Consider the following 56,344-nt stretch of genomic DNA (forward strand, 5'->3'; position numbering starts at 1 on the left):
TCGGCGCGGCGAGCACGCCGGCGAGCCCGGCGAGCGCGACCCCGAACCCGAAGACGGGCGTCACCCAGCGGGCGACGTCGATGCCGAGCGCGCGGGTCAGCTCGGGCCGCTCGGTCGCCGCCCGGACGATCATGCCGACGCGGGTCCGGGTGAGGACCACCCACACCGCGCCGCACACCAGCACGGACACGCCGAGCACGAACACCTGGTAGGCGGGATAGGTGAACAGGCCCAGATCGATCGAGCCGCTCAGCGCGGACGGCCGCGGGTACGGCTGGGACTGCACGCCGTACTGCCGCTTGACCAGGTCCTGCAAAATCAGCGCGAGCCCGAAGGTGAACAGGAAGTTGTAGAGCGGGTCGAGCGGCGCCAGGCGCTGGATGAACAGCCGCTCCAGCACCACTCCGACCACGCCCAGCACGATCGGGACCAGCGGCAGCGCGAGCCAGAAGCTCACGCCGAACGAGTCGAGCAGCACATAGGAGCCGAACGCGCCGAGCATGTAGAACGCCCCGTGCGCGAAGTTCACCACGTGCAGCATGCCGAAGATGATCGACAGGCCGAGGGCGAGCAGGGCGTAGAACGCCCCGCTCACCAGGCCGTTGAACGCCTGCTGAAGCACGTCGCGGCCGCCTCAGAGCTTGCAGGCGGGGTCGGGCTGCTGGAACGCCTCGGCCGCCGGGATCGTGCTGACGATCTTCTCGTAGTCCCACGGCTCCTTGACCTCGCTGGACGGCTTCACCTCGGCGAGGTAGGCGTCGTGGGTGAGGAGGTGGTCCTCGGCGCGGATGGTGCCGGTGGCCGTGAAGATGTCGTCGACCTTGTGGCCTTCGAGCTGCGCGACCACGTCGTCGGCCTTGTCGGTGCCGCCGCGCTGCACGGCCTCCAGGTACTGGAGGGCCGCCGAGTAGTCGGCCGCGTGGACGGCCGTCGGGCGGGTGCCGGTCTTGGCGTGGAACTTGTCGGCCCACGCGCGGTTGTTCTCGTCGGCGTTCCAGTACCAGAAGTCGGTGAACCGCGTCCCGGCCATGGCGTCCGGGCCGAGCGAGTGGATGTCGGTCAGGAACATCAGGCCGACGGCGAGGTTCACGCCCTTGTCGCGCAGCTTGTACTCGTTGTACTGCTTCACCAGGTTGACGAGGTCACCGCCGGCCTGGAGGGCGCCGAGCACCTGCGGCTTGGGGTCGAGATCGGGCGCCTTCAGCAGGAAGGTGGAGAAGTTGTCGTTGGGGAAGGGCGTCGGGTCGCTCTTGACGACCTTCCCGCCGGCCGCCTCGATCGACGCCTGGAACGTCTTCTCCATGTCCTGCCCGAACGCGTAGTCCGGGTAGACGAGGTACCAGTTCTTGGCCCCGTCCTTGGTCAGCGCGGTGCCGGTGCCGTGCGCCAGCATGTAGCTGTTGTAGCCGTAGTGGAACGTGTACTTGTTGCACTGCTTGCCGGTCAGCTCCGTCGTGGCGGCGCCGACGTCGATGAAGATCTTCTTCTTGGTCTTGGCGACGTTGGCGACGGCGAGCGCGGCCGAGGAGGTCGGCACGTCCAGGATCAGGTCGGCCTGCTGCCGGTCGTAGAGCTCCTGCGCCTTGGAGTTGGCGACCTCGGGCTTGTTCTGGTGGTCGGCGCCGATGACCTCGATGTTCTCGGTCACGGCCTTGTCGCCGTACTTGGCCTTGAAGTCGGCGACGGCCATCTTCACCGCCTCGACGGCGTTCTTGCCCGACAGGTCGGCGTACACGCCCGACTGGTCGGTCAGCACCGCCAGCACCACCTTGTCGTCGCTGATCGCGCCGCCGCCCCCGCCGGGTCCGCCCGCGCAGCCGGCCAGCAGTGCTCCGGCGGCCGCGACCGCGGCCGAACGTCCGAGAAGTCTCATCAGGGCTCTCCTAGATTCCGAGGTACTGCAGAAGTTCGTTCTCGCGGGCGAGGACCTCGTCGTTGTCCATGGACTCGACGATCCGGCCCTCGGCGAGCAGGTGGTGGCGGTCGGCGACGGTGGCGGCGAAGTGGACGTTCTGCTCGATGAGCAGGACGGTGACGCCGGCGGCCTTGACCTCGCGGAGGATGTCGCCGATCTGCGCGACGATCAGGGGCGACAGCCCTTCGGTGGGCTCGTCGCACAGCAGCAGCCGGGCGCCCGTCCGCAGCACCCGCGCCAGCGCGAGCATCTGCTGCTCGCCGCCCGACAGCTTCGTCCCGGGGAACCTGCGCCGCTCGCGCAGTCTCGGGAACGTCTCGTACACCCGGTCGAGCGACCACGGGTCCGGCCCCATGGCGGGCGGCAGCGTGAGGTTCTCCTCCACCGACAGCGTGGCGAAGATGCCGCGGTCGTCTGGGACGTAGCCGAGCCCGCGGCGGCTGCGCTTGTGCGGGCTCAGGGAACTGATGTCGTCGCCCAGGAAGCGCACCGTCCCGGACACGCCCTGGTGGAGGCCCATCAGGCTGCGCAGGAGCGTGGTCTTGCCGGCGCCGTTGCGTCCGACGAGGGTGACGATCTCGCCCTGGCCCACGTCCAGCGACACCTCGCGCAGGGCCTGCGCTTCGCCGTACCAGGCGGAAAGGCCGTCAACGCTCAGCATTGGAGTCTCCGAGGTAGGCGGTGACGACACGGGGGTCGTGACGGATCTCGGCGTAGGGGCCCTCGACGAGGACCTGGCCGTGCTGCAGGACCGTGACGCGGTCGGCGAGGTTGGAGACGACGCTCATGTTGTGCTCCACCAGCACCACCGTGCGCCCCTCCCGCACCTGCCTGATCAGCGCGACGGTGCGGTCGACGTCCTCCACGCCCATGCCGGCGGTCGGCTCGTCGAGCAGCAGCACCTTCGGGTCGAGCGCGAGGGCGAGGGCCAGTTCGAGCGCGCGTTTGCGGCCGTAGGCCAGCGACCCCGCGGGGATGTCCCCGTGCCCGGCCAGCCCGACCTGGTCGAGCAGTTCGGCCGCGCGTTCCGAGTAGCGGCCGAGCGCGGCGTCCGAGCGCCAGAACCGCCAGCCGAGCCCGCTGCGGCCCGCCAGTGCCAGCTCCACGTGCTGCTTCGGGGTGAGCTCGGCGAACAGGCTCGTGATCTGGAACGACCTGGCCAGGCCGAGCCGCGCGATCCGCTCCGGCCTGCGTCCGGCCAGCTCGTGCTCGCCGAGCCGGACGCTGCCCGCCGTCGGCTTCAGGAACCCGGTCAGCAGGTTGAACAGGGTGGTCTTGCCCGCGCCGTTCGGGCCCACCAGCGCGTGGACGGAGCCCTCGGCGATGTCGAGGTCCACGCCGTCCACCGCGCGGAAACCGCGGAACTCCCTGACCAGGCCGCGCGCCGTCAGGACCGGGCCCTCCGGGACGGGCCCCTTCGGGCCGGTTCCCTCCGGGTCGGGGTCGCCCATGCGCCCTCCTCACGCTCGTCTAAGGTGGCCCGGACCATATCCGGGCCGCCGTGACCGGGAACGCTAGGTGGCGCCCGAACACCGGACCATGTGAGTCCGACCCACATTCCGGGCCCCGGATACGGCTGTGACCCACACCACTCCCTGGACAGAGCGCCGGCACATGGCGGGCCTCGCCGATATGTGGCCGTCCCACGTGGTCCGGGTCACCACCTCGCTGGACCATGGCCGGCACCTGACGTCCCGTCCCGAGGAGCCGGAATGATCGTCCGAAGCGTCCTGACCGCAGGCGCCCTCGCCGCCGCCCTGGCCTCCCCCGCCCATGCGCAGGGGCCCGCATCTGATCGCGGCTGCGCCCCAGGACTTCGGGTCCCCGGCGCGGAGACGCAGGTCACGGCATGCCTGGACGACCTCACCACGGCCGGGACGATCGCCTCGGGCCACACCGTCCCGGCCGACTGGGCGGGCCTGCACGCGGGCGGCACCCGCAACCCGAGCGGGGTCCCCGGCGTCCAGGTGGACGGCTATTTCCCGGACACCTCCACGTTCAACACCAACAACGGCTGGAATCACGACGCCCAGTTCGTCATCCGGCTGCCCGAGAAATGGAACGGCGGCCTGGTCGTCGCCGGGTCGCCCGGCAACCGGCGCCAGTACGCCAACGACTTCACCATTTCCGACTGGGTCCTCGCCCAGGGCTACGCCTACGCCGCGACCGACAAGGGGAACAGCGGCGTCGAGTTCTACAAGGACGGCCGCCGCCCCGGTGACGCCGTCGTCGAATGGAACCACCGGCTGACCGAGTTGACCCGGGCCGCCAAGAAGACCGTGGCCCGCCATTACGGCCGCGGTCCGGGCAAGACGTTCGCGGCCGGCATCTCCAACGGCGGCTACCTCGTCCGATGGCAGCTGGAGAACCGTCCCCACCTGTACGACGGCGGCATCGACGCGGAGGGCACCCTCTGGCGCGAGAAGGGCCCGAACCTCTTCACCTACCTCCCGTCCATTCTCCGCGCCTACCCGGCGTACGAGGCGGGCGACCAGTCCGCCCATAAGGCACTTCTGAACGCCGGTCTGGCCCCCGGATCGGAATTCCTCTGGCCATTCCATGACCAGGTCTACTGGGGTCTCACCCAGCGCATCTACCGCGAGGAATTCGACCCGGCCTACACGGGAGACGAAGCCGCCTACAACTACGCCGCACGCCCGCGGAATGTCCACCGAGCCGTGGCACGCGTCGCCCTCACCGGCAAAATCCGCAAACCGCTGATGACCCTCCACGGCACCTACGACACCCTGCTCCCCATCGGCACAGACTCCGACGTCTACGCCGAGCTCGTCCGCGCCAAGGGCAAGGCCCCGTACCGCTACTACCGCCTGGAAGCCGCCAACCACGTCGACGGCCTCTACGACACCTACCCGGACCGCCTGCGCCCCCTCCTCCCCTGCATGCGGACCGCCTTCACGGCCCTGGAGAACTGGACGCGGGAAGGCCGGACTCCCCCGCCGAGCACCACTCTGCCCCGGCCCGCCACGGGCGACCTCGTGAACGCCTGCTCCCTCACGTCCTGACCGCGGGGCAGCCCTGGTTCGACCGCGTCGGCGCAGGTGAGCGGCATGTCACCGGTGGGTGGTAGCGTCGGTTTCATGACGCCGGAAGAGCTCGCCGATCTCGCTCACCTGCGCCGCGCCCGGGACCTCATCGACCGCGAGTACGCGCAGCCGCTCGACGTGCCGACGATGGCCCGCCGCGCGCTGATGTCCCCCGCGCACTTCTCCCGGCGGTTCCGCGCGGCCTATGGCGAGACGCCGTACAGCTACCTGATGACCCGCCGGATCGAGCGCGCGATGGCGCTGCTGCGCGCGGGCACGAGCGTGACCGACGCGTGCATGGCGGTCGGCTGTACCTCGCTCGGCTCGTTCAGCTCCCGCTTCACCGAGATCGTCGGAGAGACGCCGAGCGCGTACCGCGCCCGCGAGCACGCCGCCATGGCCACGGTGCCCGCGTGCGTGGCCAAGGTCAACACCCGCCCGGCGCGGAACCGCCCGAGCGGGAATGGAGAAGCGGGCCGCACGGCCGCCGCCTAACGTTGGCCGCATGAGTACAGCAATCCGGTACTGCCACATCACCGTCAACGACCTGGACGAGTCGCTCGCCTTCTACCGCGACGGGCTCGGCATGGAAGTGCTGAACGACGTCCCCTACGGCGAGTTCCGCTGGGTCACGCTCGGCGACTCGAAACAGCCGGGCGCCGCCATCGTCCTCTCCGAACCGCACGCCGGCCGCTCGCAGGCGGACGGCGACACACTGCAGGAGCTGCTGACCAAGGGCGTCCTGCCGATGGCGATCTTCAGCACCGACGACCTCGACACGACGTTCGAGCGCGTGCGCGGCGTCCAGGGCGCCGAGGTCCTGCAGGAGCCCATCGAGCAGCCCTGGGGCCCGCGCGACTGCGCGTTCCGCGACCCCTCGGGCAACATGGTCCGGATCGAGCAGGCCAAGGGTTGAGGCCCGCGGCCCGCACCGCGGCCGGCTGGTGGCAGGGCCGTCACAGCTCGGCGCGCGTCCACGCGACCAGGTCGTCGGCGGGAAGGGTGTTGACGACCTGGGCCGCGGGGACCGCGCACCGGGCGGCCCGCTCGCAGCCGTGGTGCTGCCAGTCCAGCTGGCCGGGCGCGTGCGCGTCGGAGTCGATCGAGAAGCGGCAGCCCGCCTCGACGGCCAGCCGGAGCAGGCGCTTGGGCGGGTCGAGGCGCTCCGGCCGTGAGTTGATCTCCACGGCGACGTCGTAGGCGGCGCAGGCGTCGAAGACGAGCGCGGCGTCGAACTCCGACTCGGGGCGCAGCCCGCCCCGCTTCCCGCCGGCTTTCACGATGCGTCCCGTGCAGTGGCCGAGGACGTTCACGCGCGGGTTCGCGATCGCCTTGACCATCCGCTCGGTCATCGCGACGCGGTCCATGCGGAGCTTGGAGTGGACGCTGGCGACGACCACGTCCAGCCGGTCGAGGAGATCCGGGTCCTGGTCGAGGGTGCCGTCCTCCAGGATGTCGACCTCGATGCCCGTGAGGATTCGGAACGGCGCCAGGTCCTCGTTGAGTTCGGCGACCACGTCGAGCTGGCGGCGGAGCCGGTCCGCGGACAGGCCGTTGGCGACCTTGAGCCGCGGCGAGTGGTCGGTGAGCGCGAGGTACTCGTGGCCGAGGGAGCGCGCCGTCTCCGCCATCTCCAGGATGGGCGAGCCGCCGTCCGACCAGTCGCTGTGGGTGTGCAGATCGCCCTTCAGCGCGGAGCGGAGCGCGGCGGTGGCCTCGTCCAGCGGCTCCCCTTCGGTGGCCTCCAGGCGGCGCAGGTAGACGGGCGTCTCGCCGCGCAGCGCCTCCTCGATCACCAGTGCGGTGACCTTGCCGATCCCGGGGAGGGCGGTCAGCGTGCCCTCGCGGGCGCGGGCCGCCAGTTCCTCCTGGGGCGTCTCCTCGGCGACACCGGCGGCGGTGCGGAACGCCCGCACGCGGTAGGTCGGCTCGTGGGCGCGCTCCAGCAGGAACGCGATACGGCGCAGCGCTTCGACGGGCTCCACGCAACGCACCGTACCCGGGTATGACGGACGTGTCCCACCACGGTGTCATCCGGGACGGTCGCGGAGTCTCTAGCCTGGTCGGCATGGCCGGGGACGAGTCCGAGGGCGAGCCGAACCTGCTGCGCACCGTGCTGCGGAACGGGATCGTCGCCGCGGCGCTGACGGGACGGGCCGAGCCCGCGCCGCCGCTCGACCGGCCATGGCCCGCGGGGCTGCGGTGGACGCGCTTCCTCGGCATCGGGCGGCTGCCGTTCGGGCTGGTGGCGAACCTGTTCTGGATCGCCCTCACCGTCCTGATCACCACCGGGACGAGCTCCATGCTCCGGGAGCCCGTGCGCGCGAACGCGGCCGACTACCCCGGCGACGGCACCGCTCTTTTGTTCGCACTCCTGGTGACCGCGCCGCTGGCCCTGCGCGACCGGCATCCGCTGGCGGCGTGGCGGATGGGCTTCGCGGCGCTGGCGGTGCTCTCCGTCAGCGCGTGGCCGGCCGGCATCGAGTACACCGAGGGCGGGGCGTTCGCCGCGCTGATGTGCGTCTACACGGTGACGGTGCGCTGCTCCCGCGACATCACGCTGGGCGTCGCGATCCTGTCGTTCGCCGGGGTGTGGGTCAAGGACTCGGACTCGGCTCCCGGGGCGTCGGTGCTGCTCCTGCTGCCGCTGGCGGTCGGGTACGCCGTCCGGGTCCGGCGGACGTCCCGCCGGGAGCTGGCCGAGCAGCAGCGGCGGCACCGGGACGCCGAGGCCGTGCTGACCGAGCGGCAGCGGATCGCGCGGGAGATGCACGACGTCGTCGCGCACCACATGTCGATGATCGCGATCCAGGCGGAGGCGGCGCCCTACAAGGTCGAGTCGCTCCCGGAGGAGACGCGCCGCGACCTCGCCGAGATCCGCGCGACGGCGCTGGACGCGCTGACCGAGATGCGGCGGATCCTCGGCGTGCTGCGCGCGGAGGACGGCGCCGAGACCGCCCCGCAGCCGAGCCTCGACCGGCTGGACGAGCTGATCGCCAACGCGCGCGGAGCGGGCCTGCACGTGGAGACGTTCCTGGACGGCGACATCGCCGGGCTTCCACCGGGCGTGGGGCTCACCGCGTTCCGGATCCTGCAGGAGGCGCTGAGCAACGTGATGCGGCACGCGCCGGGAGCACGGGTGAACGTCGAAGTGTCGCGCGATGAGGCAATAGTGTGGCTCGGCGTCGTCAACGGGCCGCCCGGCGCCCTCGGCGGCCCCCGCCGCGACGGGCGGGCGCCCGGCACGCCGCTGCCGGGCGGCGGCCACGGGCTCGTCGGGATGCGGGAGCGGGCCGCGTCGCTCGGCGGCGAGCTGACCGCCCGCCCCACGCCAGAGGGAGGATTCGCCGTGACCGCCAACCTGCCGGTGGACGCCCGGGAGCGGACGTGACCCTCGGTTCCGGGGGGCGTGGGGGCTCGTCCCCGCACAGGAGACCCGTTCGCGTCGTCATCGTCGACGACCAGGGCATGGTGCGCACGGGGTTCGGCGTGCTGCTGAACGCCCAGCCCGACATCGAGGTCGTCGGCGAGGCGGTCAACGGCGAGGAGGGGCTGCGCCGCGTCGCCGAGCTGCGTCCGGACGTGGTGCTGATGGACGTCCGGATGCCGGTGATGGACGGCCTGGAGGCGACCCGCCGGATCCTCGGGGACGGCACCGGGGACTCATCCGGAGACACAACCGAGGACGCGCCGAAGGTGCTCATGCTCACCACGTTCGACCTGGACGACTACGTCTACGAGGCGCTCCGGGCCGGGGCCAGCGGGTTCCTGCTGAAGGACGCCTCCGCGACCGAGCTGGCGGACGCGGTGCGGGTCGTGGCCGCGGGCGACGCGCTGCTGTCGCCGTCGATCACCCGGCGGCTCATCGCGGAGTTCTCCCGGCTCGGGGGGCGCAGGTCGCCGTCCCTCAAGCGGCTGCAGGAGCTGACGGAGCGGGAGACCGAGGTGCTGACGCTGGTGGCGCGCGGGCTGTCGAACGGCGAGATCGCCCGGGAGCTGGTCGTCGCCGAGCAGACCGTCAAGACGCATTTCGGGCGGATCCTGATGAAGCTCGGGCTGCGCGACCGGCCGCAGGCGATCGTCTACGCCTTCGAGGTGGGGCTGGTCCGTCCCGGCGACTGACCCCTGGTCCATAGCCCCGCTGATACCGGGGTCGCACACCGCAAGATCAGACCGTCGGGTGATCTGCGGTACGGCGTCCGATTCCTAGCGTCCTGGACAGTGCAGCCCACTTCCAGGAGGGACGTCCCGGATGACCCGCGTCCGCAGGACCACGGCCGCCGTGCTCGCCCTCGCGGCGGCCGGGTCGGCGAGCGCCGCCGCCCGGCACGGCGACGTGTACCCGGCCCCGCGCGCGATGCCCGAACTGTCGGCCGCGTCGCTCGACGCCCGGTTCCAGGCCACCCGGCAGGAGATCGCCCGGGCGCTGGCCACCGCACAGCGGTTCCACGACGAGGACCGGGCGCGCGTCCTGTCCTCGTTCCTCTCCGAGGGCCGGCGGTTCCTGGCCTTCGACCCGCGCGGTGACGGACGGGCCGTCGAGGTCATCGGCGACCTGCGGCGCGCCGACCGCATCGCCGTCGTGGTGCCCGGCGCGGACAACACGCTGGCCAACTACGACGACCCCAAGTTCGCGGGCGGCGACGCCCGCGCGCTCTACCTGCAGGCCCGCGCCGGCACCCCCGGCTCGCGGCTCGCCGTGATCGCCTGGCTCGGCTACGAGTCGCCGTCGATGCCGAGCCCCCGCGTCCTGGCGTCCGGTGATGCCAAGGACGGCGCGCGCGATCTCGAACGCCTCGTGACCGGCGTCCACCGCGTGAACGGGCACGCGCGGTTCGCTCTCCTCTGCCACAGCTACGGCTCGGTGGTGTGCGTCAAGGCGGCCCGGCCCCTCGCGCCGCTGCCGGTGGACGACATCGCCCTCTACGGCAGCCCCGGCACCACGGCGGACAGCGCCGCGGACATCGGCACGCCCGCGCGTGTGTGGGCGGGCCGCTCGACGGGCGACTGGATGCGGTTCGTGCCGAACTTCCGCTTCGCCGGTCTGGGGTTCGGCACGGACCCCGTCTCCTCCCGTTTCGGCGCGCTGCGCTTCGCCGCGGGCGCGGGAGCCCACAGCGGCTACCTGCGGCCCGGCTCGGCGGCACTCCGGAACCTCGCCCTGATCGCCCTCGGCCGCGCCTCGGAGGTCCCCCGTGCCTGAGTCATCGCTGCGGAATCCGCGCGACGGCGCGGCCGACGCACTCCGCGCGTTCGCGATCCTCGGCGTCGTGCTCGGCCACTGGCTGGTCACCGCCTTCGTCGCGGACGGCTCCGGCACACAGCTGCGGGTCACGAGCCCGCTCAAGACGATGCCGGAGCTGGCCCCGATCTCCTGGGTGCTGCAAACGCTCGCCGTCTTCTTCCTCGTCGGCGGGTACGCGGCCGGGAAGGGCCTGCGCCCCGGCGAGCCGTGGGCGCCGAGGCTGCGGCGGCGACTGGCGCGTTTCGCGCGCCCGCTCCCGGTCCTGCTCGCCGCCTGGCTTCCCGCCTCGGCCGTGCTGGCCTGGGCGGGCTACTCGGCGGAAACCGTGCGCACGCTGGTCGAACTCGTGCTGAGCCCGCTGTGGTTCCTCGGCGTCTACGTGGTGCTGACGGCGGCGACCCCCGCCATCGCGGCCGTCTGGAACCGGCTCGGCCTGTCGGGCGCCGCCCTCCTCGTCGCCGCGACCGCCGCCATCGACGTCGGCCGCTTCGCGCTGGACGCGCCCGGGTGGACGGGCTGGGCCACCGTCCTCACGGGCTGGCTCGTCCCGTTCTACCTCGGCTTCGGCTGGGCGGCCGGCGCGCTCGGCTCCCGGCGGGCCGGGTTCGCCCTGGTGGGCGGGGGCGCCGCGGCGACCGCACTGCTGATCCTGTTCGCGGGATACCCGGCGAGCATGGTCGGCGTGCCGGGGGCGGCGGTGTCCAACCTCAGCCCGCCGACCCTCGCGGCGGTCGCCTTCGGCCTCGCCCAGACGGGCCTGGCCCTCCTCCTGCACGGCCCCCTGACCCGCTGGACGCGACACGCCCGGGTGAGCGCGGCGGTGTCCGCGGCCAACCGCTCCGCCATGACGATCTTCCTGTGGCACCAGACGGCGCTCCTGGCGGTCACGGCCGGCGCGCTGCTCGCGTACGGCCGCCTGCCGGGCCTGCACACCGCACCCGACCGGCCCGCCTGGATCATCGAGCGGCTGCCGTGGCTGGCGGTCTGCGCCGGCGCGCTCGCCGTCCTCTGGGCGCTGGTCCGCGGGTTCGAGAGTTCGCGCCGCGCCGGACGTGACGCGAACCACACCGCGGGCGCGCTCGCGGGGCCGTACATCTCCCAAGAAGCCCCCTGAAACCGGGCACCGGCCGCGCCCGGCCGGACGATCTTGGGTGGTAGAAAGGCGGGCGATGTCGCCACGCAAGCCGATCTCAGCGCGCACCCGACGGCTCCGCAGAGCGCTGGCCTGCGCCGTTTCGATCTCGGGGGTCATGCTGACGACCGCGGGAACCGGCCACGCGGACCCCTACGCGCCACCGGCCGCCGTCCCCGAACTGGCGCCCTCCACGCTCGACGTCCGGTACGCCGCCGGCCGCCGTTCCATCGAAAAGGCGCTCGCGACGGCGCAAGAGGTCCGCGACACCGAACGGATGCGGGCGCTCGGCGCCTTCCTCAGGCCGGGACGCCGCTTCCTCTACTTCGACCCACGCGGCGATGGACGCGCCATAGAGGTCATCGGCGATCTCACCAGGGCGAAGCGGGTCGCGGTCCTCGTCCCTGGAGCGGACACCACGCTGACGGCGTTCGACGACCGCGGCGACAAGCCCTGGTCGACACCCGGCGGAGGGGCACGTGCCGTCTACACGCAAGCCCTCTCGCAGTCACCGCACCCACAACTGGCCGTGGTCGCATGGCTCGGCTACGCAGCTCCCGGGACGTTCAGCAGCGAGGTCCTCACCGGGGAGCGCGCCGGAGAGGGCGGCGCGCAGCTCCGGCGGTTCCTGGCGGGCGTGCACCGGGTCAACCCGTCCGCCGGGATCGGCCTGCTCTGCCACAGTTACGGCTCGGTCGTCTGCGGCCGAGCGGCGCTGGACGCGCCCGGCGGGCAGGCGTGGCGGGACGTCACCGACATCGCCCTCTACGGCAGCCCCGGCACGACGGCGTGGTCGGCCGCGAAGTTCAGCGGCTCCGCCCGCGTATGGGCGGGACGGGGGGCCACCGACTGGACGGAGGACGTCCCCCACGTCCGCATCTTCGGGCTCGGCCTCGGCCCCGACCCGGTCTCGCCCGCCTTCGGCGCGCGGGTCTTCGACGCGGGGGGCGCCGGCCACAGCGACTACCTCGAACCGGGCTCGACGTCCCTCCGGAACCTCACCGGCATCGCGTTAGGACGGACCTCCGATGTCACTCAGCACTGACACGGATCACACACTTGAGGACGGTTCACCCCCGCCTTGGTGGCACCCTGGGGTGGTGGACACCGCGACCGACGCCGAAATCCGCGAGCAGACCACCCAGCGCCTGGAGAAGGCCATGGGCACGTTCGGCACCGCGGCCCTCAACAGCATGGAGGAGCACCTCCCCTGGTTCCGGCGGATGCCGCCCGACCAGCGCTCCTGGATAGGGCTGGTCGCCCAGGCCGGCATCGCAGCGTTCGTCGAGTGGTTCAAGAACAACGAGGAGACCCGCCCGGCCATCGCCGGAGAGGTGTTCGGCACCGCGCCCCGCGAGCTGCTCCGCGCCATCAAGCTGCACCACACGATCGACATGATCCGCGTCATCATCGACGTGGTGGAGACCCGGCTGAGCGAGCTCGCCGCGCCCGGCGGCGAGGCCCAGCTCCGCGAGGCGATCCTGCGCTACACGCGGGACGTCGCGTTCGGCGCCGCCCAGGTCTACGCACGCGCCGCCGAGACGCGCGCCGCCTGGGACGCACGGCTGGAGGCACTCGTCGTCAACGCGGTGCTGCGCGGTGAGGTCGACGACGGGATGCACTCCTGGGCGGCCGCTCTCGGGTGGACGTCCAAGCCCGTCACGGTCATCGCGGGGTTCACGCCGGAGGACGAGGAGCCCGAGGTCACCATCGACCAGATGCAGATCGCCGCACGCCGCGCGCGCGCCGACGTGCTGGCGGGCGTCCAAGGGCACCGGGTCATCGTCATCATGGGCGGCGACACCGACCCCCTGGAGGCGGCCCGTCCGATCGCCGCGAAGTGCGGCCCCGGCCCGGTCGTCGTCGGCCCGCAGGTCAGCGACCTCTACGACTCCACCCGTTCGGCGCAGGCCGCCGTGGCCGGGCTCCGCGCCGCGGCGGGCTGGCCGGACGCGCCGCGTCCCGTCCTGGCGACCGAGCTGCTGCCCGAGCGCGCACTCGACGGCGACGACGACGCCCGCCACCACCTGGTGGAGAACGTCTACAACCCGATGCTCGCCGCGGGCGCCCCGCTCCTCGACACGCTCACCACCTACCTCGAACAGGGCTCATCGCTCGAGGCCACCGCACGGCTGCTGTTCGTCCACCCGAACACGGTCCGCTACCGGCTCCGCCGCGTCACCGAGCTGACCGGCCTCGCCCCCACGGACGGTCGCAACGCGTTCACCCTCCGCATCGCCCTGGTCCTGGGACGGTTCCAAACGCGCTGATGAGTAGGGCCTTGTAGGGGTCTTACAAAGGGTCTCGACCAAAGTTCGTCTTGTTCCGCATCGTGGCGGTAGCAGTGTTGGCGGCAGGCTGGTAGCCGTGATTCTCCTCGCATCGCCCGGCCAGGGCGCCCAGACCCCCGGCTTCCTGCAGCCATGGCTTGAGATACCCGGCGTCGCCGACCGCCTCGCCTGGTGGTCGGCCGTCACGGGTCTCGACCTGGTGCGCTACGGGACGGAGGCCGACGCCGAGGAGATCCGCGACACCGCGGTGGCGCAGCCACTGCTGGTCGCCGCCGGGATCGCCGCCTACGAGGTCCTCTACGACGGCGCCGACCGGGGGCCGGACGCCGTCGCCGGGCACAGCGTCGGCGAACTGGCCGCCGCCGCGATCGCCGGGGTGCTGTCCCCGGAGGCCGCGCTGGTCCTCGTCCGGGAGCGGGGCCGGGCGATGGCCGAGGCCGCCGCCGTCACCGAGACCGGGATGACCGCGGTCCTCGGCGGCGACACCGACGAGGTGCTGGCGTCCATCGACAAGCACGGCCTCACCCCCGCCAACGTGAACGGCGCCGGCCAGATCGTCGCCGCCGGGACCAAGGAGCGCCTCGCGCAGTTCGCCGAGGAGCCGCCCGCGAAGGCGCGGCTGCGCGCCCTGTCGGTCGCCGGGGCGTTCCACACCGAGCACATGGCGCCCGCCGTCGGCACCCTGCGCCGCCTCGCGCCGGGCGTGTCCGCCGCCGCCCCGCGGACGCGGCTGCTGCAGAACCGCGACGGCGCCGTCGTCGAGTCGGGGGCCGACTTCGTCGACCGGCTCGTCGAGCAGGTCAGCGCGCCCGTCCGCTGGGACGCCTGCATGGACACGATGCGGGAGATCGGCGTCACCGCGATCATCGAACTGCCGCCCGCCGGGACGCTGGCCGGCCTCGCCCGCCGCGAGCTGAAGGGCGTCGAGCTCGTCGCCCTCAAGACCCCCGCGGACCTGGACAAGGCCCGCGACCTGATCAAGGCGCACACGTCATGACCGCGGCCCTGAGCATTCCCGAGGCGGCGCCCGGCGCCCGCATCCTCGCGTTCGGCGACTACCGGCCCGCCCGCGTCGTCACCAACGACGACCTCGCGCGGACCGTCGACACCGACGACGCGTGGATCCGCAGCCGCGTCGGCATCGCCGAGCGCCGCATCGCCGGCGACGACGAGGGCATCGTCGAGCTCGGCGTGCACGCGGGCGGCAAGGCCCTGGCGGGCAGCGGGCTCTCCCCGTCCGACATCGACCTGGTCATCCTGGCGACCTGCTCGGCCGAGTCGCCGATGCCGGGGCACGCCGCGCAGGTCGCGCACCGGCTCGGCATCGACGCGCCCGGCGCGTTCGACCTGAACGCCGCCTGCGCCGGCTTCTGCTACGCCCTCGCCACCGCGAGCGCCGCGGTCCGCGCCGGCAGCGCCCGCAGCGTGCTGGTCATCGGCGCCGAGAAGATGTCCCAGTGGGTCGACTGGACCGACCGCTCCACCTGCATCATCTTCGCCGACGGGGCGGGCGCCGCGGTCGTGACCGCCAGCGACTCCCCTGGCATCGGCCCGGTCGTGTGGGGCAGCGCCGGCGACAAGTACGACAAGATCATCATCGACGACCGGCACTCCTCGATCCGGCAGGAGGGCCAGGCGGTGTTCCGCTGGGCGACCACCGCGATCGCCCCGGTCGCGGCCGAGGCGTGCGAGCGCGCCGGGATCGCCCCGCAGGACCTCGCCGCGGTCGTCCCGCACCAGGCCAACCTGCGGATCATCGAGGCGATCGCCCGCAAGCTGAAGGCCACCAACGCCGTGGTGGCCGACGACATCGTGCACTCCGGCAACACCTCGGCGGCCTCCATCCCGCTGGCCCTGTCCCGAATGATCGAACGCGGCGACGTGCCGTCCGGCGCACCGGCCCTCCTGGTCGGATTCGGCGCCGGACTGTCCTACGCTGCCCAAGTCATCCAGATCCCGTAGGCCGTCACGCCTGCCCGCAGGCTCTGGACCAACCCACCGAAGGAGAAAGCAGAAACCATGGCAGTCGCCACCGAACAGCAGATCCTGGACGGCCTCGCCGAGATCATCGATGACATCGTCGGGATCGACAAGTCGGAGGTCACCCCCGACAAGAACTTCATCGACGACCTCGACATCGACTCGCTGTCGATGGTGGAGATCGCGGTGGCCGCGCAGGACCAGTTCGGCGTCGAGATCCCCGACGACGAGCTGCGCAACCTGAAGACCGTCAAGGACGTCATCAACTTCGTCCAGAACCTGCAGAGCTGAATCTCGGGGACGGGGCGCCGCCGCACCGGCCGGAACCGGGCGGCGGCGCGCCGGTCCGCACCCCCACAGTCCGCAAGGAGCACCAGTTATGAGCCAGAGCCAGACCAGAGTCGTCGTGACCGGTCTCGGTGCAACGACCCCACTCGGCGGAGACCTCCCGTCGACCTGGTCCGCCCTGCTCGCCGGAGAGTCCGGTGTCCGGAAACTGGACTGGGAGGGCGTCGAGGACCTGCCCGTCAGGTTCGCCGGGACGCTCAAGGTCGACCCGGCGGAGGTCATGCCGAAGCAGACCCTGCGCCGGCTGGACCGCAACCAGGCGATCGCGCTGATCGCCGCACGCGAGGCGTGGACGGACGCGGGCTTCGCCCCGCCCGCCTCCCGCAAGGCCAAGAAGCCGGAGGAGCAGTCCGGCGTCGAGGGCGGCTTCACCGTGGACGGCGAGCGGCTCGGCGTCGTGTTCTCCAGCGGCATCGGCGGTCTGCACACCGCGCTCAACAGCTACGACGTCTACCGGGAGAAGGGCTGGTCGCGCGTCTCGCCCTTCACCGTCCCGATGCTGATGCCGAACGGCGCGTCCGGGCACGTCGGCATCGAGTTCGGCGCGATGGCCGGCTCGCACGCCCTGGTCAGCGCCTGCGCGTCCAGCGGCGAGGCCGTCGGCTACGCCATCGACATGATCCGCGCGGGCCGCGCGGACGTGGTGATCTGCGGCGGCACCGAGTCCTGCATACACCCCCTGCAGATGGCCTCGTTCGGTGCCATGCGCGCGATGTCGACCCGCAACGAGGAGCCGGAGCGCGCGTCCCGCCCCTACGACAAGAACCGCGACGGCTTCGTGCTCGGCGAGGGCGCCGCCGTGATGATCCTCGAGTCCGAGGAGCACGCCCGCGCCCGCGGCGCGCAGATCAACGGCATCGCGGCCGGCTGCGGCTACTCCGGCGACGCCTACGACATCGTGCTGCCCGACCCGAGCGGCTCCGGCCAGGCCAAGGCGATGCAGCGCGCCCTCAAGGACGCCGGCCTGGAGGCCGCCGACATCATCCACATCAACGCCCACGCCACCTCGACCCCGGCCGGCGACGTCGCCGAACTGGCCTCGATCAAGGCGGGCCTGGGCGAGGAGGCCGCCGCCCAGGCGGCCATCACCGCCACCAAGTCGATGACCGGCCACCTGCTGGGCGGCGCCGGCGCCCTGGAGTCGGTCTTCACCGTCCTGGCGCTGAAGGAGGGCCTGATCCCCTTCGTCGCCAACCTCGAAGACGTAGACGACGAGGTGGACCTGGACATCGTCCGCGACGAGCCCCGCAAGGTCCCCGACGGCCCCGCCGCAGCCCTGAACAACTCCTTCGGCTTCGGCGGCCACAACGTCTCAGTAGCCTTCCAACGAGCCCTCTAAAACCTAAAAAAACGGCCCGGCGACCAACCTCGCCGGGCCGTTCCCATCCCCACAACAACCCCCACGAACGCGACCACAAGATAGCCAGCATCGTGCATCTGCATGCAGGTTCTGAGCCTGCGAGAAACCACACGTGCACAGCGAGCCGCTAGGCGAGCCGCCCACACTAAACGCGCGCCGTCGTTACCCGCAAAAGCTCAGCCGACGCCCCAACCAGGCGACAACCCCGACGTTCGCGATCGCGACCGAAGGCAGGTTTCGAGCCTGCGAGAAACCTGATCGCGCAGCGAGCCGCTGGGCGAGCCGGAGCGATGCAGCGATCGCACCGCATTGCCCGCCGAAGGAAGGCCCTCTAGGGCCTGACGCCAAGGGCAATGCAGTCCTACACAGCAGCGTGCAGCCAGCGGACGGGGGCGCCGTCGCCGGCGCGGCGGAAGGGTTCGAGTTCGTTGTCCCAGGGGGTGCCGAGGAGGCGTTCGAGTTCGTTCTCAAGGGTGATCTTGCCGACGGCGGCGTTGGCCATGACGGCGCGGAGGCGGTCTTCGGGGATCATGATGTCGCCGCTGGCGCCGATGATGCCGCTGAAGACGCCGAGGGACGGGGTGAAGCTGAAGCGCATGCCGTCGGAGCCGGGGGTGGGGTCCTCGGTGGCCTCGAAGCGCACGAGCTTCCAATTGCGCAGCGCGGAGGTGATGCCCGCGGCGGTGCCCGGCCTGCCCTCCCAATGGAGCTCGGCGCGCAGCGTTCCCGGCGCGGCCGCCTGATCTGCCCACTCTAGGGAAACGGGCACACCGAGAACACCTGCGGCGGCCCACTCGATGTGCGGGCTCAGCGCAGGCGGCGCGGAGTGGACGTAGAAAACGCCACGTGCGGTCACCGGACCTCCTGGATCTGTACCGAGGCTCGTCTTCCCCTACGGCCTCGTACGTCCCAAGTCGGCGTCCGCGTCCCTCATTGTGCATCATCGGCCCGTGTCGCACCACCGTGAGCCAGGCGTTTGTTGAACGCTTGACCGCAGGATGCACAACGTTCAGGGAACCGCGCGACAACCCTAGCCCGCGCGGGGCCCGCCCGGCGAGGCAAGAGCGCAACGCGGCCGCGCCACTTAGAGTGGCTGATCCGGCACCGTGAGTGGAGGGCGGCCGATGTTCGATCAGCAGGCGCGGCTGGAGCGGGTGCTGGCGCGGCATCCGGACGCGATGGTGGTGGAGCCGGTGCCGGGGTGTCCGGCGCTGGTCCGCCGGGACGAGATCCTCGTCGCAGGGCGGGACGCCGGGGACGCGGAGGCCGCCGTCCGGCGGTGGTGTGATTCGCGGCACGACGAGCGCGCGGTCACGCGGCTGCGGTTGCGCGCGGCGGCGAAGGTGGACGTCTGCGAGGTCGCGAGCCGGCTTGCCGGGGACGGCGGCCCGGGCGGGAACGCGCGGCGCCGGAGGCTGAGCGTGTCGCCGAACCATCTCGTGCACGGGCAGCCGATGTGGTGGAGCGGGCCGGCGGATCTGCCGCGTCCGGCCGCGCCCGTCGCCGCGCCGCGGGCCGCCGCGGCGCGCCGGGACGTGACGGTCGCGATCCTGGACACCGGCCTGGCGCCGCATCCCTGGTACGAGGACGCGGAGTGGTACCGGGAGCAGCGCGACGAGGTCCAGGAGGTCCTGGACGCCGATCTGGACTTCGACCTCGACGCGCAGGCCGGGCACGGGACGTTCGTCGCGGGCGTGGTGCTGCGGCACGCTCCCACTGCGCGACTGCTGGCGCGGCGGGTGATCGGCAGTGACGGGGTCGGCGACGAGCTGGACGTCATCCGCGCGCTGGAATGGCTCGCCGGGCGGCCACGGGCCGATGTCGTGAACATCTCCCTCGGCTGCCATACCTACGACGACCGGCCGTCGCCGGTGATGGCGCGCGCCCTCGCCGCGCTCGGCCGCCGGACGGTCGTGGTGGCGTGCGCGGGGAACACCGCCGGCGACCGCCCGTTCTGGCCCGCCGCGGCGAAGCCGGTGGTCGGCGTCGCGGCGCTGGACGGCGGCGACCGCGCCTGGTTCTCCAACCACGGCTGGTGGGTGGACGCGTGCGCCCCGGGCGTGGACGTGACCAGCACCTTCGTCCGGTTCAACGGGACGCGGCCGGCCGTTGACGGCACCGACCCCGACGACTTCCGGGGCTACGCCACCTGGAGTGGCACGTCGTTCGCTGCGCCGGTGGTGGCGGGACGGATCGCCGGGCTCGCGGCGGCTGAGGGCATCGGCGCGGACGAGGCGGCGGACCGCGTGCTGGATCCGGAGACGAACCCGTCCGTGCCCGGCCTGGGCGTCGTCGTCGGCTCCTGAGAAGACCGGACGGCCACCGATACGTGATTTTCCTACGCAGAGTCATGCCGACATGGCATAGAGTCAACATCTGCGGGGGGCCTCAGGAGGAGACTTCGGTGGCCCAATTGGACGACGGCACGGACGAGCTGGTGATCCGGGCACGCGACGGCGACGGCGCCGCGTGGGCCCGGCTGGTCGAGCGGCACAGCGGGCTGCTGTGGTCGATCGCCCGCTCGCACGGGCTGAACGACGCCGATTCCGGTGACGTGGTGCAGACGACCTGGCTGCGGCTGGTGGAGCGTATCGACGGGTTGCGGGACCCGTCCGCGACGGCGTGCTGGCTGGCGACCACGGCGCGGCACGAGAGCCTGCGCCTGGTGCGCCGGCGCGGACGCGACCGGCCGCTCGTGCCCGCGCCGCGGGCGCCGGAGCCGGAACCGGACCGGGTGGTCCTGGGCCGGGAGCGGCTGGGGCTGGTCGGCGCGGCGCTGGAGTCGCTGCCGCAGCGCTGCCGGACGCTGCTGCGGCTGTTCGCGCTCGCGCCGAGCCACGCCGAGCTTGCCGCCGCCCTGGGCATCCCCCTCGGCAGCGTCGGGCCGACGCGGGCGCGGTGCCTGGACGCGCTGCGGAGGCTCGTCCCATGAACGACGACGAGCTGATGGCGGGCGTCCGGCAGGCCTTCGACGCCCTGGACCCGCTGCCGGAGGGCGTGCTGGCCGCGGCCCGCGCGTCCATCGCCTGGCGGACTCCGGCCGCGACGCTGGCGGAGCCGGTGCAGGACCGGGGCGCGCGGGCGGCGGCCGGTGTCCGCGGCGGGCCGGGACGCGTGCTGACGTTCGCGTGCCCCGGCACGACGGTGGAGATAGAGGTGGCGGAGTTCGGCCGGGACCGGGAGCTCACCGGGCGGCTCGTCCCGCCGTCGTCCGGCGCCGTCCAGGTCCGGCACCGGGATCTTCCGCCGGACGGGATCGAGGTCCGCGCGGAGTCCGCCGGGCTGTTCTGGGTGCCGCGCGTCCCCGAGGGACTGGTGAGCCTCGTGCTCCGGCTGGACGACGGCACGTCGATCGTGACGAGCTGGGTGCGGCTGTGACCGGGCCGGACGAGCGCGCGCTCCTGCGGCTCGCGGCCGCCGACCCGGCGACCGCGTTCGTGCGGGCGCTCGCCCTGCTCGAACGCGGCGGCGGCGTGCTCGCGCTGCGGGTCGCCGGGCTGGCCGCGAAGGAACTGGGGCGCCTGGACGAGGGCCTCGGCTTCCTGCACCGGGCGTTGGAGCTGGCGCGCGGCGACCGCTACGGGGCCGCGCAGGTGCGGATGAATCTGGTCGGCCTGCTCACGGCGCGAGGTGACCTGGCCGAGGCGCTCGCCCACGCTGGTCAGGCGGAGGCCGTTCTAAAGGGCGAGGACGCAGACCGCCTGGCAGCCAACAAGGCGTGCGCGCTGGCAAGGGCAGGGCGACTGGACGAAGCGCATGAGCTGGCCGTCCGAACCCTGCCGCGGTTACGGGAAGGGCATGATCCGGCCGTCCTCAACGGCCTGCTCACCAACCTCGGTCTTGCACGGACGTTCCGCGGCGACCTGGACGCCGCAGAAAGTGATCTGGCGGAGGCGGTCGCCGTGGGCGAGGCCGCTGGATTACATCACCAGACGGCAATGACCAAGGGCAATCTGGCCTTCGTGGTGTCGCGCCGTGGGGACGTCCCGCGCGCGCTCCGGCTCTTCGCTGAGGCCGAACCGCACCTGACCGGTGAACGCCTGGCGCAGTGCCGGTTCGACCAGGCGGAGACCCTCATCATGGCGGGTTTGCCAGGCGAGGCGCGCCCCGTCCTGACCGCCGCCTTGGACGCCGCAACGGCGAACGGCTACGGATGCGACATCGCGGACGGCTATCTCCTTCTCGCCCACGCCGAACTGGCCGACGACAATCCCGAGCGGTGCACGGACGCGGCCGAACGCGCACGCGCCCTGTTCGCCGAGCAGGAGCGGACGGGATGGATGCTCCTGGCCGAGCACGTGCTGCTCAGGGCCCGCTGGGCGTGCGGGGAGCGCTCGGCCGTCCTGCTGCGCTCGGCGGAGGCCACGGCCGCCCGGCTGGAAAGCGGCGGCTGGGCCGACGCCGCCGACGAGGCCCGCATCGTCGCCGCCCGCGTGGCGCTGGCGCTGGGCAGGCCGTCCGGGCATCTGCTCTCCTGCGTCGGACGTCAGCGCGGCTCTGTGCAGGCCCAGATCGCGGGCTGGCACGCCGTCGCGCTCGAACGCGCCGCACGGTCCGATCACGCGGGCGCGGTGGCGGCGGTCGGCGCCGGGCTCCAGGTGACCGAGGAGCACGCGGAGACACTCGGTGCGCTGGACCTGCGGGCACGCGCGGCGGGCCTCGCCGGCGAGCTGTCCGAGCTCGGGCTCGGGCTGGCCGGCTCGGCGGGGGAACTGCTCGCCGTCGAGGAACGGCGGCGGTCGATCGCCCGTCCGGCCCGGGTCCGCCCTCCGCGGGACCCTGAGCGCGCCGCGGCGCTGACCACGTTGCGCGTCCTCAGCGTCGAGCACACGGCGGGCATGGCCCGGGGCGTCCCGTCGGTGCCGGCGGACGTGGCGGACCTGGAGGCGGAGATCCGCGCGCAGACGCGCCGCCGCCCGTCCGGCGCGTCCCCGCACAGCTTCCCGGGGCTGGAGGAGGTCGCCGCCGCCCTCGGCGAACGAGCCCTGGTCGAGATCATCAAGATCGGCCCCGACCTGCACGCCGTGACCGTCGCCGCAGGTGAGGCTCGCCGCCATCACCTCGGGGCGAGCGACGACGCCGTCCGGGAGACCGGCCTGATCCGCTTCGCCGTGCGCCGCCTCGCCGCGGAGGACGCCCCCGAGCCGCTCTCGGCGCTCACCGACGCGGCCCGGCGGCTCGACCATTCCCTGTTCGCCCCGCTCAGCCGCCACATCGGCGACCGTGAGCTCGTCATCGCTCCGACAGGGACGCTGCACGGCCTGCCCTGGGCGGTGCTCCCTTCCCTGGCGGGACGTCCCTTCACGGTCGTCCCGTCCGTCGGCGCCTGGCTGCATGCCCGCGAGCCCAAGCACGCTGATGGCCATGTCGTGCTCGTGGCAGGCCCCGACCTCGATCACGCCGAACGCGAGATCGCCGCTCTGCACCGCCTCCATCCGCAGGCGGTCGTCCTAGACGGGGCTGACGCGCGCGCGGAACGAGTCAGGGACGCCATGGACGGAGCCGCCCTCGTCCACATCGCCGCCCACGGCGAGTTCCGCGAGGGCAATCCCCTGTTCTCGCGCCTGCGTCTCGCCGACGGGCCACTGGTGGTGCACGACCTGGACGAACTGGCCGCCGCACCCCGCATGATCGTCCTGTCGGCGTGCGACATCGGCCGTGCCGCCGAGGGCGACGCCGTGCTCGGCATGGCGGGCGCCCTCCTCGCCCTCGGCACCGCCACCGTCGTCGCAGCCGTCACCCCCGTGCGCGACGAGGCGACACCGGTCTTCATGACCGCCTTCCACACCGCCGTCGCCACCGGCCGCTCCCCCGCCCGAGCCCTGGCGGACATCCCACGGCCCCAGGGGGTGACCGGGTTCCTATGCCTCGGCGCAGGCTGACCGCCGTGCGGAGACCGTCAGTTCTCGCCGGTGGCCACCGGGTTGGACGGGTCCGTCACCCAGTTCGACCAGGAGCCCACATAGAGGGCGGCGGGGATCCCGGCGAGGTTGAGCGCGAGGATCTCGTGGGCGGCCGTCACGCCGGAGCCGCAGTAGGCGCCGACGTCGAGGGCGTCGGTGGCACCGAGCTTGGCGAACCGCTCGCGCAGCAGTTCGGGGGGCAGGAACCGGCCGTCCACCCCGACGTTGCCGGAGGTCGGGGCGTTGCGGGCGCCCGGTATGTGCCCGGCGACGGGGTCGACGGGCTCCTGCTCGCCCCGGTACCGCTCGGCGGCGCGTGCGTCCAGCAGGACACCGGCCGTCGCGAGCTCCGCGGCGCCCTCGGCGTCCAGCACCGGCAGCCGCCCCGGGTGCGCGATGAAATCGCCCGGCTTGACGTCGGGTTCCTCCGTGCTCACCGGGTGGCCCGCCTCAGTCCAGGCGCGGTAGCCGCCGTCCAGGACGCGGACCCGCTCGTGCCCGAAGTACCGCAGCGACCACCAGACGCGCGCCGCGGCCGTGGAGTCGGCGTCGTCGTAGACCACGACGAGGCGGTCCTCCGAGACGCCCGCGCGGCGCATGGCCGCCTCGAACGCGACGGACTCGGGCAGGGGGTGGCGTCCGCCGGGCCCGGGCGGCCCGGCCACGTCGCGGTCGAGGTCGACGAAGACGGCGCCGGGCAGGTGCCCCCTGCGGTAGGACTCGATCCCCGGCGGTCCCGCCAGATGCCATCGGGCGTCCAGCAGGACCACGGGCGTCTGCCGCCGGAGCAGCCGGTCCAACGCGGGCACTTCGATGAGAGGGTGCACACCGCCAGTTTGACCGCCGTCGCCCGGATTAGGGAGGGGCGAGGTCGGGTTCATTGCAACTCCTCCTGACGCGCGGGGTTGCGGGATCAGGGCCTGGACGTGGCGAGCAGCGGCACGAGCTGCTCGGCGGGGACGAGCGAGCCGTGCATGCCGACCATCCGTTCCAGCCACGGTTCGCGTTCGGACGCCACGATCGCGAGATCGGCGTGCGGCACCGCGACGACGTCGCCGACGCGCTCCGCCATCCCGGGGCCCATCGGGCCGAACCAGCCGTCCGCCACGGCCCGCTCGCGCGAGACGACCCACGCCCTGTCGCCCAGCACGGCCGTCCAGGCGGCGAGGACGTCGTCGTGGGCGCCCGGCTCGCTGTAGACGTACCGGGCGCGGGCGTCCCCGCCGAGGAGGGCGACCCCCTCCTTCAGCTCGGGCACGGTGTCGGCGTCGACGCGTTCGGTGGGGTCGACCATGCCGTGGTCGGCCGTGACGTAAAGCGCGGTTCCTGGAGGCAGGACGGTCGCGATCTCCTGGGCGAGGACGTCCACGAACCGCAGCTGGTGCCGCCAGTCGCGGGAGCCGACACCGAAGCGGTGGCCGGTCGCGTCGAGGTCGGCGTGGTACGCGGTGACGTACGCGCGGTCGCCGCGGCGCAGCGCCGTCTCGATCCGCCCGACGAGCTGGCCGAGGCTCTCGGCGCTCACGTACCGGGCACCGCGGGCGGTGGCGCGGCTGAGCGCCGACCTCCGGTACTGGTGGAGCGAGACGTACGCGGTCTCGATGCCGTCCGCCGCGGCCCGCTCGTACACGGTCGGGACGGGCTGGAACGTCTCCGGGTCGGCGTCGTCGTCCTTCCAGAGCAGGCAGTTGAGCAGCCTGCCGGTCTCGGGCACCGCCACCTGGAGGCCGAGCAGCCCGTGCGCGCCGGGCACCGCGCCCGTCCCCAGCGAGGCCAGGCTGGTCACCGTCGTGGCCGGGAACCCGGCCGTGATCGGGCGGCCGGCCATCGCGTTCAGGAACGGCGCCTCGTCGGGGTGGGCCCTGAGCTGCTGCCAGCCGAGCCCGTCGACCAGCAGGACGCAGGCGCGCGGCAGCGCGGGCAGGTCCAGGACGTTGGCGGCGTCGGGGACGCCGAGCGCCGCCAGCACCGAGGACGGGAGATCGGCGAGGGCGCCCGCCCCGTACCGCGGGACGGGCGCCTCCCCGCTCGGCTCGCTCGTCTCGGCCAGGCGGTTCGTTTCGGTCACTCTCACGCTCCGGTCACGGGGGGTCGATCGGCTCGGGGTCAGCTCGCGGTCGCGGCGGACAGCTCCGCGGCGAACGCCAGCACCTGGCCGACCGCCTCGGCGCCGTCGGCCGCCTCGCTGACCCGCAGGGACAGGTCGTCGGCCGTGACGCTGCCGGTGTAGCCGTGGTCGGCCTCGCAGTTCTCGTCGCCGCAGGTCGCGGGCTCGAGGTCGACGTGCGCGATGGCGCCCCAGCCGATGGTCAGCACGACCTCGGTGGGCGGCACCCCGGGCACGTACGACGCGGGGTCCGGGACGACCCGCGTCACCGCGACCGACTGGACGCGTTCCAGCTTGACGGCCTCGGTGGTCGTGGAGGCGTGCGGCCTGGCCATGCCCTCGCCGGGCGGATGCTCGTCGGTGTGGCACACCAGCAGCCGGCTCGCCGACAGGACGAGCACGGTCACGTGGCGCCGCACCTCCATCGCGGGGTCGAACGTCGCCTCATGGTGCACCACGTAGGCGACGACGGGCTCGTCCCCAACGGCCGACTCGACCGCGTCCGCGACCAGGGCCGGGTAGTAACCGCTGCGCTCGATCGCCGTGCGCAGACCGCTCACCGTCGCTCGGGTTTCCCTCATGGACCCATCCTGCCCTGTCCAGGGCCGGACGTGCACATGACTGACCGGAGCGCACGGTCATTCCCGCGATCAGGGGGTACGTGGTCGGTATGGACGAGAAGCCGCTTCCCACTCCGAAGCCGGTCCCGCCCCCCACGCCGGACCCGGCGCCCGCCCCCGAGCCGCTGGTACCGCCCACCGAGCCGCCGCCCGGACCGTCCCCTGGCCCGCCGCCCAGCCCGCCGGGACCCGTCCCGCCGGGCCCGTCGCCCGAGCCGGTGCCTCCCGGGCCGCCGCCGGACCCCTCCCCGCCCGGACCGCCGCCCGACCCGAGCCCGCCCGCGCCCGACCCGGACCCGGTTCCGCCCGGGCCGGAACCCGACCCGGTCCCGCCGACCCCGGGCCCCCGCCCGCCGGGACCGCCCGGCCCGCCCGCGACGCCCCCGGGCGCCGGGTGACGGGTGACAGAGATCAGGTCAGGCGGCGCGGCTGCAGTTCAGGACGCGGCCCGAGCGGCCGGTCCAGGGTCAGCGTGACCTCGCGCACGGTGACGCCGGACGCGTCCGCCATCACCGGGTTGAGCTCCAGCCGCGCCACCTCGGGCAGGTCGTAGCCGAGGCGGGACGCGCGCAGCAGCAGCTCTTCCAGGGCCTTCAGGTTCACCCGCTTCGCGCCGCGGTGGCCGAGCAGGAGCGGCGCGGTCCGGATGGCGCGGATCATCTCCGCCGCGTCCACGTCCGCGAGCGGCGACAGCCGGTAGGCGCGGTCGTCCAGCAGGGCGGCGGTCTCGTCGGCGATGCCGAAGGAGACCAGCGCGCCGAACGAGGGGTCCTCCCTGATCACGATGCGGGTCGGCACAGCGTGCGCGTCCCCTGGCGGCAGCGGCTCGTCGCCGACCTCGATGCCGTAGCAGGACAGCAGCTCCGCCGCATCCTTCGGCACGAGCTCCACCGGGCCGCCGCCGCCCGCGGCGAGCCTGCCGGCGACCAGCGCCCGCGCCCGGTCGCGGTCCACGTCCTCGAAGTTCGGCGTGGTGCCCGCGGGACGCTTGCGCCACTGCGCGTAGCGGATCACGTACGCCATCGCCCGGACGGCGTCCTCAGGCGAGGGGTAGGACGGCACCGAGCCCTCCGCGGCCATCCCGTCCGGGCCGGCCACGCGCAGGTCGGCGGGCATGCCCTCGGTGCCGAGGTAGGTCGCCGCGATGGGTTTCTCCGCCTCCGCGGCGAGCCGGAGGATCTTCTCGGGGACGCGGACGTCGAACCCGCCGATCGTCGGTGGCGTGAACAGCGCCACCACCGCGTCGACGGTGTCGTCGGCCAGCGCCGCGGCGAGGGCCGCCTCGTAGTCGTCGGCGTCCGCCCGCGGGCCGAGGTCGATGCGGGGCCGGACGTCCAGGCCCAGCGCGACCGCCTCGTCCTGCGCCAGCAGCCCCAGCGAGTTCGAGTTGTCGATGATCGCGACGCGGTCGCCGGCCGGGAGCGGCTGGTAGGCCAGCAGCTGCGCCACGTCGAACAGCTCCGAGAGGTCCTCCACGCGGATCACGCCCGCCTGCTCGAACAGCGCGCTGACCGCGTGGTCGGGCAGGGTCAGCGCGCGCGCCGCGTGCCCGATCGGGACGCCCTGCGTGCTGCGGCCGCTCTTGACGGCCACGATCGGCTTGCGCCGGCCGAGCCTGCGCGCCAGCCGCGCGAACTTGCGCGGGTTGCCCAGCGACTCCAGGTACAGCAGGACGGCCTTGGTCGCCGGGTCCTCCTCCCAGTACTGCAGGAGGTCGTTGCCCGAGACGTCCCCCCGGTTCCCGGCGGAGACGAACGTGGACAGGCCGAGGCCGCGCTCCGCCGTCCGCTGCAGAATGGCGATGCCGAGCGCACCGGACTGGGAGAAGAACCCCACCGGACCCCGTCCCGGCATCGTCGGCGCCAGGGTCGCGTTGAGCCGCACCTCTGGGTCGGTGTTGGCGATGCCCAGGCAGTTGGGTCCGACGACGCGCATTCCGTAGGCCCTCGCCAGCCGGACCAGCTCCTCCTGCCTGGCGCGTCCCTCCTCGCCGATCTCTCCGAAACCGGACGACACGACGATCAGGCCCCGCACGCCCTTGCTCGCGCACTGCTGCACGACCTCGTGGACGGCGTCGGCCCGGACGGCGACGACAGCGAGGTCCACGTCGTCCGGGATCTCCAGGACGGACGCGTAGGCCCGCACCCCCGCCACGGCGACCGCCGTCGGGTGCACCGGGTACACCGGCCCGGTGAAGTCGCCGGCCAGCAGGTTGCGCAACACGGTCTGGCCGACGCTGTGCTCGGCCCGGCTCGCGCCGACCACCGCCACCGACCTCGGGAACAGCAGCCGCTGGATCGACCGCGACTCGGCCCGGTGCTCGCGGGCCGTCATGACCTCCAGCGACGTCTCGGTGGGCTCCAGGTCGAGGACGAGCTCGATCACGCCCTCCTCGAACCGCTGCTCCGCCCGGTACCCGGCCTCGCGGAACACCCGCGTCATCCGCCGGTTCTCGGGCAGGACGCTCGCCACGAACCGGCGCAGGCCCCGTTCCCGCGCCGCCGCCGCGATGTGCTCCAGCAGCACCGGCCCGAGGCCGCGGCCCTGGTGCGCGTCCTCCACGAGGAACGCGACCTCGGCCGTCTCCGGCCGGTCGGGCAGCCGGTCGTAGCGGACGACCGCCACCATCTCCTCGCCGATCGTGGCGATCAGCGCGGCCCGCAGGTCGTGGTCGACGGTCGTGAAGTGCTCGACGTCACGGTCCGACAGGTGGGGCCGCGGCGAGAAGAACCGGTAGTAGATCGACTCCGGGGACAGCCGCCCGTGGAACTCGCGCAGGATCTCGCCGTCGCCGGGCCGGATGGGACGCAGATGAGCCGTCCCGCCGTCGCTCAGGACGACGTCGGCCTCCCAATGATCCGGATAACCCTCGGTCACGTACCCGAGGGTAAGGCACGGGCGCCCGGATGCCCGCGCCACGAAAATCCCGTCCTTCCTGGCTTTCGCTGCGCGTTCGAGACCTAATCGGGGCCCCGAAGCTGTTACGGTCGTCCACACGCCCTGAATTGCCGCTCGCGCGGGCCGTGTTGATCGAGGTGATGACTCCATGACGCGCGTGGTCGTGGTCGGCGATCTGATGACAGACACCGTGGCGCGTGCCGCGTTCCCCTTGGCAAAGGGGAGCGACACGCCCGCCGCCGTGACGACCCACGGGGGCGGCTCGGGCGCCAACGTGGCGGCATGGCTCGCCGTGGAGGGGATCGACGTCGCCTTCGTCGGCCGCCGCGGATCGGATATCGCCGGACGTAACCGGGACATGGAACTGATGGGGTACGGCGTCGACGCCCGCCTCGTCATGGACGGGGAGCGCCCCACCGGAACCTGTGTGGTGATGGTCACCCACAAAGGCGACCGGACGATGCTCTCCGACCCCGGCGCCAACGGCGCCCTCCTCCCCGAGGACATCGAGCGCTGCAAGGACCTCTTCACGCAGGGCACCCACCTGCACCTCTCCGGCTACTCCCTGATCAACGAGGGCTCCCGGAAGGCCGCCATCCACACCCTGGACCTGGCTCGCAAAGCGCAGATGTCGGTCTCGGTGGACGGCGGCTCCTCCTCCCCCCTCAAGCGGATGGGCGCCGAGCCCTTCCTGGAGTGGACGCAGGGCGCCCGCCTCCTGGTCGTCAACGCCAAGGAGGCCGAGATCCTCACCGGCCGCGACAACCCCGAGCAGGCCGCCAAGGTGCTCACCGCCTGGTACCCGCAGGTCGTCATCAAGACCGGCGAGGACGGCGCGCTCTGGTACACCAACGGCCGCCCCGAGCCCGTCACCGTCGGCGCCGAACCCATCGACAAGATCGTCGATGGCACCGGCGCCGGTGACGCCTTCGTCGCGGGCTTCCTCCCGCCGTGGCTGGACGGAAAGCAGCCAGCCGACGCGCTGACCGCCGGCTGCCGGCTCAGCGCCCAGGCCATGAAGCACCTGGGCGCCCGTCCGACCCTCGACGTGGTCGACAACCAGATCAACTGACGCGCCCCCCAGCCCGAACCGCGGGCTGGGGATTAGGCCGATGGAGCCCCGTCCGGAACGCCGCATCCGCCGCTTCCTGCATCAACGGGGATCGCCGCGGCGGACCGCGGGCTCACCCTCCGGACATAGTTCGTGTCTCCGCCCGCACGGCGGCAGTCACGTCGTCAACTCCGTCGCCGGCCTCATCGACCTGGTCACGGTCAGGCGACGGGAGTGTAGGTGCGGACGTCTTCCTTCACGGCCGCCCAGAGGCGGTTCAGCGGGTGGCCGGCGTCGTAGCGTTCGAGGTCGGCGCGACGGACGAAGGCGCCGGTCATCAGCTCGGCCTTCGGCTCCAGGTCGTCGCGCAGCTTGATGGCGCGGAGCGGGACGGTGTCCGGGTCGTCCTGGGCGGCCATGCCGCGGCCGATCGAACCGGTGACGATCATGCAGCCGCGGACGAAGCCGGAGCGCAGCAGGGACAGGCCGTAGTGCACGTCGTCGATGTCGGCGACGACGGTGAGGCGCTCGCGGAAGTTCTGCCCGTACCAGGTGGCCAGCAGGTCGGCGACGAGGCCCGCGGGCGGCACCACGAGCGGGACGCCGGGGAGCCGGCTCGTCTCGACCGGCGCGTCCGGCAGCTCGGACACCGGCAGGTTGGTGAGCAGCAGCGCCTGCCCCCGGGCGTACTCGACGACCTCGTACTCCCGGAAGCGCTGATCCCCCTCCGGCGTGCTGACGATGCTGCCGCAGATGAGGTCGACCTGACGGGTCTCCAGCCGCGACCAGAGGTCCTTCGTGCGGACGTGGGCGACCTTGAACTCGACCTCGCGCTGCCGGAACTCCTCCGACACGCGGTTCCAGGCCCGCGAGACGATCGGGAGCGTGAACTCGGTCGTGCCGACGGTGAGCATCCTGCCGAGGCGGCGCCGGCTCCAGTGAATGGACTCCAGCCATTTCCCGAACGTCGTCCGCGCCAGTTCGACAGTGGTCTCGCCGGTCGGGGTGAACAGGAAATCCTTGCCGCGCCCCTGCCTGACGGTCAGGACCTCGCCGCAGAGCGTCTGGCTGTTGCGGTTGAGCGTGTCCAGCTGCTTCTGGACGCTGGACTGCTCGCGGCCGAGGACGCGGGCGGCCCGCAGCGCGGACCCCGTCTCGTGCACGACCAGGAGCGTCCGCAACTGGTCGAACGTCATGTCCAGCAGCCCGGACGGGCATTCGAGGAGCGCGTCGTAGGTCGGTGACACGGGCAGCGACATTACTACCTGTTCCCTTGACCCCGCCGAAATGGCCGATTGGCCAGCTGGGCGGGAAATGATGACATTTCCCGCTGAACTTATCTCAAGATGTTCTTGCAATCAACTGGACAGGGTTTTCTAACCTCTAGAACACTTTCCCTGGGCATGCCACTCCCCGCCGCCGTCATCCGTCCCATCCAGGACGGCGGCGCTCCCGGGCGCGCCCCGGCGGTGCCGGCCGCCGGGGCCGCCGCCCCGGCGCCCACGACTCCCGTTCGCCGCGGCCCTTCTCCGCCGCGGCGCCGGGGCCGGACGCCGGTCCGTGCGCGGGGCCGCGCGCACGGCCCGGCCCGATCGTCCCGCCCGCGCCCACGGGGGCGCGCGGGCGGCGATGACCACCCGGGCCCGGCTCTGGCGTCGGCTTGGGTCAGTTTGGGGTGGCGAGGGTTAGGGGGAGGATTTGGGCGGCGCCGGATTCCTTCAGTAGGTGGGTGGCTACGGTCATCGTCCAGCCGGTTTCTATGCGGTCGTCCACCAGGAGGATGGGGCCCGGTGTGGCCGCTAGGGCCTCGGACAGGTCGGTGGGGACGGCCAGGGAGTGCCAGACGGAGCGGAGGCGCTGGGCGCTGTTGTGGCGGCGCGGGATCGGGTCGCCGAGCGGGGTCAGGCCGCCCAGGTAGGGCAGGCGGCCGATCTCGGCGATCCGGTGGCCGAACGTGCCGACCAGGCGCGGGCGGGAGCGGGAACCGATGGTGACGACGCCGGTCGGGCGGGCTGGCCAGTCCCAGGCGGCGAGCACCTTGACGACGGCGTTCACCAGGTCGTCGGGGACGTCGGTGTCGCCGCCGGCGAACAGGTCGCGGAGGCGGTTGCCCCAGCCGATGTCGGTGAGGCGTCCCAGAGCGCGGCCCGTCTCGGCTTGGAGTTTGATGCGGCCGGAGACGCCCAGGTCGTCCTTGACGCCGGTCGGCCACATGCGGCGGGGCGGCACGTCCACGCCGGGGCGGTGGAGGCGGTCGCGGGCCTGGGTGGCGCCCTCTGGGGTGACGTCGGCCGGCCAGTGGCGGCCCGTGCAGTTGTCGCAGCGGCCGCAGGGGGCGGCGGCGGGGTCGTCCAACTGGCGGCGGAGGTACTCCTCCCGGCAGGTTGAGGTCGAGATGTAGTCGAGCATGGCCTGCTGCTCGCGGCGGCGCGCGGCGGTGACCCGCTCGTAGCGTTCGCGGTCGTAGGCCCAAGGCTCACCCGTGGACGTCCAGCCGCCCTTCACGCGGCGGACCGCGCCGTCCACGTCGAGGACCTTGAGCATCATCTCGAGGCGGGCCCGGTTGAGGTCGACCTGCGGTTCGAGGGCGCCGGTGGACAGCGGGCGCCCGGCTGCCTCCAGGACGCTGAGGGTGTCGCGGACGACGGGTTCGGGCGGGAACGCGAGGCTGGCGAAGTAGGCCCAGATGTCGCGGTCCTCCCGGCCGGGGAGGAGGATGACCTCGGCGCGGTCGACGCCGCGGCCGGCGCGCCCGATCTGCTGGTAGTAGGCGACCGGGGACTGCGGGGCGCCCACGTGGACGATGAACCCGAGGTCGGGCTTGTCGTAGCCCATGCCGAGTGCGCTGGTGGCGATGAGGGCCTTGAGCTTGTTCTCCTGCAGGTCCTGCTCGGCCTGGAGCCGCTCGGCCTGCTCGGTCTGGCCGGAGTAGGCGGCCACCTCGTAGCCGCGGTCGCGCAGGTAGCCGGTGATCTCGTGGGCGGCGGCGACGGTGAGCGTGTAGATGATCCCCGAGCCCGGGAGGTCGGCGAGGTGCTCGCCGAGCCAGGCGATGCGCTGCTCCGCGGTGGGCAGGGCGACGACGGCGAGGTGGAGCGAGTCGCGTTCGAGCGCTCCGCGCAGGACGAGGGCGTCGTCGCCGGCGAGCTGCTCGGCGACGTCCTGGGTGACGCGGGCGTTGGCGGTCGCGGTGGTGGCGAGCACCGGGATGCCGGGCGGCAGCTCGGCCAGCAGGGTGCGCAGCCGGCGGTAGTCGGGCCGGAAGTCGTGCCCCCAGTCGGAGATGCAGTGCGCCTCGTCGACGACGACCAGCCCGGCCCCGGCGGCGAGCTTCGGCAGGACGAGGTCGCGGAAGTCGGGGTTGTTGAGCCGCTCGGGGCTGACGAGCAGGACGTCGACCTCCCCTGCCTCGACCTCGGCGAAGACCTGCTCCCAGTCGCCCGTGTTGGACGAGTTGATCGTGCGGGCGTTGATCCCGGCGCGGACCGCGGCCTCGATCTGGTTGCGCATCAGCGCCAGCAGCGGCGAGACGATCACCGTGGGGCCCGCGCCGCGCTCGCGGAGCAGCCGGGTGGCCACGAAGTACACGGCGGACTTGCCCCAGCCCGTGCGCTGGACGACCAGGGCCCGGCGCCGCTCGACGACGAGGGCGCTGATCGCCGTCCACTGGTCGTCGCGAAGCCGCGCGTGCTCGCCCGCGAGGGCGCGCAGGCAGCGTTCGGCCTCGTCCCGGAGTCCGTCTGGAGTGCTCATGCGTCCTTGGTACCAGCGGCCCGGAAGAGGTCGCACCAGAATCACGCTCTGTGGAAAACGCGGGCGGGGGTGCCCGGGACTCCGGGCGCCGGGCCGGGGGTAGCCTGCCAATCAAGATCGGTTCTCACTGCGGAAGGACGTCTCGGGGGAATGGGCGCGGCGGATCGCGTGCTGGGGCCGTACGCTGCGGAGCGTCTGCGGGGGTCGCCCGCGGCGCAGCGGCTGCGGCGGACGTGGCAGGTCCTGATGGACACGAGCCCGCCGGAGCCGCCCGAGGAGGAGCCCGGCGAGGTCGTCGATCCGCGGGCGATCGACCTCGTGCTGCGCGTGGGCGAACTCCTCCTGGCCAGCGGCGAGACCACCGAGCGTGTGAACGAGGCCATGCTCAGCCTGGCGGTCGCCTACGAGCTGCCCCGCTGCGAGGTCCAGGTCACACTGACCAGCATTCTGGTCTCGGCCCACCCCGGGAAGGGCGCGCCGCCGATGACCGGGACGCGGGCCATCCGGCGCCGGACCCCCGCCTACTGGCGGCTCACCGCGCTGCACAAGCTCGTCCAGGACGCGTCCATCGGCATGCTGGAGCTGGACGACGCGCACCGGAGGCTCGCGGAGATCAAACGGGGCCGGGCCCCGTACCCGGCCTGGCTGCTGGTCGTGTCGCTGGGTCTCGTCAGCGCGTCGGGCAGTGTGCTGGCCGGCGGCGGGCTGCTCGTGGCGACCACCGCGTTCGGCGCCACGCTGGTGGGCGAGCGCACCGGCGCCATCCTGGCGCGGCGCGGCATCGCGGAGTTCTTCCAGCTGGCGGTCGCCGCCGCGATCGGCGCGGGAGCCGCGGCGCTGGTGGTGAGCGTGGGCAGTCCGGGCCAGGCCGCCGCGATCGTCACCGGCGCGATCCTGGCGCTGCTGCCTGGGCGGCCCCTGGTCGCCAGCATCCAGGACGGCATCACGGGCGACCTGGTCAGCGCCGGGGCACGGGTGCTGGAGGTCTTCTTCATCATCGCGGCCCTCGTCGCGGGGCTGGGCGCGGTCGTGTACCTGGCGGTGAGCCTCGGTGCGCCGATCGACGTCAGCCATCTGCCGACCGCGCACGCGCAATTGCGGCCGGTCGCGGTCATCGCGGCCGCCTCGATCTCGCTGACGTTCGCCGTATCCCTCGCCGCGCCGCGCGAGGTGCTGGTCGCCGCGGCCCTTGGCGGCGCCCTGATCTGGGTGGTGTACGTCCTGGCGCGCGGATGGCAGCTTCCCCCCGTCCTGGCCGCGGCCCTGGCCGCCACCATCGTCGGGGTGCTCGCCAACTGGCTCGCCCGCAGGCAGGGGCAGCCGGTGATGCCGCTCGTCGTGCCGGCCATCGGCCCCCTCCTGCCCGGGACGTCGCTGTACCGGGGAATGGTCGAGCTCAACACCGGCTCGCCGGACACGGGCGTGCTCAGCCTCATCGGCGCGGTGTCGGTGGCCCTCGCGCTGGGCGCCGGCGTCAACCTCGGCGGCGAACTCGTCCGGGCCTTCCAGCATGTCGGGCTGAGCGCGTCCGGGCGCTGGGCACGGCCCGCGGCCCGCCGCACCCGCGGCTTCTAGCGGCCGGTTCCGTCGCCGGTTCTGTCGGTGGCGGACGTTACGTTCGCCGCATGTACCGACAGGGAGACATCCTGATTCTGCCCGTGCCGGAGGACGCGGTCCCGCACGCCGTGCGCGGTCTGCCGCCGGCCCCGCGGGACGGCCGCGGCCGCATGGTCCTCGCGCTCGGCGAGGCGACGGGCCACGCGCACGCGCTGGCCGCGCCCGGCTCGCTGCTGCGCTCCCCCGATCCGCTCGCGCCGGACCACCTGCACCTGCCGTCCGGCGGGCGGCTGGTCCACGAGGAGCACGCGGCGATCTCGCTGCCCAAGGGCTGGTACCGGGTGGTCCGCCAGCGCGAGTACATCCCCGGCGCGGTCCGCGTCGTGGCCGACTGAGGAGGGTCCGGATGCGCACCGCGGCAGCGCGGGAATCCCATTTCGTGGTCGCCGACTGGCAGTCGGCGGCGTTCGGCACCGGCCCCGCCGACCGCGGCCGGGCCGAGGCCGGTGTCGCCGCCGCCTACGCGGCCGCCGGCCTGCAACCTCCCGAGCGGTACGTGTGGATGCCCTCTCCCGCGCGCGGCGCCGTCGCGGCGGCGCTCCTGGCGCGGCGCGGGGACGCCGGGGCCTCGGTCCGGAACGAGGTCCGGACGCGCCCGTGGGAGGCCGAGCGCACCGCGGCCTGCTCCGAACAGGGGCCGGAGCAGTGGTCGCGGGTGTGGGCCGAGACGGGCGGTCTCCTGTGGGACCAGGTGCAGTCGCTCGTCACGCGGGTGCGCGGCGCCATCGGCGACCTCGCGGTGGACGAGGCCGAGCGGGCCGAGCCCTCCGCGCGGGCGCAGGCGGCCACGTCGGTGCTGCGGGGCGCCACGCTCGACGCGGTCCTGGGCCAGCACGACGCGCCGTGGCTGGCGTTCTTCGAGGCGCTCGGGCGGCTGGACGGCCCGCTCGCCGGTCTCGCGGAGGTGGCGCGTTCCGCCGGCTGGTGGTGGCCGTACGAGCGGCTCGTGATCCTCTCGGAGCGGCCCAGTGAGCTGTACCGGGACGAGCCCGGCCGGCTGCACCGCGGCGACGGCCCCGCCCTCGCCTACCCCGACGGGTTCGCGTTGCACGCCTGGCGCGGCATGCCGATCCCCCCCGATTTCGTGGACACGCTGACCGGGCTGACGGCCGACCGCATCCTGGCGGAGGAGAACGCCGAGCTGCGCCGGGTGATGCTGGAGATCTTCGGCTACGACCGCTATCTGGCGGATACCGGTGCGCGCCCCCTGCACCGGGACGAGACCGGCGTCCTCTGGTCGATCGACCTGCCCGGCGACGAGCCCGTCGTCATGGTCGAGGTGGTCAACTCGACACCCGAACCGGACGGCACGTACCGCACCTATTACCTGCGCGTCCCGCCGACCACCCGCACAGCGCGCGCAGGCGTCGCCTGGACGTTCGGTATGGACGAGGCCGACTACCACCCCGAGAAACAGACCTGACCGCAGCGGCGGCGGCGGGCGACGGCCCGCGGACGGCCGGGCGGGCGCCCCTTGACCGCACTTCCTAGTCAAGGGACGCCCGCCTCGCTCCCCCGCGTCCATGACCGCCGCCGCACAGTGTCTTCCGTGGCGTGGACGGCCGTTCAGGGGGTTACGGTCTGGGCCCAGGTGACCTTCCCTTCGGCCGTGGCCCGCCAGCCCCAGGCACGCGCCAGGGCGCCGACGAGCATCAGGCCGCGGCCCCCTTCGGCCTGGAGGTCAAGTGCGGGCACGGCCGGGCCGTGGGGGTTGTCGTCCCATACCTCGACCATGGCGGTCTTGTCGTCCGGCAGGTAGAGGACGAGCGTGACCGTGTTCGCGTGGCGGATCGCGTTGGTGACGAGTTCGCTGGTGATGAGCTCCAGGTCTCCGTGGACGTCCTGGCGGTCCCAGCCCTCCAGGGCAGCGCGCACGGTGTCGCGGGCAGCGCGGACGGCCGCTTCGACCGGCTCGAGCGCGAGCACGAAGTGGGGGCGCTGTCGATGGTCCACGAAACCGCCTAAGTTCACCGGCTAGATGCAAGCATGCGCCCTTTGAGACGGTCGCGCACGAGATCTGGACTCACCGCCGTTTCCGGCCCCGCCGCGGGCACCCACCGAATCCCGCGGGGCCGCCCGCGGGGACCTGCTTCGTCACGGACGGTCGAGCAGCGCGGGGATGCGTTCGAGGACGCCGCCCGCGAACGTGTCGTAGAGGCCCAGTGACACAAGGTGGACATAGCCGATGTGGCAATCGCACTTGCCGAGGGGGCACGGGCGGGGCATGAGCGCGTCCCTGAACGAGCCGTCGTAGAGGTTGCCCAGGACGGCCGGGACGAAATGGCAGCGGCGCACCGTGCCGGCACCGTCCACGGACACGACGGTCTCGCCGGTGCGGCAGGCGAGGCCGCGGCTGGGGTGCGGGTTCCGGCTCACCGGGAACAGGGGGTCGATGTCCGTCCAGGAGGCGGCTTCCGCATCGTCGTAGACGTGTCCTTCGGCGGCGTTGACCCACAGGTACGTCCCGGTGGGGAGGTCGTCGCGCAGGCGCCGGGCCGCGTCGAGGTGGTCGGGCTTCCCGACGATCCCGACGCTGTACCGCACTCCGCGCTCCGCCAGCTCACGGCACTTGCCCAAGAACCGGTCGTAGGGGACCTCACCGGGGTGGTAGGTCGCCCACAGGGCCAGTCGGTTGAGGTCGGCATCGGACGTCCATGACACGCGGTGACTCAGGTTGGTCTGGATCGCCACCCGTTCGACGTGGGGCACGTGGCTGAGTTCGGTGAGGGCGCGCCTGTACCAGGAGCGGACGAGCCCCTCGCCCCACGGTGTGAACAGGACGGAGATGGGGTGGTCTTGGCAGGAGACCCATTCCGTGAAGCGTTCCAAGGCAGCCCGGTCCGCGCGCAGCTGGTCTGGTGTGTCGCGGCGCTTCGCGAAGGGGCAATAGGGGCAGGCGTAGTCGCAGCTGGCGAGCGGCCCACGGTAGAGGATCGTCAGGTGGTCCTTCGCTTGGTGGTCCATCAGCGCGCCTCGTAGGCGGCCATCAGTTCCTGGACGCGAGACGAGAACAGCGCGGGGCCGACGACGTCGGAGTGGGCGAGCCCCTCCGGAGTCAGCCGTAGAGCGTTCTCGGTCGTCTCCAGCCAGCCACGGTCGTCGAACGACTTGAGGTCGGCGGGGAAGTCGTCCAATGGGTTGGTACCGAAGCGCGCGCGGTAGGCGCTCCGGTCAAGGCCGGCTGCCTGCAGTAGGGATTGGACGAGGTGTCGCCGACGCCTTTCATCGTCGTCCAGTTCGAGGCCCACTCTGGCGGTGGTGAAGTCGTCCTCACGCACATACGCGTCGATGATGGAGCGCACCTGCCCCGCGCCGACCGCGTATTCGAAGGAGTAGTGCAGGGCGGACGTGTAGGAACGGGCCCCGCACCCCAGGCCGACCATGCCGTCGGTCTGGCAGCAGTACTCGGTGCCGTTGGCCGTGTCGCCGGGCAGGCGGAACATGCGCATCGACACCTGCTCGTAGCCCTCGGCCAGGAGATGGTCACGGCCGATCCGGTAGAGGGTGAGGCGCTGGTCGTCCCAGTCTTGGGCTCGGCGCCCCAGCCCGGTGAGCGGACGGACGTAGAGGGGATAGAGGTAGATCTCCTCTGGCTGCCACGTAAGGGCGGCGTTCAGGGAGTGCATCCACGTCGCGGGGGTCTGGCCGTCGATGCCGTAGATGAGGTCGATGTTGAGAGTCGGGAAGCCCACCGCACGGATACGGTCCAGCGCAGCCTCCACCTCGGCGCGTTTCTGCGGGCGGACGGCCGCGCGTGCCTCCTCGTCAAGGAAGCTCTGCACGCCGATCGAGATCCGCGTCGTCCCGCGTTCGGCGAGGACCGTCAGCCGGTCGGTGGTGGCCGTCGCCGGTGATGTCTCCACGCCCAGGGGGATCGATCCGAAGCCCGGGAACCGTCCGGCCACGTCGCAGAGCCGCTCCAGCTCGGACGCGGTGAAGTAGGTCGGGGTGCCGCCGCCGAACGCCGACGTGGCGAACGAGGCGTCGTCGCCCAGCGCGTCCAGTACGGCCGTGGCCTGCCGGTCGAGCGTCTCCAGGTAGGCACCGGTCAACTCTTCGGGGGCGCCGGTGCGCGTGAACAGGTTGCAGAAGCCGCACCGCATCTCGCAGAACGGGACATGGAGGTAGAGGAAGAGCGTGTCGAGCGGCTCGCCCGCCCACACGTCCCGTAGCGGGGGCTGCGGGCTCAGCGGCCGGTAGGCGGTCTTGTGCGGATAGGCGTACACGTAACCCTGGTAAGGCGTCACGACAGAATGAACTCCCCGTACGGAACGGTCCAGACGACCTCGTGGCCGATGCGGTGCCCGGTGTGGCCGTCCTCTCCGTACGCCGTGCCGTGGTCGGAGCAGACGATGACGAAGCAGGGGCGGCGCATCAGGGCGAACAACCGGCCGATGTGGGCGTCGACATGGCGCAGGGCGGCGGCATGGCTGGCGCGTGTGTCCCCCGCCGAGGACGTGGCGCCCTCCAGATAGAACCAGTTGGGCTGGTGCAGGGACGCGACATTCAGCAGCAGGAACTGGCGCCGGCCGCTGGGCTGCCGGTCCATGATCTCGGCGACGCGGTCGATCTGGTTGGGCAGCGCCTCCGGATCGGTCACGCCGAACTCGCGTTCCCAGTGGCTCTCGGCGAACAGCGACGGAAGCGCTGATCCGAGCGGTGTCAGCTTGTTGAAGAAGCCGACGCCGCCCACGCAGACCGTGTGGTAGCCGGCGGCGGCGAGCCCGGAGGGCAGGTCGGCGGCGTCGAACGTCCAGGTGCCGGGAGCGGTCGTCTCGCTGCCGGGGAACGCCCCCGCGAAGAGCCGTGGGTGCGGCCCAGGAGACGCCGGAGTCGGCATGAACCCGGCCAGCATCGCGGTGTGCGCGGCATAGGTGAAGCTCCCCGGCGTATGGCGGCGCTCCCACTTGCCCCCTGGCAGAAGCCCAGTGAGAGTGGGCGTCTCACCGGCCGCGGCCAGTTCGGCGGCCACGTCATAACGGAGGGTGTCGAGCGTCACCAGCAGCAGGTCATGGCTGCCGATGACCTCGTTCATGTCGTGCACGCGCCGCTCCCGGCGAGGACCGCCCTGACCTGGGCAGTGTAGGTGTCGACGCCTTCGGCGGAGCCGCCGGGCAGGCCGGTGGCGCCGGGCAGCAGGTCACCGAACGCGTTCACCTCGCCGACCTCGAACCGCCGCAGGCCGGTGCCGACGAGCAGGTCGACGCCGATCATCGCGCTCCCCGGGAAGCAGGCGGCTGCCCGCGCGCACACGTCCAGGGCCCGTTCCCAGCCGTCGCTCCCAAGGGCGCGCTGCACCGCCCCCAGGTCTCCCCTGGCGCCGCCCAGATGCAGGTTCGTCATGGGATGACGGCTCGTCCGGACGACGGCGTGCGTGGGTTCGCCGCCGATGACGACGACGCGCAGGTCGAACGCCCGGCCGCCGACCACGGCCTTGGGCAGCCACCGCTCCACGTGCAGGCCGTCCGGCGCCAGCGCGTCGATGAGGGCGGCGACCTCCGCCTCCGTCGTGTACGTGCGGACGCGCAGCGAGTTGCGCAGGCCGTCCGGCGTCCAGGCCGCCGACGTGGCGGCCCGCACCCGGCCTGGCGCGGTCTGCAGCGCGACGACCCCCGACGCGGACGAGCCGTGCGCCGGCTTGACGAACACGCGCCGTTCCCGCGCCTCCTCCATCCGCGCACGCAGGGCGGCGTAGCCGTCCACCTCCGCAAGCGCGGGCGGGACGGGGACGCCGGCCGCCCGCAACCGCGCGTGCGAGAGCCGCTTGTCGAACATGACCGCGATCTCCTCGACGTCGCCCACGACACGCGCGCCGGAGGCGGAGGCGGCCTCCGCCAACCGCCGCAGCGCCGCCGTGAACGTCCGGTGCCACCGGGCGCCGCCGCCCACGCGGGCCGGGTGCCCGGGACCGCGCAGGAGCGCGTCGGCCGCCGGGTCGGCACCCGGCGAGTCGATCCGGAGCAGCTCCCCCGGCCGCAGGACGACCCCGGCTCCGCGCAGCACGTCCGCCCAGCCGATGAGCCGCGGCTCGGCCAGCCCCGCCGACCGGCACGCCGCCGCGAAGAGCCCGGCGCGCCGGTCGCCCGGCACGCCGGCCACCGCGAACGTCACTCGGTCACCGAGGCGTAGAACCAGTCGCCGTCCGGCTCCTCCTGCTCGGTCAGGTCGACCTCGACCCCGGGGAGCGCCCCCTTGACGCGCTCCACCATCGCGTCGGACAGGAAATGGTGGTGCAGGTCGAGTGCGCGCAGGTGGGTGAGCGGCTGGCCGGACAGCAGCGCCTCGGCGCCCCGGTCGGTGAGCGTCCCCATCGCCAGGCTCAGCGTCTCCAGCCGCGCCACCACCGGCGCGCCCGCGACCGCCGCCGCGATCTCGTCCTGGATCCCGGAGTCCTCCAGGCCGAGGTGGCGCAGCGCGGGCAGGCGGTCCCCGGACAGGATCGGCGCGAGGTCGGCGGCCGTCGCGTCGCCGCCGTAGTCCTCCACCCCGAGCCACAGGTCGAGGTGCTCCAGGTTCGGCAGCTCGCTGGCCGCCACCGCCTGGACCACCGTCGCCGGGAGCCCGCCCGACTCGAACCGCAGCACCTTCAGCGTCTCGCTCTTGATCGGTTCGAGCACCAGTCCCTGCGCGCCGCGGATCTCGAACCGCTCCAGGTCGGGGAACGCGGTGAACAGCGGCGAGATGTCGGAGTACTCGATCCAGGAGATCTCCGACTCCTCCCCGGTGATGTCGCCGACGAACAGGGCCCGCAGCTTCGGGAAGGACGCGGCGGCCTCCGACAGCAGCGCGGCCGGATCGGCGGCGTCGTCGTCGTAGGAGGCGCCGAAGTAGCCGATGATCAGCGCCGTGATCTCGGTCGTGTCGACCGCCTGCCGGAACCGCGCGAAGGTCTCGCCGAACGGCTCGCTGTCGAAGGACGTCCCGACGTACCAGGCGGCCTCACCCGCGGACGCTGGGAGTTCGTCGTCCGCCGCCGTCTCGTCGCTGAACCTGGCCACCGGCAGTCCGGCGTATTCCTCTAGGTGCTGGTAAACGCCCATGGGTTCCCTTCGTGAGCCTGTAGGGACAGAGTCCTATCAGGAAAGAACGACAGAACTCGGGCGAACCCCGATCATCGCCGACGGGTGAAACCAGGCGAGCCGGACCTCTAGAGTGAATCGAACGTGGGGCCCTCTTCGCGGAGGGCCCCTTGCCCTGCCTGCACGACCAGAGGTCCCGAGCATGAACGACCACGAGGTGCACGAGGAGTGCATGCGACTCCTCCGGGACGGCATGCCCGTCCCCGCTCCCGCCGCCTTCGACGAGGGACGGGAGTTCCTTCCGCTGGGACTCGACATGGACGGCGACGTCGCCGTTGTAACGTTCCTACATCAGTGGGACGGTTCGGCGCCCGCGTTCATCGAGGGCTGGACGTTCCACCGCCGCGACGGCGAGTGGCGGGAGCTGGGCGGCGCCGGCGGCTCCGCCCCCGACGAGCCGCTCGCCCGCCGCTCGTCCGGCGAGATGGGCCGCCACCTGGTGAAGTACGGGTCGGGCCGGACGGTCCGCAACTCCAACCGGCTGCTGCCGTGGGGCGCCAAGTGGGTCAACGAGGCGCGGCTGCGGGCGTCGGCGGAGGTCACCCGGATCCGGGTCGGCAAGCGGCTGCTGGACGTCCCCGAGCACGGGCACGTCCCCGTCGTGTGGGGAGCCCGCAGGGGTCCGGTCGTCGAGGCCCTGGCCGCGGACGGTTCGGTCCTGGACGCCATGGACCTCGACCGCCCGGCCGTACCGGCGCGCACGCTGAGCTGACACCCGGCCGGGCATCGGCGGGCCGGGGGCACGGCGGAGCTTTTCGGGACGGCCGGCGGGGCAGACTCAGTCCATGGCCCTAACGCCCGACTACGACGACGACCCGGAGCGCTTCCGCCTCGCCAGCAGGGTCACCCGCCAGTACCTGATCGGGGCGCGGAGCCTGCACGACCACGTCGCGTCGAAGCTGCTGGACGCGGGCGCGTCCCGCGTGCTGGACGTGGGCTGCGGCGAGGGCGCCCTCAGCGCCGCGTTCTCCGGCACGCCGCCGTTCCCGCTGGTGGGCCTGGACGCGTCCGCCGTGCTCCTGGGCGCCCATCCCGGACCGTGCGTGCAGGCCGACGCGCGGCGCCTGCCGTTCCGGGACGGGGCGTTCGACGCGGTCGTCGCCGTGAACGTGCTCCACCACCTGGACGACCCCGCGCTCGCGCTCCGCGAGGCGCACCGCGTCCTGGCCCCGGGCGGCATCCTGCTCGCCTCGGCGATCTCCAGGGCCGACAGCCCGGAACTCGCGCCCGCGTGGAGTCCCGACCCCACGCCGTTCGACGCCGAGGACGCCCCCGACCGCGTCTGCGAGGTCTTCGCGGAGGCGGAGGTCGAGCGCTGGGACGCGCCGCTGATGACGCTCCCCGACCGCGACGCGATCCGCGACTACCTGGTCGCCCGGCACATGTCCCGCGTGGAGGCCGCCGAGTCGGCGGGCCACCTCCGCACGCCCCTCCCCGTGACGAAACGCGGCTGCCTCGTCCTGGCCCGCCGCTAAGCCGGCCCGTCCGCGCCGCTACAGCCAGCCGCGTTCGCGGGCGGTGCGGGCGGCGGCGTGCCGGTTGTCGGCGCCCAGTTTGGTGACGGCGGCGGACAGGTAGTTGCGGACGGTCCCCTCGGACAGGCCCAGGCCGCGGGCGATGCGGGAGACCGGCGCGCCGTCGGCGGCGGCGCGGAGCGTGTCGAGCTCGCGCGGGGTGAGCGGGCACTCCTCGGCGGCGAGGGCGTCGGCGGCGAGCTGCGGGTCGATGTACCGGGTGCCCGCGGCGACCTGCCGGATGACCTCGGCGAGCCGGGCGCCGGGCGCGTCCTTGCCGAGGAAGCCGCGGACGCCGGCGGCCATCGCGCGGCGCAGGTTGCCGGGGCGGCCGTGCGCGGTCACGATCACCAGGCGGCAGCCGGGCAGGTCGCGGGAGAGGCGCTCGGCGGCGGCCAGGCCGTCGAGGCCGGGCATGTCGATGTCGAGGACGGCCACGTCCGGCTTGAGGGCGAGCGCCCGGTCGACGGCCTCGTCTCCCCGGCCGACGTCGGCGACGACCTCGATGCCGTCCTCGGTCTCCAGCAGCAGGACGAGCGCCTCCCTGATCAGCAGGTGGTCGTCGGCCAGCAGCACGCGGATCATGCCTCCCCCTCCGCCGGGACGGGCACCATCGGGACGGTGGCCGTCACCCGGAACGTCCCGTCGCCTCCCGGGCCGGCGCTGAACGCGCCGCCCGCGGCGGTGATCCGCTCGGCGAGCCCGGCGAGGCCGCTGCCCGCGTCCCCGGAGATGCGGCGGGCGGCGCCGTCGTTGACGATCTCCACGCGGACGTCGCCCGCGTCCGCCGCGACGGTGATCTCGCACCAGGTGGCGCTGGAGTGCCGCAGCACGTTCGTGGCGGCCTCGCGGGCGACCCGGCCGAGCGGCTCGTGGACGTGGGCGGGCAGCGACGGCGGCACAACGGGGCGCTCGCAGCGCATCCCGGCGGCGCGCAGCACGGCCGACATGCCGTCCAGCTCGGTGCCGAGGTTCGTGGCCCGGTAGCCGCGGACGACCTCGCGCACGTCCCGGACGGCGTCCCGCGCCATCGCCTGGATCTCGGTCAGCTCCTTGCGGACGCGCCCGTCGTCGCGTTCCAGGAACCGCTCGGCGACCTCGGCGCGCAGCGCGACCGCCTGGAGGCTGTGGCCGAGGACGTCGTGCAGGTCGCGGGCGAACCGGAGCCGCTCCTCGCCCACCGCCGACCGGGCCAGCTCGGCGCGGGCCTCCCGGAGCTCCTGGACGACGTGGAACAGCCACACCGTGACGTAGCCGGAGAAGGCGGCAAGCGGGATGCCCGTCACCTCGTACAGGACGGTCAGCGCGGGCAGCCCGAGGAGCACGGCGTAGACGGGGGTCAGGGCCGTGGCCGCGGCCGTCGCCGCGATCGCCTCGCGCACCGGCAGGACGACGGCGATCAGCCCGGCCGGGACGAGCAGCGCGTTGCCCCAGCCCTGGCCGGTGCCGAGCAGCGGCGGCATCGCCCAGCAGATCAGCGCGATCGCGGCGAGCCCGAACCGGTGCCCCGGCGCGGTCCGCCGCATCAGGTTCAGCCACAGGAGCCGCGCGTAGAGGGCCAGCACGGCGCCGACGCCGGTCAGCGCCAGGAGCAGGTACCCCGCGTCCCGCCGGTCGAAGACCTCGTACCAGAGCGCGGGCAGCAGGAGCCCGGACAGCGTCAGCGCCGTCATCCCCACGAGGATCGCGGCGATGACGGTGGGGCGCGGGATGCTGGGCTGCACGCGCCCAGCGTATTCGGCTGTCAAGGGACGGTTCGCGGCCGTCAGGCGGCGCGGAGCCGGGCGGCGTCGCGGCCGCTGACCAGGTGTCCCTCGTCCAGGACGCCCACTCGGTCGGCCTTGCACGCCTCCCGCGGGTCGCGGGTCGTGAGCACGACGCTGACCCCGTGCGCGGCCAGCATGAGCAGGACGGACCACACCTCGCGGGCGGCCGTCTCGTCGAGCCCGGCGGTGGGCTCGTCCAGGAAGAGCACGTCGGACCGGCCGACGAGGGCCAGCGCCAGGTCGAGCATGCGCCGCCGGCCCGCGGTGAGCCGCTCGAACGGGGTGTCGGCGACGTCGGTGAGGCGGGCCAGCCGCAACGCCTCGTCGCGGGTGAGGGGGTCGAGCGTCCAGCGCCGCCACGCGTCGACGATCTCGGCGACGGTCAGGCCGGGGAACAGGCCGCCGTCGCGCCAGACGGCCGCGGCGCGCGCGGTCTCCCGGTCGGTGTAGGGGTCGGCGCCGCGCAGCCGGACCCATCCGCCGGTCGGGCGGCGGAGCCCGGCGAGGATCTCCAGCAGGGTCGTCTTGCCCGAGCCGTACCGGCCCAGCAGCGCGTAGACCTCGCCTTCGGCCACGGTGAACGAGACGTTCCGGACGGCCGCGTTCAGGTCCAGGTCGCGTACCTCGATCACGGGTGCCTTCATGACATCCATGCTGGCCGCGCGGGGCGCCGGCGTGCAGTCACAGCCATCAGGAAACGGCCGTGAGGATCGCAGGGGCGGCCCATGACGGATGTCATGGTTCGGCGACGGCCCACCCGGCCGGGGGGACGGTGACGCCCGCTTCGGAGAAGTCGGCTCTGCCGGCCACGCACGTCCAGCCGGCGTCGGGCAGGTCCACCTTGGCGGGCTCGTCGTCGAGGTTCAGGACGACCGCGAGCCGCTGACCGCCGTGCCCCACCGTGTAGGAGAGCGCCGTGTTGGTCAAGGTGTCCACCGTGGTGCGGGCGTGGACGAGCCACGGATGGCGCCGCCTGAGCCCGATCAACTCTTGGTGGAGGCTGTGGTGGGTCTGCCCATGCCCAGGGGTCTCGTCGGGATGTGCCGGGAAGGTGGGGCGGATGGCGTCGTCCCCACCCTCCCGCTCTTCCTTGACGCCCTCGAATGCGAACTCGTCCCCGGCGTAGATGGATGGGACGCCGCCGATCGTCAGCAGAATGACGAGCGCGTGCGCCAGTTGGCGTTCGTCGTCCAGGCGGCTGGCTATGCGGGTCACGTCGTGGTTGCCGAGGAACGTCTGCGGGACGAACGTGCCGAGCATTTCGTCATGGCGGCCCAGCGCGTGGGCCAGTTCGAAGAAGTTGCGGTCGTTCAGAGAGCTCCAGATGGCCTTCCAAAGCTCGTACTGGGTGACGGAGTCGAACCCGGTCTGTTCGACCAGGCTCGCGTAGTCGCCGTGGATGACCTCGCCCACGAACCATGCCTCGGGGAAGAGCGCGCGGACACGGTCGATGACCGTCCGCCAGAACTCCGGCGGGACGGCGTAAGCGGCGTCGAGGCGCCAGCCGTCTATGCCGCGCTCCAGCCAGTGGGTCATGACGTCGGTGACGTAGGCGGCGACCTCGGGTTCGGTGTGGTTCAGCGTGACGAGACGGTCATGCCCCTCGAAGGTGCGGAGGTCTGCGTGGAACCACTTCCGGTACGGGGACTCGTCCCCCTTGGCGGCCACGTCGGCGAAGGGCGGGAAGCTCCGTCCGACATGGTTGAAGACACCGTCGAGCAGGACGCGAACGCCCTTCTGCGACGCCTCGTCGACGAGGCGTCGCAGGTCCTCCTCCCCGCCGAGCCGGGGATCGACGCGGTAGTGGTCGACGGTGTCGTAGCCATGGGTCTCGGACGCGAACACCGGCCCGAGCGCCAGCCCGTTGCAGCCGAGCTCCACCAGATGGTCGAGCCAGCCGTGCAGCCGCCCGAGCCGAGGTTCCGGCGGGGCCTCGTCCGGTACGCCTTCACCCGGCACGGCTCCGACGAAGCCGAGGGGATAGGCATGCCACCAGATGACGTGATCGGGCCAGCGCATGCGCACTCCCCTACCCCGAAAGCGGGCGGCTACGGTCACGCGCGCACGAGAGTCTCCAGGGACAACTCACTCGGGCGGGTGATTCCGGCGAGGACCATGGTCAGTTCCAGTTCGGCCTGGAGGCAGCGCAGAACGTGCTGGACGCCCGCCTGACCGCCCAGCGCCAGCCCATACGCGTACGGACGCGCGACCATCACGGCCTTGGCGCCGAGTGCCAGCGCCTTGGCGACGTCCGCGCCCGTGCGGATACCGCTGTCGAAGAGCACGGTCGCCTGGTCGCGGACGGCGTCGACGATGGTGGCCAACGCGTCCAGGGACGCGACCGCACCGTCCACCTGGCGTCCGCCATGGTTGGAGACGATGACGCCGTCCATCCCGGCGTCCACGGCCTGGCGCGCGTCATCGGGGTGCTGGATGCCCTTGAGCGCGATCGGGCCGTCCCAGTGGTCCCGCAGGAAGATGAGGTCGTCCCAGGTGAGGCTGGGGTTGCCGAAGTTCGCGACCCAGTGCAGGAGCGCCATGTCGCGGTTGGCGTCGGTGACGGGCCCGCCGATCGCCTTCTGGAACACGGGGTCACTGAAGTAGTTGGCGACCCCGATGCCGCGCAGGAACGGCAGGTACGCCTGGTCCAGGTCACGGGGCCGCCAGGCCAGTGTGAACGTGTCCAGAGTGACGACGAGGGCCGTGTACCCCGCCGCCTTGGCCCGCTCCAGGAAACTGACGGCGAGCTCCCTGTCCTTCGGCCAGTACAGCTGGTACCAGCGGGGCCCTTCGCCGTTGGCCTCCGCGACGTCCTCGATGGAGTAGGAGGACGCCGTGCTCAGCACCATCGGCACCCCCTCGGCCGCCGCCGCCCGCGCGACGGCCAGCTCACCGTCCGGGTGCAGGATCGACTGGACGCCGACGGGCGCGAGCAGGACCGGGGACGGCATCGCGGTCCCGAGCACCTCCACCGACAGGTCGCGCTCGGCCACGTCCCTCAGCATCCGCGGCACGATCCGCCACCGGTCGAACGCCTCCCGGTTGGCCCGCGCGGTCGCGCCGGTGCCCGCCGAGCCCGCGACGTACCCGAACGCCTGCGCCGACAGCGACCGCTCGGCGAGCCCCTCCAGCCTCGTCAGGTCGGTCGGCAGCGCGGGGCGCACGTCGCCGAGGCCCTGCAGATAGATCGAGTTCTGGAAGTCGGCCAGCGAGCTCACGGGAACCTCCGCCTTTCGCAACGAAACCGTCGGCCCTCAATCTGCCAGGTCCGCGGAGGTGACGGAACGACATCGATCGGCCGTACCGGGCGGCTCGCCGGGTGGGGCGGGCACAACTTGTCCCAGGGACCGGCCACAATGTGGGGCATGGCACGACGCGGATCCCAATCCCCTCCCCCGCCGGACTTCGAAGAGAACATCGTCGACGTCGATGTCTCCGAGGAGATGCGCGGCAGTTTCCTTGAGTACGCCTACTCGGTGATCTACCAGCGGGCGCTTCCGGACGCCCGGGACGGCCTGAAGCCCGTCCAGCGCCGGATCCTGTACTCGATGAACGAGATGGGGCTCCGCCCCGACCGCGGGCACGTCAAGTGCGCCCGCGTCGTCGGCGAGGTCATGGGCAAGCTGCACCCGCACGGCGACAGCGCCATCTACGACGCGATGGTCCGGATGGCGCAGTCGTGGGCGATGCGGATGCCGCTGGTCGACGGGCACGGCAACTTCGGCTCGCTCGGCGGCGACGACCTGCCCGCCGCCATGCGCTACACCGAGGCCCGGCTGTCCCGCGAGGCGATGCTCATGGTCGCCTCCATCGACGAGGACACGGTCGACTTCCGGCCCAACTACGACGGGCAGGAGACCGAGCCGGAGGTCCTGCCGGCGGCGTTCCCGAACCTGCTGGTCAACGGGGCGTCCGGCATCGCGGTCGGGATGGCCACGAACATGGCGCCGCACAACCTCGGCGAGGTCATCGCCGCGGCCCGGCACCTGATCGACCACCCGGACGCCACGCTGGACGACCTGATGCGCCACGTCCCCGGCCCCGACCTGCCCACCGGCGGGAAGATCGTCGGGCTGGAGGGCATCCGCGACGCCTACGAGCGCGGCCGGGGCACGTTCCGCACCCGCGCCACCACGACGATCGAGAACGTCACGCCGCGCCGCAAGGGCATCGTCGTCAGCGAGCTGCCCTACGCCGTCGGGCCGGAGCGCGTCAAAGCCAAGATCAAGGAACTGGTCAACGCCAAGAAGATCCAGGGCATCTCCGACCTGAAGGACCTCACCGACCGCAACGTCGGCCTCCGCCTGGTCATCGAGATCAAGAACGGCTTCAACCCCGAGGCCGTCCTGGCCGACCTCTACCGGCTCACCCCGATGGAGGAGACGTTCGGCATCAACAACGTCGCCCTCGTCGACGGCCAGCCCCGCACCCTCGGCCTCCGCGACATGCTGCAGGTCTACGTCGACCACCGCATCAACGTCGTGCGCCGCCGCTCGATGCACCGCCGCAAGAAGCGCGAGGACCGCCTGCACCTCGTGGACGGCCTGCTGGTCGCCCTGCTCAACATCGACGAGGTCATCCAGGTCATCCGGCAGAGCGACGACGCCGCCCAGGCCAAGCAGCGGCTCATGCAGATCTTCGAGCTGTCGGAGATCCAGTCGCAGTACATCCTGGACACCCCGCTGCGCCGCCTCACCCGCTTCGACCGCCTGGAGCTGGAGAAGGAGAAGGAGCAGCTCGCCAAGGAGATCGCCCGGCTGACCGCGATCCTCGAATCGGAGAAGAAGCTCCGCGGCGTCGTCTCCAAGGAGCTCGGCGAGGTCGCCAAGGAGTTCTCCACGCCGCGCCGGACGATCCTGCTCGAATCCTCCGGCCAGACCGCCGCGAACGCCGTCCCCCTGGAGGTGGCGGACGACCCCTGCACGGTGCTGCTGTCGTCCACCGGCCTCATGGCCCGCACCCACGACGCGTCCCCGCTGCCGGACAGCGGCCCCCGCGCGAACCACGACGTCCTGGTCTCCGTCGTCCCCGCCACGGCCCGCGGCCAGGTCGGCGCGGTGACGTCCCTGGGCCGGATGATCCGCATCGACGTCCTCGACCTCCCGACCCTCCCGGCGTCGGCGACGCCGCCGTCCCTCGCGGGCGGAGCGCCGGTGGCCGAGTACGTCGACCTGGAACCGGACGAAACGGTCGTCGGCATAGGCGCCGTCTCCGAGGTTGGCGGCGGCCTCGCACTGGGCACCGCCCATGGCGTGGTGAAACGGGTCGTCCCCGACTTCCCCGCCAACCGCGACGAGTTCGAAGTGATCACCCTCAAGGACGACGACCGCGTCGTCGGAGCGGTACAGCTCCTCTCCGAGGACCAGCACCTCGTCTTCATCAGCACCGACGCGCAGCTCCTGCACTTCGCCGCCTCGCTCGTCCGCCCGCAGGGCCGCGCCGCCGGCGGCATGGCGGGGATCAAGCTGGGTGCGGGGGCCCGCGTCCTGTGGTTCGGCGCCCTCGACCCCGCCCGCGAGGCCCGCGTCATCACGATCTCCGGTTCGTCGTCCGCCCTGCCCGGCACCCAGACCGGCGCGATCAAGCTGGCCGACTTCGCCGACTTCCCGGCCAAGGGCCGCGCGACCGGCGGCGTCCGCTCGCACCGCTTCCTCAAGGGTGAGGACGTCCTCCTCCAGGCGTGGGCGGCCCCGACCCCGCTCCGCGCCACGGCCGCCAACGGCAAACCGGTCATGCTCAACGTGACGATGGGCCGCCGGGACGGCTCCGGCGAGAAACTCGACAAGCCCATGGCCGCCATCAGCGGCCCCATCGGCGAACCCCCGGAAGAAGACACAACCGAAGAATGACCAAAGGTCCCGGCTCGCCCACGCGACCGGGACCTTCACTCTTTTCCCTGCGAACACAGCCTCGGGCTGCTGGGCGCTCATCCGGTTTCCGGACCGCGCATTTCTGCCTGCAATCGCGGCAGCGGACACCCGCGCGAACACACCCGTCACCCTTTCGCCGGTGACGGCCCTGGTGACAGACGTGACGTTCCACGGACGCGGGTATGATCCTCCGGTTTACCCACGGCCATGATCGACCGCAGGTGGCCTAACGGCTTGATCACGGGCAACTGAAGGAATCTACTTGACGGAGGTGATAAGTCCGCAACGGCAAGGAGCCCATCCATGGGAACCCCCCGAACCAAAGCGGCCGTTCGAGCGCGCGGTCAATCGATCCGCCCCACCAGGAAGAATGTCCTCTCAAAGGCGGGCGCGGCACTTTCCGCAATTGCGGCCGCCGTGACGCTTCAAGCGCTCGCCCCGGCCGCGCACGCCGACAACTGGGGATCCACCGTGTGTGGAGGCGACCCGCGCAACTGCGTGAGCCTGGCGAACAACAGCGTGCACTCCGTCTATCTCGACGGCAGCTTCGGCAACGTCGCCACCTACGACATTCCTGAACTGGACGACGCAGTACGGTGGTCCTTGGCCAACGTCTACACGCCGACGGACATGAGCGCCTACGTGGACCAGGCCGACCCCTACCCCGACGTGCGGATGGCGGATTACGACTGGGGGGAATTGAATGGGGTCGTCGCCTGGGTGCAATGCCCGGCGACCCATACCGGCGCCGGCGGAAACCGCGCGGCCGGCACCGGATGGTGCCGCGGCCAGCACCTGCGCTTCAATGCCTACTATTACTGGTACTGGACCGATGTCTACGACACCGCCACCCAGCGTCGCCAGATCGCCTGCCACGAAACCGGTCACACCGTGGGGCTGCGGCACCGTTCCACGCTGGATTCATGCATGCACACCTTCGCGGGTGAAGGCGCCGCGGCCACGCTCGATGCCCATGACCAGGGCCACATCAATGGCCACTACTGAACGGCTGAGGTGATGAAGAAGATGGTTTCATTCCGAGCCATGCCCGTGGCCATGTTGATAACGGTCACCTCTGTGACCGCCGCCTGCGGCAACGGTGGCGGCGAAGTCACCGCCGCACCACAGAACGAGACCGCGCGCCCTGGCGCCACAGCGGGACTCGACACCCATCACCCAGAGAACGCCGCCTTCTTCGAGCGGTTCCGGATGCCGAACGCACTGCTGGTCGGGCCGCCCGAGAACCTGGCGGCCGGCGCGGACGCGGCCACCGCCGTGATCGTCGCGGAGGTCGCCGACGTGCGCCGGACCCGCGTCGTCGGACCGCCCGAGGCCAGGGTGCCGATGACGGGTGTCGTGCTGCGGCCGGTCGAGACCCTGCATGGCAAGCTCCGGCCAGAGCTCAAGGACGTGGTCGTGGAATTCCCCGGTGAAGCGACCGTGGACTCCCCGGACTCGATCGCAGCGCTGCGCGCCTCGCTGCCCCAGGGTAAGGCGGTGTGGTTCTTGCGCTGGCAGGGGACGCCGCCCCCCACCTCCAAACCCGGCGCCGGGCCGATCCCCCAGGAGTCCAGGAAGTTCTATGGCGTCGTCTCCCTGGATGGAGGCATGTTCGTACAGGGACCCGAGAACGTGGTGAGCCCCATCGCGGCGGACAGCGGCGAGACGGCCGGCCCCCCGACCATGCGCAAGGCGGGTGAGCGGTTCGACAAGCTCAGCGAACTCGCCAAAAGAGTCCGCGCGCTGGATTGACCCGACTCACCGCCACGTATTTTCCACGATTGACCTGTCCGGGATGACAGCCAGATGATTATCCCTACTTAGGGGGAATCATGGGACGTATCATTCCGGTCATTGCGGCGATCAGTGCATTACTCGCAATCGGGGGCTGCACTGAGCCGGCCGAGCCACCTGCGACGGGCTCGAATGCCGCGGCGGGCGCGACCCCCTCCACGGCGAGCGAGCGCGCGACAACGAGTGCGGCGCCCACGCCCAGCCAGTCCGTCGAGCAGCGCACCGTCACGACGACGCGCAAGATCCCGTACAAGACGACAAGAGTGGAAGACGCAACCCTTGCCAAGGGCCGCACCAAGGTGAAAAGGCGCGGAGTCACCGGCGTCAAGACCCTTACCTATGAGGTGACGTACACGAACGGCAAGGCGACGGACAGGAAACTGCTGCGCGAGGTCGTCACAAGGAAACCTCGCGCCCGGATCATCGCGGTCGGTACCAAGCAGGCCCGGCAATGCGACCCGAACTACAGCGGTGCGTGCGTGCCGATCGCCAGTGATGTCGACTGTGCGGGAGGCAGCGGCAACGGCCCCGCCTACGTGCAAGGGCCCGTCCGCGTGGTCGGCTCCGACATCTACGACCTGGACAGAGACGGCGACGGCATCGCCTGCGACTCCTGACCGTCATCCGCGAAGCGCGTCGAGGTCCTCATTGCACCGCACTACTTCCTCGGCGACGTCCTCGACGTCGCCGACCGGACGGCGGACGGCGCCGGCCGATGGCCGGGTGACATAGAACGTTGCGTCCCGCACCCAGATCGTGATCTCCGGCCGCACCGACAAGACGGCCATCCGCAGGCCGTCGCTCAGGTGCAGCGGCCCGATTCTCCGCGCGGCGAGCAGCCGCCGCAGTTCCCGGGCCGCCTCATGGCAGTCCCGCCGGGGCGGACACCACGGCACCCGCGCGGGCAGGGCGAAGTAGACGACCTTCCCGGACACCGGCGCCGAGCCCAGCCGAGACCGGCTGCGATGCGCTCCCCAGCGTCCTCCATGCTCCACCGCCAGGGCGTTCACCAACTCAAGCCCACGCCCGCCCACTGCGTCGACCGGAGGACGCAGGTTCTCCCCGGACGGCACGGCCCCGCACCACGACGCGGAGTCGAAGACCCGCACCACGACCTCCGTGCCCTGCCCGCGCGCGTAGATCTGCAACTCGGGCAGCCCCGCCGTGGGCGTGACCCCGAGCGCCCGCCCACCCAGCGCGTGCGCGAAAGCGTTCGTCGCCAGCTCGGAGACCATGGTCACCGCGTCTTCGACCACCTCCCCCGGCAGCAGCAGCGCGGTGAGCGCTTCCCGGACGAGCTTCCGCGCCACCCCGGCACACCGAGCCTCCGGCGGCAGCACCCAGGCGGCACACCCACCACCCCGAACCACCTCGGCCCCACACCCGGCGACCCCCACACCACCAGGCATTCTCCACACCACCACGACCACCACCATTTCCGGACGAGCCCGACATGGTCGCCGAGCGTGCTGTCTTCGATACACAACGTGGCAGTGGCCATACAAGATCGCAATAGATTCTCTAAAAGAGACTGCAGTGGTTCCTTCGCCGGACAGTTTCACCCAACGCGTGGCAAGGTGTCACCGTGAGTGAGATTCATGTCGAGGGCTACAGCCCGACGATCAAGAAGCGCGCCCTCAGCCGCAAGCTGGTCGCCGCCCGCAAGGAGATCGGCATGACGACGACGGAGGTCTGCAGGCGCCTGCGTTGGAGCGCCACCAAGCTCAACTACATCGAGAAGGCGAAGTGGATCGAGCCCAACCCCGAAGCGGTCACCGACCTGTGCGAGCTCTACGGCATAGAAGGACATGCGCGGGAGGCTCTCGCCGAACTGGCACGGCAGGCGAGGCAACGGGGCTGGTGGACGAGATACAACGACGTCTTCCAGAACGAGTTTCCAGGTTTCGAGACGGCGGCCTCAGCCGTTAGTACCTACAGCAACGTGTTCCTACCCGGCCTCCTCCAGACAGCGACATACATGGAGGCCCTCCTGCCCATCGGGGGCGTCGACGACCCTGCGGAGATCAAACGGCATGTGGACGCGCGGCTGAGGCGTCAGGAGATCTTGGACCGAATCGACGCGCCCTGCCGACTCCATGCGGTGATCGACGAGAACGCCATCACCAGGATCATCGATCCAGAAGTGCGAACCACACAACTGAACCACCTGGTCACGATGGCGGATCGAAGCAACGTGACCATCCAGCTCATTCCCACCACCGCCGGCTTGTACGCAGGAGCCGGCGAGCCGTTCACCCACCTGGGCTTCGACGACCCCGGGGAACGCGACATCGTCTTCCTGGAGACGACCGTCGACGACCGGATGCTTGAGGAGAAAGACGAACTTCGTCGCTATATGCTCAGATTTGAGCAACTGCGCGCGGTCGCGCTCTCCGCCGAGGCGAGCCGTGACCGCCTCCTGAAGGGAACCGGATGAGCCGAACGACTCGGCAAGCAGCCATCTGGCGTACGAGTAGCTATTCCCAACCCGCTGGTACCGATTGCGTCGAGGTCGCCGGGATGACCGGGTACTGCGCCGTCCGAGACTCCAAGAACCCGGTGGGCCCCGTGCTGGCGCTCACCCGTGACGAGTGGGCCACCCTCCTCAACACCATCAAGACAGGCGCACACGACTTGCGCTGATCGATCACCCGGTCCTGCGCTGGTTACTGGACGATGGCCTTGTTGAAGGTCGGCGGATCTCCCAGGGTTTCGCGGTGGGAGTGGGGGCGGGTCCCGTCGGTGTCCCGGACGTTCAGTTCTTCGCCCAGTTCGGCGCCTATGAGGACCTGGCCGCTGCGCTTCATCAGGTCCGGGTCGCGGGCCAGGGCGTCGATCAGGCGGCCGCTGAACTCCGGGGACTCGGCGGCCGCGGCGAAGGACGCGTAGCGGTCGGGGGCGCCCTCGAAGAGGGCCTTGGTCCGCTCCGTCTTCAGCAAGCCCATCCAGAGGGAAATGACGGCGACGTTGTAGGGCCTGAAGTCCACGGCCATGTCATGGGCCATTTTGTCGACCGCGGCCTTGCCGGCGCCGTAGGCGGGGCCGTGCATGTAGCAG

The 56,344-nt window shown here is 72.2% G+C and carries 55 protein-coding genes (1 of these 55 running past the window's edge); 30 read left to right on the forward strand and 25 right to left on the reverse strand.

Annotation, left to right across the window (positions count from 1 at the left end):
* The 4 genes from IEZ03_RS02935 to IEZ03_RS02950 form a co-directional block, all read right to left on the reverse strand.
* The coding region (locus tag IEZ03_RS02935) for a branched-chain amino acid ABC transporter permease (protein WP_229807959.1) at positions 1-622 on the reverse strand (622 nt) is incomplete at its 3' end.
* Positions 623-634: 12 nt separating this feature from the next.
* Entirely contained in the window at positions 635-1,873 is a 1,239-nt protein-coding gene (locus IEZ03_RS02940) for an ABC transporter substrate-binding protein (protein WP_184882370.1), read from the reverse strand.
* Positions 1,874-1,883: 10 nt separating this feature from the next.
* Positions 1,884-2,576, reverse strand: a complete 693-nt coding sequence (locus tag IEZ03_RS02945) for an ABC transporter ATP-binding protein (protein ID WP_132047714.1) — start codon at positions 2,574-2,576, stop codon at positions 1,884-1,886.
* Complete coding sequence (locus IEZ03_RS02950; RefSeq protein ID WP_184882368.1) at positions 2,563-3,366, reverse strand: ABC transporter ATP-binding protein; 804 nt, start codon at positions 3,364-3,366, stop codon at positions 2,563-2,565. The genes IEZ03_RS02945 and IEZ03_RS02950 overlap by 14 nt, the downstream gene beginning before the upstream one ends.
* 127 nt (positions 3,367-3,493) lie before the next feature.
* On the opposite strand from IEZ03_RS02950, the gene IEZ03_RS02955 reads away from it, so the two are divergent.
* The 4 genes from IEZ03_RS02955 (at position 3,494) to IEZ03_RS02970 (ending at position 5,875) form a co-directional block, all read left to right on the forward strand.
* Positions 3,494-3,631 (forward strand): hypothetical protein, encoded by a 138-nt coding sequence (locus tag IEZ03_RS02955; protein ID WP_165966108.1) that lies wholly within the window; start codon positions 3,494-3,496, stop codon positions 3,629-3,631.
* Complete coding sequence (locus tag IEZ03_RS02960; protein WP_184882366.1) at positions 3,628-4,938, forward strand: 3-hydroxybutyrate oligomer hydrolase family protein; 1,311 nt, start codon at positions 3,628-3,630, stop codon at positions 4,936-4,938. The genes IEZ03_RS02955 and IEZ03_RS02960 overlap by 4 nt, the downstream gene beginning before the upstream one ends.
* Positions 4,939-5,013: 75 nt before the next feature.
* Positions 5,014-5,454 (forward strand): helix-turn-helix transcriptional regulator, encoded by a 441-nt coding sequence (locus IEZ03_RS02965; RefSeq protein ID WP_184882364.1) that lies wholly within the window; start codon positions 5,014-5,016, stop codon positions 5,452-5,454.
* Positions 5,455-5,464: 10 nt separating this feature from the next.
* Positions 5,465-5,875: a VOC family protein gene (locus IEZ03_RS02970; protein WP_184882362.1), complete on the forward strand. Its 411-nt coding sequence runs from the start codon at positions 5,465-5,467 to the stop codon at positions 5,873-5,875.
* A 40-nt stretch (positions 5,876-5,915) separates the two neighbouring features.
* Here the strand turns inward: IEZ03_RS02970 and IEZ03_RS02975 are convergent, their stop codons facing one another.
* Positions 5,916-6,944 (reverse strand): PHP domain-containing protein, encoded by a 1,029-nt coding sequence (locus IEZ03_RS02975; protein ID WP_229807960.1) that lies wholly within the window; start codon positions 6,942-6,944, stop codon positions 5,916-5,918.
* An 83-nt stretch (positions 6,945-7,027) separates the two neighbouring features.
* Here IEZ03_RS02975 and IEZ03_RS02980 point away from each other — a divergent pair, with 83 nt between their 5' ends.
* The 10 genes from IEZ03_RS02980 (at position 7,028) to IEZ03_RS03025 (ending at position 17,294) form a co-directional block, all read left to right on the forward strand.
* The gene (locus IEZ03_RS02980; RefSeq protein ID WP_184882358.1) at positions 7,028-8,350 is read left to right on the forward strand and encodes a sensor histidine kinase; all 1,323 of its coding nucleotides are present in this window, start codon (positions 7,028-7,030) and stop codon (positions 8,348-8,350) included.
* Entirely contained in the window at positions 8,347-9,081 is a 735-nt protein-coding gene (locus tag IEZ03_RS02985) for a response regulator (protein WP_268248512.1), read from the forward strand. Before IEZ03_RS02980 ends, IEZ03_RS02985 begins: the two co-directional genes overlap by 4 nt.
* A 130-nt stretch (positions 9,082-9,211) precedes the next feature.
* Positions 9,212-10,162, forward strand: a complete 951-nt coding sequence (locus tag IEZ03_RS02990; RefSeq protein WP_184882356.1) for an alpha/beta hydrolase — start codon at positions 9,212-9,214, stop codon at positions 10,160-10,162.
* The gene (locus tag IEZ03_RS02995; RefSeq protein ID WP_229807961.1) at positions 10,155-11,318 is read left to right on the forward strand and encodes an acyltransferase family protein; all 1,164 of its coding nucleotides are present in this window, start codon (positions 10,155-10,157) and stop codon (positions 11,316-11,318) included. The genes IEZ03_RS02990 and IEZ03_RS02995 overlap by 8 nt, the downstream gene beginning before the upstream one ends.
* Positions 11,319-11,454: 136 nt before the next feature.
* Entirely contained in the window at positions 11,455-12,381 is a 927-nt protein-coding gene (locus IEZ03_RS03000) for an alpha/beta hydrolase (RefSeq protein ID WP_221480620.1), read from the forward strand.
* Positions 12,382-12,436: 55 nt separating this feature from the next.
* Positions 12,437-13,606 carry a PucR family transcriptional regulator gene (locus IEZ03_RS03005; protein ID WP_229807962.1) on the forward strand — a complete coding sequence of 390 codons (1,170 nt, stop codon included), beginning with the start codon at positions 12,437-12,439 and terminating at the stop codon, positions 13,604-13,606.
* 97 nt (positions 13,607-13,703) lie between these two features.
* Positions 13,704-14,624 carry an ACP S-malonyltransferase gene (locus IEZ03_RS03010; RefSeq protein ID WP_184882352.1) on the forward strand — a complete coding sequence of 307 codons (921 nt, stop codon included), beginning with the start codon at positions 13,704-13,706 and terminating at the stop codon, positions 14,622-14,624.
* The gene (locus tag IEZ03_RS03015) at positions 14,621-15,589 is read left to right on the forward strand and encodes a beta-ketoacyl-ACP synthase III (RefSeq protein ID WP_184882350.1); all 969 of its coding nucleotides are present in this window, start codon (positions 14,621-14,623) and stop codon (positions 15,587-15,589) included. The genes IEZ03_RS03010 and IEZ03_RS03015 overlap by 4 nt, the downstream gene beginning before the upstream one ends.
* Before the next feature lie 57 nt (positions 15,590-15,646).
* On the forward strand, positions 15,647-15,898 hold the full coding sequence (locus IEZ03_RS03020; protein ID WP_131877390.1) for an acyl carrier protein: 252 nt from the start codon (positions 15,647-15,649) through the stop codon (positions 15,896-15,898).
* 88 nt (positions 15,899-15,986) lie between these two features.
* Positions 15,987-17,294, forward strand: coding sequence for a beta-ketoacyl-[acyl-carrier-protein] synthase family protein (locus IEZ03_RS03025; protein ID WP_184882348.1), 1,308 nt, complete (start codon positions 15,987-15,989; stop codon positions 17,292-17,294).
* Between the two features lie 382 nt (positions 17,295-17,676).
* Here IEZ03_RS03025 and IEZ03_RS03030 read toward each other — a convergent pair whose 3' ends face one another.
* Positions 17,677-18,171 carry a DUF3145 domain-containing protein gene (locus IEZ03_RS03030; RefSeq protein WP_184882346.1) on the reverse strand — a complete coding sequence of 165 codons (495 nt, stop codon included), beginning with the start codon at positions 18,169-18,171 and terminating at the stop codon, positions 17,677-17,679.
* Between the two features lie 268 nt (positions 18,172-18,439).
* Here IEZ03_RS03030 and IEZ03_RS03035 point away from each other — a divergent pair, with 268 nt between their 5' ends.
* The 4 genes from IEZ03_RS03035 (at position 18,440) to IEZ03_RS03050 (ending at position 23,197) form a co-directional block, all read left to right on the forward strand.
* Entirely contained in the window at positions 18,440-19,621 is a 1,182-nt protein-coding gene (locus tag IEZ03_RS03035; RefSeq protein ID WP_184882344.1) for a S8 family peptidase, read from the forward strand.
* Positions 19,622-19,719: 98 nt separating this feature from the next.
* The gene (locus IEZ03_RS03040) at positions 19,720-20,247 is read left to right on the forward strand and encodes an RNA polymerase sigma factor (protein WP_207945681.1); all 528 of its coding nucleotides are present in this window, start codon (positions 19,720-19,722) and stop codon (positions 20,245-20,247) included.
* Positions 20,244-20,693: a hypothetical protein gene (locus IEZ03_RS03045; RefSeq protein ID WP_184882340.1), complete on the forward strand. Its 450-nt coding sequence runs from the start codon at positions 20,244-20,246 to the stop codon at positions 20,691-20,693. Before IEZ03_RS03040 ends, IEZ03_RS03045 begins: the two co-directional genes overlap by 4 nt.
* Complete coding sequence (locus tag IEZ03_RS03050; protein WP_229807963.1) at positions 20,690-23,197, forward strand: CHAT domain-containing protein; 2,508 nt, start codon at positions 20,690-20,692, stop codon at positions 23,195-23,197. Before IEZ03_RS03045 ends, IEZ03_RS03050 begins: the two co-directional genes overlap by 4 nt.
* A gap of 17 nt (positions 23,198-23,214) precedes the next feature.
* Here the strand turns inward: IEZ03_RS03050 and IEZ03_RS03055 are convergent, their stop codons facing one another.
* From IEZ03_RS03055 to IEZ03_RS03065, 4 genes are all read right to left on the reverse strand, one after another.
* On the reverse strand, positions 23,215-24,045 hold the full coding sequence (locus IEZ03_RS03055; RefSeq protein ID WP_229807964.1) for a sulfurtransferase: 831 nt from the start codon (positions 24,043-24,045) through the stop codon (positions 23,215-23,217).
* An 86-nt stretch (positions 24,046-24,131) separates the two neighbouring features.
* Complete coding sequence (locus tag IEZ03_RS03060; RefSeq protein WP_229807965.1) at positions 24,132-25,286, reverse strand: alkaline phosphatase family protein; 1,155 nt, start codon at positions 25,284-25,286, stop codon at positions 24,132-24,134.
* A 38-nt stretch (positions 25,287-25,324) separates the two neighbouring features.
* On the reverse strand, positions 25,325-25,906 hold the full coding sequence (locus IEZ03_RS37495) for a DUF5998 family protein (RefSeq protein WP_131986543.1): 582 nt from the start codon (positions 25,904-25,906) through the stop codon (positions 25,325-25,327).
* 450 nt (positions 25,907-26,356) lie between these two features.
* Complete coding sequence (locus tag IEZ03_RS03065) at positions 26,357-28,822, reverse strand: bifunctional acetate--CoA ligase family protein/GNAT family N-acetyltransferase (protein WP_184882337.1); 2,466 nt, start codon at positions 28,820-28,822, stop codon at positions 26,357-26,359.
* A 169-nt stretch (positions 28,823-28,991) separates the two neighbouring features.
* On the opposite strand from IEZ03_RS03065, the gene IEZ03_RS03070 reads away from it, so the two are divergent.
* Positions 28,992-29,915 (forward strand): carbohydrate kinase family protein, encoded by a 924-nt coding sequence (locus tag IEZ03_RS03070; protein ID WP_132045694.1) that lies wholly within the window; start codon positions 28,992-28,994, stop codon positions 29,913-29,915.
* Positions 29,916-30,115: 200 nt separating this feature from the next.
* Here IEZ03_RS03070 and IEZ03_RS03075 read toward each other — a convergent pair whose 3' ends face one another.
* Both IEZ03_RS03075 and IEZ03_RS03080 read right to left on the reverse strand, forming a co-directional pair.
* Positions 30,116-31,141: a LysR family transcriptional regulator gene (locus tag IEZ03_RS03075; RefSeq protein WP_221480619.1), complete on the reverse strand. Its 1,026-nt coding sequence runs from the start codon at positions 31,139-31,141 to the stop codon at positions 30,116-30,118.
* Between the two features lie 418 nt (positions 31,142-31,559).
* Complete coding sequence (locus IEZ03_RS03080) at positions 31,560-33,647, reverse strand: RecQ family ATP-dependent DNA helicase (RefSeq protein ID WP_184882335.1); 2,088 nt, start codon at positions 33,645-33,647, stop codon at positions 31,560-31,562.
* A gap of 150 nt (positions 33,648-33,797) precedes the next feature.
* Here IEZ03_RS03080 and IEZ03_RS03085 point away from each other — a divergent pair, with 150 nt between their 5' ends.
* From IEZ03_RS03085 to IEZ03_RS03095, 3 genes are read left to right on the forward strand one after another with little or no spacing between them, the layout of a single operon-like run.
* Positions 33,798-35,222, forward strand: a complete 1,425-nt coding sequence (locus IEZ03_RS03085; RefSeq protein WP_229807966.1) for a threonine/serine exporter family protein — start codon at positions 33,798-33,800, stop codon at positions 35,220-35,222.
* A gap of 50 nt (positions 35,223-35,272) precedes the next feature.
* Positions 35,273-35,599 carry a DUF8820 family protein gene (locus IEZ03_RS03090; protein WP_184882333.1) on the forward strand — a complete coding sequence of 109 codons (327 nt, stop codon included), beginning with the start codon at positions 35,273-35,275 and terminating at the stop codon, positions 35,597-35,599.
* 11 nt (positions 35,600-35,610) lie between these two features.
* Positions 35,611-36,687, forward strand: a complete 1,077-nt coding sequence (locus IEZ03_RS03095) for a DUF6745 domain-containing protein (protein WP_184882331.1) — start codon at positions 35,611-35,613, stop codon at positions 36,685-36,687.
* Positions 36,688-36,830: 143 nt separating this feature from the next.
* Here the strand turns inward: IEZ03_RS03095 and IEZ03_RS03100 are convergent, their stop codons facing one another.
* The 6 genes from IEZ03_RS03100 to IEZ03_RS03125 form a co-directional block, all read right to left on the reverse strand.
* Positions 36,831-37,217 carry an ATP-binding protein gene (locus tag IEZ03_RS03100; protein WP_184882329.1) on the reverse strand — a complete coding sequence of 129 codons (387 nt, stop codon included), beginning with the start codon at positions 37,215-37,217 and terminating at the stop codon, positions 36,831-36,833.
* 141 nt (positions 37,218-37,358) lie between these two features.
* Entirely contained in the window at positions 37,359-38,228 is an 870-nt protein-coding gene (locus IEZ03_RS03105; protein WP_184882327.1) for an STM4011 family radical SAM protein, read from the reverse strand.
* A complete protein-coding gene (locus tag IEZ03_RS03110; RefSeq protein ID WP_229807967.1) occupies positions 38,228-39,511 on the reverse strand; it encodes an STM4012 family radical SAM protein in 1,284 nt (427 codons plus the stop codon). Before IEZ03_RS03110 ends, IEZ03_RS03105 begins: the two co-directional genes overlap by 1 nt.
* Positions 39,508-40,299: an STM4013/SEN3800 family hydrolase gene (locus tag IEZ03_RS03115; RefSeq protein ID WP_184890456.1), complete on the reverse strand. Its 792-nt coding sequence runs from the start codon at positions 40,297-40,299 to the stop codon at positions 39,508-39,510. The genes IEZ03_RS03110 and IEZ03_RS03115 overlap by 4 nt, the downstream gene beginning before the upstream one ends.
* Positions 40,296-41,375 carry an STM4014 family protein gene (locus IEZ03_RS03120; protein WP_184882325.1) on the reverse strand — a complete coding sequence of 360 codons (1,080 nt, stop codon included), beginning with the start codon at positions 41,373-41,375 and terminating at the stop codon, positions 40,296-40,298. Before IEZ03_RS03120 ends, IEZ03_RS03115 begins: the two co-directional genes overlap by 4 nt.
* Positions 41,372-42,304 (reverse strand): STM4015 family protein, encoded by a 933-nt coding sequence (locus tag IEZ03_RS03125; RefSeq protein ID WP_184882323.1) that lies wholly within the window; start codon positions 42,302-42,304, stop codon positions 41,372-41,374. Before IEZ03_RS03125 ends, IEZ03_RS03120 begins: the two co-directional genes overlap by 4 nt.
* Before the next feature lie 181 nt (positions 42,305-42,485).
* Between IEZ03_RS03125 and IEZ03_RS03130 the strand changes: the two genes are divergently transcribed.
* Both IEZ03_RS03130 and IEZ03_RS03135 read left to right on the forward strand, forming a co-directional pair.
* The gene (locus IEZ03_RS03130) at positions 42,486-43,055 is read left to right on the forward strand and encodes a hypothetical protein (protein ID WP_221480618.1); all 570 of its coding nucleotides are present in this window, start codon (positions 42,486-42,488) and stop codon (positions 43,053-43,055) included.
* A gap of 73 nt (positions 43,056-43,128) precedes the next feature.
* A complete protein-coding gene (locus IEZ03_RS03135) occupies positions 43,129-43,818 on the forward strand; it encodes a class I SAM-dependent methyltransferase (protein ID WP_184882321.1) in 690 nt (229 codons plus the stop codon).
* Between the two features lie 18 nt (positions 43,819-43,836).
* Here IEZ03_RS03135 and IEZ03_RS03140 read toward each other — a convergent pair whose 3' ends face one another.
* The 5 genes from IEZ03_RS03140 to IEZ03_RS03160 all read right to left on the reverse strand — a co-directional run bounded on the left by IEZ03_RS03140 (position 43,837) and on the right by IEZ03_RS03160 (position 48,841).
* Entirely contained in the window at positions 43,837-44,442 is a 606-nt protein-coding gene (locus IEZ03_RS03140) for a response regulator transcription factor (protein WP_132045714.1), read from the reverse strand.
* The gene (locus tag IEZ03_RS03145; RefSeq protein ID WP_184882319.1) at positions 44,439-45,581 is read right to left on the reverse strand and encodes a sensor histidine kinase; all 1,143 of its coding nucleotides are present in this window, start codon (positions 45,579-45,581) and stop codon (positions 44,439-44,441) included. Before IEZ03_RS03145 ends, IEZ03_RS03140 begins: the two co-directional genes overlap by 4 nt.
* A 41-nt stretch (positions 45,582-45,622) precedes the next feature.
* Positions 45,623-46,267, reverse strand: coding sequence for an ATP-binding cassette domain-containing protein (locus tag IEZ03_RS03150; protein ID WP_184882317.1), 645 nt, complete (start codon positions 46,265-46,267; stop codon positions 45,623-45,625).
* Positions 46,268-46,358: 91 nt separating this feature from the next.
* Positions 46,359-47,642: an alpha-amylase family glycosyl hydrolase gene (locus tag IEZ03_RS03155; protein ID WP_184882315.1), complete on the reverse strand. Its 1,284-nt coding sequence runs from the start codon at positions 47,640-47,642 to the stop codon at positions 46,359-46,361.
* Between the two features lie 35 nt (positions 47,643-47,677).
* Positions 47,678-48,841 carry a lactate 2-monooxygenase gene (locus IEZ03_RS03160; protein WP_184882314.1) on the reverse strand — a complete coding sequence of 388 codons (1,164 nt, stop codon included), beginning with the start codon at positions 48,839-48,841 and terminating at the stop codon, positions 47,678-47,680.
* 147 nt (positions 48,842-48,988) lie between these two features.
* On the opposite strand from IEZ03_RS03160, the gene IEZ03_RS03165 reads away from it, so the two are divergent.
* The 4 genes from IEZ03_RS03165 to IEZ03_RS03180 all read left to right on the forward strand — a co-directional run bounded on the left by IEZ03_RS03165 (position 48,989) and on the right by IEZ03_RS03180 (position 53,904).
* Positions 48,989-51,472 carry a DNA gyrase/topoisomerase IV subunit A gene (locus IEZ03_RS03165; RefSeq protein WP_184882312.1) on the forward strand — a complete coding sequence of 828 codons (2,484 nt, stop codon included), beginning with the start codon at positions 48,989-48,991 and terminating at the stop codon, positions 51,470-51,472.
* A 324-nt stretch (positions 51,473-51,796) separates the two neighbouring features.
* Positions 51,797-52,498, forward strand: coding sequence for a matrixin family metalloprotease (locus IEZ03_RS03170; protein WP_184882310.1), 702 nt, complete (start codon positions 51,797-51,799; stop codon positions 52,496-52,498).
* 12 nt (positions 52,499-52,510) lie between these two features.
* Positions 52,511-53,245 carry a hypothetical protein gene (locus tag IEZ03_RS03175; protein ID WP_184882308.1) on the forward strand — a complete coding sequence of 245 codons (735 nt, stop codon included), beginning with the start codon at positions 52,511-52,513 and terminating at the stop codon, positions 53,243-53,245.
* Positions 53,246-53,325: 80 nt separating this feature from the next.
* Positions 53,326-53,904, forward strand: coding sequence for a G5 domain-containing protein (locus IEZ03_RS03180; protein WP_221480616.1), 579 nt, complete (start codon positions 53,326-53,328; stop codon positions 53,902-53,904).
* A gap of 3 nt (positions 53,905-53,907) precedes the next feature.
* On the opposite strand, the gene IEZ03_RS03185 is transcribed toward IEZ03_RS03180, so the two are convergent.
* A complete protein-coding gene (locus IEZ03_RS03185; RefSeq protein WP_184882306.1) occupies positions 53,908-54,597 on the reverse strand; it encodes an ATP-binding protein in 690 nt (229 codons plus the stop codon).
* Between the two features lie 275 nt (positions 54,598-54,872).
* On the opposite strand from IEZ03_RS03185, the gene IEZ03_RS03190 reads away from it, so the two are divergent.
* On the forward strand, positions 54,873-55,724 hold the full coding sequence (locus tag IEZ03_RS03190) for a helix-turn-helix domain-containing protein (protein WP_184882304.1): 852 nt from the start codon (positions 54,873-54,875) through the stop codon (positions 55,722-55,724).
* Entirely contained in the window at positions 55,721-55,930 is a 210-nt protein-coding gene (locus IEZ03_RS03195; RefSeq protein ID WP_184882302.1) for a DUF397 domain-containing protein, read from the forward strand. Before IEZ03_RS03190 ends, IEZ03_RS03195 begins: the two co-directional genes overlap by 4 nt.
* Positions 55,931-55,953: 23 nt before the next feature.
* On the opposite strand, the gene IEZ03_RS03200 is transcribed toward IEZ03_RS03195, so the two are convergent.
* Positions 55,954-56,344, reverse strand: the 3' portion of a protein-coding gene (locus tag IEZ03_RS03200) for an SDR family NAD(P)-dependent oxidoreductase (RefSeq protein WP_184882299.1). Its footprint extends 473 nt past the window's final position; 391 of the gene's 864 nt are visible here — the last part of the coding sequence; the start codon falls outside the window, past its right edge; the stop codon is at positions 55,954-55,956.

It is taken from the genome of Actinomadura livida (genome assembly GCF_014648675.1).
Classification (GTDB): domain Bacteria; phylum Actinomycetota; class Actinomycetes; order Streptosporangiales; family Streptosporangiaceae; genus Spirillospora; species Spirillospora livida.

Excerpts from the sequence above, each read along its gene's own strand:
- IEZ03_RS02945 (WP_132047714.1), bottom strand. The coding sequence starts at position 2,576 with ATGCTGAGCGTTGACGGCCTTTCCGCCTGGTACGGCGAAGCGCAGGCC.
- IEZ03_RS02950 (WP_184882368.1), bottom strand. The coding sequence starts at position 3,366 with ATGGGCGACCCCGACCCGGAGGGAACCGGCCCGAAGGGGCCCGTCCCG.
- IEZ03_RS03140 (WP_132045714.1), bottom strand. The coding sequence starts at position 44,442 with ATGATCCGCGTGCTGCTGGCCGACGACCACCTGCTGATCAGGGAGGCG.
- IEZ03_RS03155 (WP_184882315.1), bottom strand. The coding sequence starts at position 47,642 with ATGCGCTGGCCCGATCACGTCATCTGGTGGCATGCCTATCCCCTCGGC.
- IEZ03_RS03195 (WP_184882302.1), top strand. The coding sequence starts at position 55,721 with ATGAGCCGAACGACTCGGCAAGCAGCCATCTGGCGTACGAGTAGCTAT.
- IEZ03_RS03135 (WP_184882321.1), top strand. The coding sequence starts at position 43,129 with ATGGCCCTAACGCCCGACTACGACGACGACCCGGAGCGCTTCCGCCTC.
- IEZ03_RS03020 (WP_131877390.1), top strand. The coding sequence starts at position 15,647 with ATGGCAGTCGCCACCGAACAGCAGATCCTGGACGGCCTCGCCGAGATC.
- IEZ03_RS03105 (WP_184882327.1), bottom strand. The coding sequence starts at position 38,228 with ATGGACCACCAAGCGAAGGACCACCTGACGATCCTCTACCGTGGGCCG.
- IEZ03_RS03000 (WP_221480620.1), top strand. The coding sequence starts at position 11,455 with ATGCTGACGACCGCGGGAACCGGCCACGCGGACCCCTACGCGCCACCG.
- IEZ03_RS03115 (WP_184890456.1), bottom strand. The coding sequence starts at position 40,299 with ATGAACGAGGTCATCGGCAGCCATGACCTGCTGCTGGTGACGCTCGAC.
- IEZ03_RS03095 (WP_184882331.1), top strand. The coding sequence starts at position 35,611 with ATGCGCACCGCGGCAGCGCGGGAATCCCATTTCGTGGTCGCCGACTGG.
- IEZ03_RS02965 (WP_184882364.1), top strand. The coding sequence starts at position 5,014 with ATGACGCCGGAAGAGCTCGCCGATCTCGCTCACCTGCGCCGCGCCCGG.
- IEZ03_RS03150 (WP_184882317.1), bottom strand. The coding sequence starts at position 46,267 with ATGAAGGCACCCGTGATCGAGGTACGCGACCTGGACCTGAACGCGGCC.
- IEZ03_RS03045 (WP_184882340.1), top strand. The coding sequence starts at position 20,244 with ATGAACGACGACGAGCTGATGGCGGGCGTCCGGCAGGCCTTCGACGCC.
- IEZ03_RS03090 (WP_184882333.1), top strand. The coding sequence starts at position 35,273 with ATGTACCGACAGGGAGACATCCTGATTCTGCCCGTGCCGGAGGACGCG.
- IEZ03_RS02960 (WP_184882366.1), top strand. The coding sequence starts at position 3,628 with ATGATCGTCCGAAGCGTCCTGACCGCAGGCGCCCTCGCCGCCGCCCTG.
- IEZ03_RS03130 (WP_221480618.1), top strand. The coding sequence starts at position 42,486 with ATGAACGACCACGAGGTGCACGAGGAGTGCATGCGACTCCTCCGGGAC.
- IEZ03_RS02940 (WP_184882370.1), bottom strand. The coding sequence starts at position 1,873 with ATGAGACTTCTCGGACGTTCGGCCGCGGTCGCGGCCGCCGGAGCACTG.
- IEZ03_RS37495 (WP_131986543.1), bottom strand. The coding sequence starts at position 25,906 with ATGAGGGAAACCCGAGCGACGGTGAGCGGTCTGCGCACGGCGATCGAG.
- IEZ03_RS02990 (WP_184882356.1), top strand. The coding sequence starts at position 9,212 with ATGACCCGCGTCCGCAGGACCACGGCCGCCGTGCTCGCCCTCGCGGCG.
- IEZ03_RS03165 (WP_184882312.1), top strand. The coding sequence starts at position 48,989 with ATGGCACGACGCGGATCCCAATCCCCTCCCCCGCCGGACTTCGAAGAG.
- IEZ03_RS03025 (WP_184882348.1), top strand. The coding sequence starts at position 15,987 with ATGAGCCAGAGCCAGACCAGAGTCGTCGTGACCGGTCTCGGTGCAACG.
- IEZ03_RS03080 (WP_184882335.1), bottom strand. The coding sequence starts at position 33,647 with ATGAGCACTCCAGACGGACTCCGGGACGAGGCCGAACGCTGCCTGCGC.
- IEZ03_RS02980 (WP_184882358.1), top strand. The coding sequence starts at position 7,028 with ATGGCCGGGGACGAGTCCGAGGGCGAGCCGAACCTGCTGCGCACCGTG.
- IEZ03_RS02970 (WP_184882362.1), top strand. The coding sequence starts at position 5,465 with ATGAGTACAGCAATCCGGTACTGCCACATCACCGTCAACGACCTGGAC.
- IEZ03_RS03170 (WP_184882310.1), top strand. The coding sequence starts at position 51,797 with ATGGGAACCCCCCGAACCAAAGCGGCCGTTCGAGCGCGCGGTCAATCG.
- IEZ03_RS03180 (WP_221480616.1), top strand. The coding sequence starts at position 53,326 with ATGGGACGTATCATTCCGGTCATTGCGGCGATCAGTGCATTACTCGCA.
- IEZ03_RS03125 (WP_184882323.1), bottom strand. The coding sequence starts at position 42,304 with ATGGGCGTTTACCAGCACCTAGAGGAATACGCCGGACTGCCGGTGGCC.
- IEZ03_RS03175 (WP_184882308.1), top strand. The coding sequence starts at position 52,511 with ATGAAGAAGATGGTTTCATTCCGAGCCATGCCCGTGGCCATGTTGATA.
- IEZ03_RS03070 (WP_132045694.1), top strand. The coding sequence starts at position 28,992 with ATGACGCGCGTGGTCGTGGTCGGCGATCTGATGACAGACACCGTGGCG.
- IEZ03_RS03085 (WP_229807966.1), top strand. The coding sequence starts at position 33,798 with ATGGGCGCGGCGGATCGCGTGCTGGGGCCGTACGCTGCGGAGCGTCTG.
- IEZ03_RS03015 (WP_184882350.1), top strand. The coding sequence starts at position 14,621 with ATGACCGCGGCCCTGAGCATTCCCGAGGCGGCGCCCGGCGCCCGCATC.
- IEZ03_RS03035 (WP_184882344.1), top strand. The coding sequence starts at position 18,440 with ATGTTCGATCAGCAGGCGCGGCTGGAGCGGGTGCTGGCGCGGCATCCG.